The sequence below is a fragment of the Bacillus cereus genome, assembly GCF_007678085.1.
Taxonomy (GTDB): Bacteria; Bacillota; Bacilli; order Bacillales; family Bacillaceae_G; genus Bacillus_A; species Bacillus_A cereus_BE.
In genome coordinates, this window is record NZ_VEDW01000002.1 from 1 (window position 1) to 57,671 (window position 57,671).

Genomic DNA, 57,671 nt, shown 5'->3' on the forward strand with positions numbered 1-57,671 from the left:
GCCATTAGCTCAGTTGGTAGAGCATCTGACTTTTAATCAGAGGGTCGAAGGTTCGAATCCTTCATGGCTCACCATTTACAATTTAATGCGGGTGTAGTTTAGTGGTAAAACAAGAGCCTTCCAAGCTCTGGTCGAGAGTTCGATTCTCTTCACCCGCTTTTCAATTATGGGCCTATAGCTCAGCTGGTTAGAGCGCACGCCTGATAAGCGTGAGGTCGATGGTTCGAGTCCATTTAGGCCCACCATAATTGTTCCGCAGTAGCTCAGTGGTAGAGCTATCGGCTGTTAACCGATCGGTCGTAGGTTCGAGTCCTACCTGCGGAGCCATATAGAGAAGTACCCAAGTGGCTCAAGGGGCTCCCCTGCTAAGGGAGTAGATCGCTAACGCGGTGCGAGGGTTCGAATCCCTTCTTCTCTGCCAGTAATTGGCCCGTTGGTCAAGTGGTTAAGACACCGCCCTTTCACGGCGGTAACACGGGTTCGAATCCCGTACGGGTCATACTAAAAGAGATAGCATAATCTGCTATCTCTTTTTTGTTGTGTAAAAGTGGACTTTGGATAGTCTGCTTTTTTTATGGATTTCTTGTGGCTTTAGTGCTTGATAGTAATCATTGCAATAAGTTGTAGGAGATTTATATATATACACTTATTTTTGCAACCTTTTTATTCTCTCATTCGACTATATTAGTAAAGGGAGGAAGAAATAAAAATGGACATAGCTTATCTAGTCAAACAAGCAACAAGAGGAAATGATCAAGCATTTGAACAACTTATTACTTTTGTTCGCCCAAAACTATATCGAACAGCCTATTCTTATGTAAGAAATGAACAAGATGCACTGGATATATACCAAGAAACAATTTATGAAGCATATCTTTCATTGAGAAAGTTAAAAAAGCCGGAGAAATTTCAAAGTTGGATTACTAAAATTCTTGTTTTTAAATCCATTGATTTTGTAAGAAAATCCTCTAGACAATTTGTTGCAAATGATGAAATATTTTCTAATTTATGTACAGAAGAGAGCATGAATGAATTAGAGCAATCGTTGGATTTAATCGAGGCATTTAATTTCTTAGATCCTACTTACAAAACTATTATTGTATTAAGGTATTATCACGATTTATCTATTAAGGAAATTGCTGAGATTCTTAATTCTCCAGAAGGAACCGTAAAATCTCAATTACATCGAGCAAAGCAAGCCTTACGCCCCATTTTAAAGGAGGGATATAGTTATGAATAAAGAAGAATTTAATCACCATATCAATGATATTCCTATACCAGAAGATAGGTTAATTCAAAGAGAAAAAACAGCCATGCTTCAAGCTAAGAAAAATCAATACCGTAGAAAAAAAACAATCAAGTATTCTACTCTTGTTGCTTGTGGAATATGTGTTTCTCTCTTAGGTTCTGGATTCATTTCTCCTACTATGGCAAAGACATTATCGAGTGTTCCAGTTATAGGCTCCATTTATGCACAATTTAATGATATTGCTTCTGATAAAATTGAAAAGGATGAGCTTGCTACATCAATTGAGAGACAAGATAACCATAGTGGTTTAACGATGAATGTGAAAGAGGCTGTTTACGATGGTGGACGTTTAGTGCTCACCGTGGAATACAAAGGAGAAAACCCTATTTCCAAAAGTAATGAAGAGAAAGCTGGATTTAGTTATGTAACCATTAATGGGAAAGAAGTCAGAGCTGCAATTGGTTCTACTTCACAGAAGTCAAAAGGACAAAACACTATTATTGAGCAGCATGAATTTACTCTGGCTAATTACGGTGAATTTGGTGATAAAATTGATGTTTCCGTCCATGGGAAAGATTTATTTGGACAAACAGGAACATGGAACGTAGCATTTCCTCTTACAAAAGTTGAAAGTGAGATTCTTAAATTCACTCCTAATATAAAAACATTAACGAAAGATAATCTGTATGCATTAACAGTAGATCAAGTAACCTTTTCGTCACTTTCAACGAGGATTGATTTGACCTTTGATTATCCAAAAGAAATGGAAGCTAATGATAGCTGGCCAGCACTCGATTATACTGTCACTGATGATAAAGGAAAAATCTACGAAGGAGTCAGCTTGCAAGTTGGTAGCACGGGACTATACGGACACCATATTGTTTTAGCTCTTCCACCAATGGATAATCCTCCAAAATCCTTAACAATTGGACCTACGTATCTTAGTGGTCTAAATGCTACATTAAAAAATGGAGGTGCTGAAGATTTGAAAACGACTGTGTTGCTACAATAATTGAAGAGACTTGTTAGGCTCCCATGTCTATTGACTGTTAATAAGTGATGGTATGTTAATTTGACGTGTATGGAAAAAATATCGCTATCCAGCTAAGAGAAATTTGTATCTATATAATCAAAAGACGCTATTCTTTTTGTAGAAGTATACAGAAATGGTGGCGTTTTTATGCTGCTATCATTGTCGAGTTTTGTTGGTAAGTCGATATATTGCAAAAATCGCTGATATATTTGGAGTTGCGGTTGATATATTGCGAAAACCGCCGATATAATTTCACTTACCGAAAAAACCTTTTCACAATCTAAAGAAAACGCCTTCATTGAGATTGATTTCATACTTGATTTAATAACTTTACACTCTATGTGAAAAAGTTCACAATTAGGTCATAATTTGTGAAGTAATTCACAATAATACGTGCTACAATATGAATGTAAAGAAGTTAAACAACATTAAATTAGTATTTTAATTAATTACTTAAACAATCATAAAAAAATATATGTGAACAATAGAGAGGGGAAATTAACATGAAAAAAGGTATCAATCGTGTAGTATTAGTAGGAACAGGAGCTGTAGGTTGTAGTTACGCTTACTCAATGATCAACCAAGGTGTAGCTGAAGAATTCGTACTAGTAGATGTTAATGAAGCAAAAGCAGAAGGAGAAGCAATGGACTTAAGCCATGCGGTACCGTTCTCTCCAGCAGCAACAAAAGTTTGGAGCGGTAGCTATGCAGATTGTAAAGATGCAGATTTAGTTGTTATCACAGCTGGATTACCACAAAAGCCAGGTGAAACTCGTTTAGACTTAGTTGAGAAAAATACAAAGATCTTTAAACAAATCGTTCGCGGTATTATGGATAACGGATTCGATGGAATCTTCTTAATCGCAACTAACCCAGTTGATATTTTAACTTATGTAACTTGGAAAGAATCAGGTTTACCAAAAGAGCGCGTAATCGGTTCTGGTACTACTTTAGACTCTGCTCGTTTCCGTTACATGTTAGGTGACTACTTAGATGTAGATCCACGTAACGTTCATGCTTACATCGTTGGTGAGCACGGTGACACTGAACTTCCAGTATGGAGCCACGCTACTGTAGGTGTACAAAAACTAGAAACAATCTTAGCTAACAACGAGCAGTACAAACAAGAGGACTTAGATAAAATCTTCGAAAATGTACGTGATGCAGCTTACCATATTATCGAGCGTAAAGGCGCAACTTACTACGGAATCGGTATGTCACTACTTCGTGTAACTAAAGCAATCTTAAGCAATGAGAACAGCGTATTAACTGTATCTGCATACCTTGAAGGTCAGTATGGTGAGAAAGATGCTTACGTAGGTGTTCCGGCTGTTATTAACCGCCAAGGTGTACGTGAAATCGTAGAACTTGAGCTAAATGAAGAAGAAAAAGTGAAATTCGCTCATTCTGTAAAAGTATTAAAAGAAACAATGGCACCAGTACTATAATAATTGCTAAATAATTCAGAGGCGGGCAACTGCTTCCTACCTCTGAGTTTTTATATAATTTAATATAAATTCCTTTTCCGGTTTCCCTTGTATATCCCCAATATACCCCTTTTGCTGGATAAGGGTCGTTTATAGAAAAGAGCACTCTACTTTATATAGAGTGCTCTTTATTATTATCATTTTTTAGGTGTTAATCCTAATTTCTTTAAAATATCTGCTAGTGTACCGCTTTTTGATTTTTCAACAGGTGTTTGTGATTTAGATGCATCCGGTCCTTTTTTCAAGAAATTCTTTTCAACGAAGCGAATATCTTTTTCGTCGATAATGCCATCTTTGTTAAGGTCACCGTCTTTCACAGGTAGTCCTTTTTTACCATAGTTGCTGGCGATAATTTCTGCATCTTTAATATCAATTACTTTATCTCCATTTACATCACCTGCAAGGTTTTCATCAAAGCGTGCATAATAATATTGGCCAAGTAGCTTACCATCTTTCTCAGTACCTAATTTCGTTGTTAGTCGGCTTGTTAAATGCCCTGGAACTTCTACGTATAAGTTGTAGTCGCGTTTATTAACAGGAAGTCCATTTAGTTTAAAGGAACCGTATTTATCAAGTGAGCCTTCAAACTTATGACGGTAAGAATCTGTTGCATATACTTTTACACCAAGCTTTGTATAATCGAATTTCTCATCTAAATAACCACGTTCATTTAAGAATGCACCAGGTTTAATATTTCCTTCTACTAGTGAGTTTAAAGACATAACTGAGAATGTTTGATCTTGCAGTACACGCATTCTGTTTGGCTCTGATTCACCTTGTTTCCAGTAAGCAAACACTGATAAATCTAATTGAGCATTTGCTTCATAAAATTCATCATTTACTACTTTGAAAGTTACATCAATGAACGGGAAATCACCATCTAACCCAGCAAAGTTTTTGTCATCGATAGCTCCGCCTACTATGACAGAACCTTCTTCTAATTTCGGTTCATTCACTTTTGCCGTTACCCCTTTTTCAGAAAGGAGCTTTTCAAAAGCAGGATTCAATTTCGCATTTGCAAATTTGAAGTTTTTCTCTAGGAAGTTTACGTTAAATTCTCCAGATACAAATTGTTTCACATGTTTCGCGTTTAGCGTCACAGTAAATTCATCATCTTTATATAATTCTTTTTTATCATAACTAGCTTTCGCATATTGAGAACCTTGCGGGATAAACCAATAGTTATTTACACCGCTCGGGTAGTCAGGACCTGCAGTTGCATAATCGAAAATATATAAGCCTGTATTCATTGGGCCTTCCACCTTAAAGGATTCAGGAGTAATGCCAACTTTAAAGTCACCATTTGCATTAATAGGCAAAAACTTATGCAAGTATGGAGAATAATCATAGTACATAACACCGTTCGCTTCTTGCGTAATGTTAAATCCTTTTCCTTTTAAGTAGTCAACGTTAGAATCATATACATTTCCTTTAATCCATAGTGCTTTTTTACCGTCTTCTACTGTATAGTTTTCTTCATTTAATTCATAAATACCAGGCTGTAATCCAGTTAATTTCACTTCTGGCGGTGTATTATCAATTACGACATAATCACCTTTCACACGTGCTTTTCCCGCTTTATCATAGCCAACAAACTCAATTGTGTAATCACCTTCTGGTAAGTCGATTTTCTCATCACCAATTGGTTTTGCAGGATCATTTGTAAAAGGATATACTCTGCCGTTAAAGAATGAATCTAAGTAGTAATACACGTCCGTTTTTAGTCCACTCGTGTTTAACGTTCCGATGAAGCCGAGTGCTTGATTTGTTTTCGAATCTTTCACGATAAGGTCTAACGTCTCCAGTTCGCTGTTTAATTGGAATGCCCCGTGCAAATACGATTCACGGTATGGATTGAATTTAGATGTATCAGTTGAGATTGTTTTTCTTGATAACAGTGCATTTTCAATACCAGGCTCTGATACACGAATAGAGAACGGAATTTGATACGTTTCTTCTTTATTTTTCGTGTTTGTAATATGAATATATCCTTCATATCGGCCTTGCTTTGCACCAGCTGGAATATTAATTTTTGCTTCAATTTCATCTGATTTACCAGCATCAATCGTAATTGTTTCAGCAGTAGAAACTTTTACACCGTTTGCGGTAGCATCGTTAATAGCAGAAGATGCTGGTGTATAAGAAATTTCTGTTGTAAATTCTTTCTTATCTTGTTTATTACGATTTTCAATTTTAATTTTTCGTTTTTGTTCAATTGATTCCCCGTCTTTTTGATAGTATTTACCGAATGCAATGGATCCAGTTTCTTCCGGTACTTCAATCACTTCATCATTTACAATTGTTTTTGTTGTATCTAACACTTTAAAACTTGTTTCCGTGTGAACAGAGTTATAAGCATCTACTCGCCCAGCTCCAACTTCATATACGGAATACTTTTCTTTTAAATCGTCAGCCGTGTTCATAAGAGACGTTTTTACATCGAATGGAGAGTATTCTGGGTGTTCTTGCAGAATAAGAGCAGCAACGCCAGCGATATGAGGAGATGCCATGGATGTTCCTTGCATACGTTCATAGGAAACATCGTAGTTTTCGCCCTCTTGCGGGTCGTTAATATACTCAGGTACTGTTGAAAGTACAGCAACACCAGGCGCTGTAATATCAGGTTTAATATCATCATTTGATGTGACAGGACCACGTGAGCTAAAGTCTGCAAGATGATCGCCTTCTGTTTGAATGTAACTAATTTCACCAAAAGTAAAGGAGGTGTTACCTTGTTCAATTTGAGCTTTTAGTTTTTCACCGTCTTCTTTCGTTAGGCGAAATGCAGGAATGTATTTTGTGCTTTCGCCAATGTAGTAAGAAATTTCCCCATCCGCATTGTTATAAATAATAACTGCCTTTGCACCAGCTTGTTTCGCATTCGCAATCTTTTCATCAAATGAGATTGTGCCGCGCGCAATGAGAGCGATCTTTCCTTTTACATCTTTTTTACTAAACTCGTCAGGAGTGCCGATTCCTACAGATTCAATAGGGAGAGATTGTTCTTTGAAATCTTCTATTTTATCAGTGAAGTTTTTGCCGAATAAAATTAGGTTAGGGAATTGTAATTGTCCAGTATGACCTGATAGTTTTGGTAAGGAAATAGAGCTATCACTTGCTCCAACTGTAATAGCAAATGGAGAAGCACCTGGTGATCCAAGTGTCGCTGGATTTGGACCAGAGTTACCAGCAGCAACAACTGTAACAACGCCCGAAAGCATCGCGTTATTGACAGCGATAGACGTTGGATCAAGAGGATTGTTACTATCGTCACCTAACGATAAGTTAATGACGTTCATACCGTCAGAAATAGATTTATCGATTGCAGCGATAATACCAGAACTATCTCCGCTTCCATAAGGACCGAGTACACGATAGTTATATAGTTCAATGTCAGGTGCAACACCTTTTACTGCGGAATCTGATTTGTTTTTCTTTTGAGCAGAAACGATACCTGCTACGTGAGTACCATGCGCAGTGTAGAAGGAAGAACCGCGATCATCAAATTCAGGAGCGCCAGATTGTTGCCACTCTGTATAAGTTGTTTCCATCGGATCTGCATCGTTATTAATAAAGTCCCAACCTTTTACGGAATTTGGGTCTATCTTACTAGAATCTTCACCTGCTTTTGCGCGATAGCCTTTATACACGTCTTTTAAGTCAGGATGGTTGTAATCAATACCTGTATCTAATACACCAACTTTAATTCCTTTTCCGGTAATGCCCTCGCTATGTAACTTATCTACTCCAATTTGCGGAATGCTATCTGTTAGTTTTTGAGGTGCTTTCTGCTCTGCTTGTTTTGGTAAATTTAATTTCACTTCGTAATCTTTCCAAATACGTTTTACAACGCCAATTCGTAACAATTCTTCAACTGTATTTGCAGGTAATGTTAGCGCAACGCCATTTATCGCATGTTTATAAGAACGTTTAATTTGTACAGATTGGAAATTCCCTGACTTTACTGATGGACTGAATTGATACAGACGTTTTAGTCCTTTTTGAAATTCCTCATGTTCTTGATCAATACGTGCTTTTATATTTTCAGGAGCAGCTTGTAATCCTTTTTCTTTTTGTTTTAATTCATTAATCTTTACTGGAGCAGTTTGAAATTCTACAATGATATTTACTGGTTCGGCACTACTCGTATTAATATCTGGTGAAATAGTAAAACCAGGGTTTGCATCTAACGTTTGTAATGCCTGACGCTGTTCTTTAGAAAGTTTGGATAGTAAAGACTGGGCGTTTGAAGAGTCAATTTGGTTAATAGGATTTTCAGCAAGCACATTGAACGGAAGGGCAGTTGAAAATAGAACGCCAGCCGTTACAATTCCGGTAACAAAACGATTTTTCTTTTTCATGTATAAGCCTCCGATAATTTATATTTTAAAATTATTTCTCCACACCAGGTGTTTGCTCTGCATGGAATGTCCAGTTTAGCTGTAAGGAATCACCCTGGAATTTATTTTGATCTTGGTCGTTGTCTTCAAAAGAGAAGAGCACGTGTAAGGAATCTGTTTCACCAGATTTAATACCATCTATTAAGTTATGACGTTCTAGAGAAGTAGCTACATCTTCAGGTTTCATAGTTTTTAATTCTGATAGTTTTGTTTCCCACAAAATTTCATGATCATCGTTTGGATTCGATGGAGTTCCACCATTCACTAAAAATTTGACGATGATGTGATCGCCTAAATCTTCACCATTATTATTTTTCTTTGCATCTGTAACTTCATAGGATGTTTCAAGTGCTACTTTTGCAATATCCAATGTTCCTTTATTTTCAAGCTTGAAATTTTTTTCAATTAAATCACCTGGTTTTAAATCTTTCACATTAACAATTACACTCGGGTTAATAGAAAGATCTAGTGTACCAGCTTGAAATGAGTTACTAGATGTTTCAGAATCACTGAAATAGGCGAATACACCGCCGAATGTAAGGGATAAGCCAAGTGAAGCTGTGACAACTCCCATTCCAACTTTTTGTTTTAATGACATAAGAAAGCCCCCTAATTTAATTTTTTATCAAACTTTCGCCTGGAGTATGGATAGAGTAAACATAGTGTTTCAGTATGAATTATATTTGCGAAGGTTCGCTGTTCTTTATTGAGAACAAGTATATGCTTATGAATTTTCCATTTCAATACAATTGTGACGAAAAATGTTGAGAAACATTATTTTATGACAGATTATTTTGGTTGTATTTTAAGTGGAAAATAGGGTGAAAAACAGAAAGAATCCAATAAAATAAATATTGAGCAATAAGGAAAGCAGAGAAATGGTAAGAAGAAATGAAGCGTTTGCAATGAATATTCGTCAAAATTCGATATTTTACACAGTAAATTTGAATATTTCAAGCGGAATTAAAGAAAAAAACGAATATTTTTTTAAAAATAACAAGGATATTTCAGTTTTTCGCAGAATTGGTAAAGTATAAAAAATTCTGTCATCTTAGTGAGGTGAGCATATTGAGTGTAATAAATTGTGAAGAAGTGAAACGAGATGAGTTTCATACAGAAAAGTACTATGACAGTTATAACATCTTTGGTGCACATGTTGTGACGGAAGATGAGATGCGAGGTGTACGATTTACAGTATGGGCTCCTCATGCGAAAGCAATGAGTGTTGTTGGAGATTTTAATGAATGGGATTATGAGCAACATAAGATGCTACAAGTGACAGAAGAAGGAATCTGGTCCTTGTTTATACCGCATATTGAAGAAAGGGAAATATACAAATATGCGATTGAAACGATGGCTGGTGACGTCATTTTTAAGGCGGATCCGTATGCTGTGTATGCAGAAGTAAGACCGAATACGGCATCTGTAGTTTTTGATATAAAGGGATACGAATGGAATGATAAAAACTGGAGTCGTAAGAAAAAGAAAAAATCAGTTTATAAAGAAGCGATGACGGTTTATGAATTACATTTCGGTTCTTGGAAAAAGAAAGAAGATGGAACACTGTATTCTTACAGGGAAATGGCAGAAGAACTCATTCCTTATGTGGTAGAACATCAATTTACACATATTGAAATTATGCCGCTTGTTGAGCATCCATATGATCGTTCTTGGGGATACCAAGGGACGGGATATTATGCAGCAACGAGTAGATTCGGCACGCCACATGATTTGATGCATTTTGTCGATGAATGTCATAAATATGGAATCGGTGTCATTTTAGATTGGGTGCCGGGGCATTTTTGTAAAGATGCTCACGGTTTATATTTGTTTGATGGGACACCGACTTATGAATATAAAGATAAAGATGTGCAAGAAAATCCGGTATGGGGAACTGTCAATTTTGATTTAGGAAAGAGGGAAGTACGTAATTTCTTAATTTCAAATGCGTTATTTTGGATGAGATATTTCCATATTGATGGTTTCAGGGTGGATGCAGTTGCGAACATGTTGTATTGGAATAAAGAAGGGCAAGAGCAAAGTAATGAGCACGCTGTTTCATTTTTACGAGAGTTAAATGAAGCGGTGTTTGCAGAAGATGAAGATTTTCTTATGACAGCAGAAGATTCAACGGCTTGGCCACTTGTAACAGCCCCAACGTATGAAGGTGGGCTTGGATTCAATTACAAATGGAATATGGGTTGGATGAATGATGTGCTGAAATATATGGAGTGTGCGCCTGAGTACAGGAAGTATATTCATGAGAAAATGACGTTCTCTTTAGTATATGCTTACTCTGAAAATTTCATATTACCGCTTTCTCATGATGAAGTCGTTCATGGGAAGAAATCGTTATTAAATAAAATGCCAGGAGAGTACTGGGATAAGTTTGCTCAACTTCGTTTATTATATGGATATTTCTTTACTCACCCAGGAAAGAAATTACTTTTCATGGGAGGAGAATTTGGGCAGTTTGATGAGTGGAAAGACCTTGAAGATTTAGATTGGAATTTACATGATTTTGAAATGCATCGTTATATGCATGATTACTTTAAAGAGCTCATAGCATTGTATAAGCGCTCCAAACCGCTTTGGCAGCTTGATCATTCGCCTGAAGGATTTCAGTGGATAGATGCTAATAATCATGAGCAAAGTATTTTCTCGTTTATTCGCCAAGGGGATAAACAAGAAGATGCGTTAGTTGTCGTATGTAATTTTACGAAAGCTACATATGAAAACTATAAAGTAGGTGTACCAGATTTCGAGTATTATAACGAGATTTTAAATAGTGATGCTGAGCAATATGGCGGATCAGGGCAAGTAAATAAGAAACGCCTTAAGGCGATTCAAGAACCGTATCATAATCAACCAGCACATGTAGAAATTACAATTCCACCATTTGGCGTATCCATATTACGACCAGTGAAGACGAGAAAGGGGAGCAAAAAACAAGATGGCTCAAAAACAAAAGTGCGTAGCAATGTTACTAGCAGGGGGAAAAGGTAGTCGATTAAGTGCATTAACAAAAAATTTAGCCAAGCCAGCTGTTCCGTTTGGTGGTAAATATCGCATTATTGATTTTACGCTAAGTAACTGTGCGAATTCTGGTATTGAAACGGTTGGGATTTTAACGCAATATCAACCGCTTGAACTTCATAATTATATCGGAATTGGAAATGCGTGGGATTTAGACCGGGTAAGCGGTGGAGTCACAGTATTACCTCCTTATGCGGAGTCTTCAGGTGTGAAGTGGTACACAGGTACGGCAAGTGCCATTTATCAAAACTTAAACTATTTAAGTCAGTACGAACCAGAGTACGTTCTTATTTTATCAGGCGACCATATTTATAAAATGGATTACAGTAAAATGCTAGATTACCATATAGAGAAAGAATCGGACGTTTCGATTTCAGTTATTGAAGTACCGTGGGATGAAGCGAGCCGTTTCGGTATTATGAATACGAACGAAGAGATGGAGATTGTTGAATTTGAGGAGAAACCGCAATTTCCAAGAAGTAATCTTGCCTCAATGGGAATTTACATTTTTAACTGGGCTATTTTGAAAGAGTATTTAGAAATGGATGCAAGAAACCCTGAATCTAGTAATGATTTCGGAAAAGACGTACTTCCGCTTTTATTGGATGAAGGGAAGAAGTTAATGGCGTATCCGTTTGAAGGGTATTGGAAAGATGTTGGAACGGTGAAGAGCTTATGGGAAGCGAATATGGATTTACTACGTGATGAAACATCACTGAATTTAAACGATCGTAATTGGCGTATTTATTCTGTGAATCCAAACGAACCGCCTCAATATATTGCAGAAAAGGCAAAGGTAGAAGAATCGCTTATTAATGAAGGATGCGTCATTGAAGGGGACGTGAAGCATTCTGTATTATTCCAAGGGGTGACGGTGGAAGAAGGTAGTATGGTTATTGATTCTGTCGTTATGCCAGGAGCGAAGATTGGTAAAAATGTTGTAATTGAGAGAGCGATTGTTGGATCGGAAATGGTTATTGAAGATGGAACAATTATTCGTCCAGAAAAAAATGTTGACGATGTAGTACTCATTGCTGAAGGAAAATAGAAAAGGGGGATGAAATGAATGGGAGAAAAAATGTTAGGGATTATTAATGCAACGGGAAGTTTTCCTTCCTTAAAGAAAGTAACAGGGCATCGTTCACTAGCGGCGTTACCGTTTGGGGGCCGTTATCGACTCATTGATTTCATGCTTTCAAATATGGTGAATTCTAATATTCATAGTGTAGCGGTTTTTACAAGTCATAAAAACCGTTCGTTAATGGACCATGTTGGTTCAGGAAAACAGTGGGATTTAGATAGAAAAAGAGACGGATTGTTTTTATTCCCACCAAATTGCCAATGTGACCAAGATGAATTTGGGTCTTTTGCACATTTTAGAAGACATATTGATTATTTTCTAAGAGCTAGAGAAGAATACGTTGTTATTACGAATAGCCATCTCGTAACAGCATTAAACTTCCAGGCGGTGTTAGAGCGACATATACATACGGCAGCTGATATTACTGAAGTTTGCCATGAAGGGGTTTCGCTTCAAACATACGTGTTAAAGAAACAATTACTGTTAGATTTATTCGAGTCATATAAAGATGTGGAGCAATATAGCTTATTCGATGTAGTAAGAGAAAAGCGCGGAAAATCACTGCATATTGCTACGTATGAGCATACAGGATATGTAGCGATTATTGATTCGATTGAAAGTTACTATAAACATAGCTTAGAAATTTTGCAGCCTGCTATTTGGAAGCAACTATTTAAGAAAGAAGCACCGATCTTTACGAAAGTAAAAGATGAACCACCAACTCGCTACTTAAAGGGTGCAGCTGTGAAAAATACGATGATTGCAAACGGCAGTATTATTGAAGGTGAAGTAGAAAATAGTGTTGTCTCCCGTTCTGTTAAAATTGGGAAAGGTTCAATTGTTCGTAATAGCATTATTATGCAAAAGAGCCAAATTGGAGATAACTGTATAATAGACGGTGTTATTATTGATAAAGATGTAAAAATTGGTGATGGTGTTGTGCTAAAAGGAAACGCCGATGAGCCATACGTTATTGAAAAAGGAAGCGTTCAAAACAGTACGATTAATAGTTATTCCTAAAAGAATCAGTGGGGGTTTTCCTCCACTGATTAAAGCATTCATTCAAATGAAAACTCGAAGGGAGGAAGCTGCAAGGGAAGTAGTATAAGCTTTTCGTGCAGTGGGACAACAAGTGAATATTTTATTTGCAGTATCAGAATGTGTACCATTTGTTAAATCGGGAGGCTTAGCTGATGTAGCAGGTGCGCTCCCAAAAGAGCTAAAAAAATTAGGTGTGGACGTTCGCATTATACTCCCGAATTATAGTCTTATTCCGCAAAAATTAAGGGATGGATGTACGTTACATAAAGTAATTAACGTCCCACTTGGGTGGAGAAATCAATATTGCGGAATTTTAAAAGGTGAGCAAGACGGGATTACGTATTACTTAATAGATAATGAGTATTATTTTAAGAGGGATTCTCTGTATGGTCATTATGATGATGGAGAGCGTTTTTCTTATTTTTCGAAAGCAGTTTTAGAGTGTATTCCTCATCTTGATTTCGAAGTGGATGTTCTTCATAGTCACGATTGGCATACAGCTATGGTGAATTTCTTACTACGTGAAAAGTATCAAGATAACCCATTATATGAGCATATTAAAACGGTATATACAATTCATAACTTGCAGTTCCAAGGTGTATTTCCTCCTGAAGTGATGTACGACTTGTTAGAACTTGGTGATGAATATTTCCATAGTGAGCAGTTAGAGTTTTATGGAAATGTGAACTTTATGAAGGGTGGAATTATCGCTTCTGATCAAATTACAGCGGTTAGCCCGACATACAAAGAAGAAATTCAATATGAGTTTTTCGGTGAGAAGTTAGATGGATTGTTACGAAAATATAATGATAAGCTTAGCGGCATCGTAAATGGAATTGATACGAGCGTATATAATCCAGGAACGGATTCGTATATTACTGCTCAGTACGATGCGGATTCATTATATGAAAAGAATGAAAATAAACGCGCCTTGCAGCGTTATTTTGGTTTGCCAGAAAAAGAAGATACACCAATTATTTCAATGGTAACGAGATTAACGAAGCAAAAAGGTCTTGATTTAGTACGTACTGTATTCCGAGAAATAATGGAGGAAGATGTACAATGTATTATTTTAGGATCAGGTGATGCGGAATATGAGCAATTTTTTGAGTGGATGGCATACGAGTATCCTGAGAAGGTAAAAGTATATATCGGCTTTAATGAAGAATTAGCTCACCAAGTATATGCGGGAAGTGATTTATTCTTAATGCCGTCACTATTTGAACCGTGTGGACTTGGACAACTTATCGCATTAGCGTACGGTACAATTCCGATTGTAAGAGAGACAGGCGGATTAAATGATACTGTACAATCTTATGACGAAGAAACTGGAGAAGGAAATGGTTTCAGTTTCACGAACTTTAATGCACATGACATGTTGTACACGGTTCTTCGTGCAATTGAATTTTATCATGATAAACCGGTATGGGAGCAGCTTGTAAAACAAGCGATGACGGAAGATTACAGCTGGGAGAAGTCAGCTCTTGCTTATAAGAAATTGTATAAAAGTCTCATGGAATAACATGTAGGTGGTGAAGAAATGTTTACTCATGTTGAAAGTTTCAAATCAGCTTTTCTAGAAAAGTTAGAGACGATGTATGGTAAAAGTTTCAAAGATTCTACAACTCGTGATCAATACAATACGCTTGGGTACATGGTACGTGAGTATATGAATAGTCAATGGATTGCAACGAATGAAAGCTATCGGTCTGGAGAGCGAAAGCAAATGTATTACTTATCCATTGAGTTTTTACTTGGGCGTTTGCTTGGAAGTAACATATTAAATTTAGGCATCAGGGATGTATGTGAGCAAGGACTTTCTGAGCTTGGGATTTCGTTGCAAGAATTAGAAGAGGTGGAAGCAGATGCAGGTCTTGGAAATGGTGGACTTGGACGATTAGCAGCCTGTTTCCTTGATTCACTTGCATCTTTAAACTTACCAGGTCATGGCTGTGGAATTCGTTACAAACACGGCTTATTTGATCAAAAGATTGTTGATGGTTATCAAGTTGAATTTCCAGAACAGTGGCTTCTTCATGAAAACGTATGGGAAGTAAGAAGGCATGATCAAGCTGTAGAAGTAAGTTATTTCGGCAATGTTGAACCACTATACATTGATGGGCGTTTAGAGTTCAGGCATACGAATGCAGAAGTGATCATGGCAGTACCATATGACGTTCCAGTAGTAGGTTATGAGACAAGTACCGTAAATACACTTAGACTTTGGAATGCTGAACCGGTTCCTTTCCCGCAAAATTGCAAAGATATTTTGAAATATAAGCGTGAAACAGAGGCAGTATCGGAGTTTTTATATCCAGATGATACGCATGATGAGGGGAAAATACTTCGTTTGAAACAACAGTATTTCCTCGTATCAGCAAGTTTGCAAAATATCGTTCGTATGCATAGAGAAAGATATGGTGACCTTCGCCAATTACATGAGAAAATTGCGATTCATATAAATGATACACATCCAGTTTTGGCGATTCCCGAACTGATGCGTATTTTATTAGATGAAGAAAAACTAGCATGGGAAGAAGCTTGGAACATAACGACACAAACGATTTCTTATACGAATCATACGACGTTATCAGAAGCACTTGAGAAGTGGCCAATTCACATTTTTAAACCGTTATTACCGAGAATCTATATGATTATTGAAGAGATTAATGAACGTTTCTGTCACGAACTTTGGGAACGTTATCCGTATGAATGGCATCGTATTGAAGAGATGGCGATTATTGCGCATGATCTTGTGAAAATGGCTCATTTAGCAATTGTCGGTAGCCATAGCGTAAATGGTGTAGCGAAAATTCATACGGAAATTTTAAAGCAACGTGAAATGCGATTGTTTTATGAGTTTTATCCAGATAAGTTTAATAATAAAACGAATGGAATCGCTCATAGACGCTGGTTAATGAAGGCGAATCCACAGCTGACAAACCTTATTTCAGAGGCGATTGGAACAGAGTGGAAGAAAGAACCGATTAAGCTTCAAGAGCTACAATTAGTTCAATACGATCCGAGTTTTCAAGAGAAGTTTGCAGAGGTAAAACAAGAGCGTAAAGAGATTTTAGCGGAGCGTATTCATAATAAAATGGGGATTACAATTGATCCTAATTCTATTTTTGATGTGCAAGTAAAAAGACTGCATGCTTACAAACGACAATTATTAAACGTTCTTCATATTTTATATTTGTATAACCGTTTGAAAGAGGATGCTAGTTTTACATTTTATCCGCGTACTTTCATCTTTGGAGCGAAAGCATCACCTGGCTATTACTATGCAAAAAAGATTATTAAATTAATTAATGAACTCGCAAGAAAAGTGAATAATGATCCGTACGTAAGCCAATATATGAAAGTTATCTTTCTAGAAAACTATCGAGTGTCTGTAGCGGAAGATATATTCCCAGCGGCCGATGTAAGTGAACAAATTTCAACTGCGAGTAAAGAAGCATCAGGAACAGGTAATATGAAATTTATGATGAATGGTGCGATCACACTCGGCACGTTAGATGGAGCTAATATTGAAATAAAAGACAGGGTCGGTGATGATAACTGTTTCATTTTCGGTTTAACAGCCGATGAGGTTCTTCATTACTATCAAAATGGTGGATATCGTGCAAGTGATTATTATCACCACAATATGCATATTAAAAAAGTAGTAGATCAGTTAACGAATGGTTTCTTTGCACATTCGGGAGCTGAATTTGAAGCGATTTACGATTCTCTCGTTATTCAAAATGATGAATATTTCGTTCTGCGAGATTTTGGTCCATATGCGGAAAGGCAAGAAGCTGTTGGTAGGGCTTATGAGAACCGAACGAAGTGGCTAGAAATGTCGATTTTAAATATTGCACAATCTGGTCATTTTGCGAGCGATCGAACGATCTTACAATATAGTAATGAGATTTGGGGTATTGGTAATGCGGTTACACAGTATTAAGTGAAAGTCCCTTTTGAAGGGGCTTTTCTTTATGAAGTTGAAGTGGGGTGAATGATGTATGAGAGATATGTGTGAGGAACTTGATTTAAAAACAGATAGGTTACTATTAACGAAGGTACAGTATGCGCATGTAGATGATTTGTTTGAAGTGTATTCGAATCCAGAGGCAGCTATATATGTACCTAGGGAAGTACATAAAACGAAAGAGGAAACACATAGTTTATTAGAAAGTATGCTTGCAACGATACGAGAAAGTAAGGCTCTTATATGGTCTATTATGCTGAAGGATACTCAAAAAGTGATTGGAACGTGTGGAATATGGCTCATGCCACATAATAGTGCATCGATCGGAGCTGTGATTAGCCCGGCGTATTGGGGAAAAGGACTTATTGTGGAAGCTTTAGAAGAACTCATTGAAATAGGCTTTCAGGAGCTGAATATAAACCGTATGGAAGGAAGATGTGATGCGGAGAATATAGCTTCTGAACGTGTGATGCAAAAGTTAAAAATGGTATATGAAGGTACATTGAGACAAAGTGTAAAAGTGAATAAAACGTATAGAGATGCGAAAGTGTATTCACTTTTAAAAGAAGAATATAATCACTTGAAAAACCGAGCTTAATCTCATTAAGCTCGGTTTTCTTTTTTTGCTTAAGAAAGAAATGGGATGGCGGTATATATGATACCTGTTCCACCATATTCTCCTGTCGCAAAGTATGAAAATGTAAAGAAACCTGTAAACGAAAAAATTACAATGAGAAAAAGTGCAAAGATAAATTTTAGCATGTAAGGTCCCCTCATCCAAAAATAACTTCATATATTATTATAGTATAAGGATATAAGGTTTCCAATCATTACCTGGTTAAAAATGAGAAGTCAGACATGTTTTGTATGTTGTCATGGCATGATTATTTGTAATAGATTTTGTGTTTTTTGTAAAAGTCATGTTGTGATGAACGTGTGCATATTCCCAGTCTTGTTCATTAAAATGGACATTGCGCGGAGGGAGAAGAGGAACGACATCAAATAAATTAACAAAGCGAAAGCTACTAGCTACTTGTAGTTTATAATAATTACGAAATGCAATGTCGCCCACTTTTGGAGAGGCGAATGTGTAAAGACCGTACTGTGCGAAGGCGGTGTTAATACGCGCATCGAGTATATGTAGTGTGGCGAGCGCACCGCCTAAGCTATGACCTGTTGCAAGAAGTTTTTTATGGGCTGGTAGTGATACGAGCATATCCATAATAGAATCTCGGCAAGATTCATAAATGGAAAGAAAGCCGTTATGGACATTTCCGCTGTTCAAAGCATATGGATATGGTTTTTGATTAACGAGTGAATCGATAATCCAGTCTGTATCAGTTTGTGTCCCGCGAAAAGCTACAATAATGGTATCCTCAGATTCTAGTATGAATCCGAACCATTCTGTCGTTTGAATGGTTTTTCCTTGAAAGCCTTGTACATATTGAAAACCATCTGGTATTTCGAAAATCCCATTTTGTTTATATTGTTCATACGTTAGCTCACAACAAGAAGCTAACAGTATGGCAGTATCTTTATCGAAGGATAAAGGAGTACGCATTAAGAAAACCCTCCTTACGAAAAGGTATAGTTTAATATATGCAGTGAGGGACTTGATTCATTCTTTTGGAGGGGGCAAATAGTTTGTATCGCTTATCTAAATTAGTGGATGAAATTATAGTGACTTATGGACGAATCATGCCAAAATAAAACAGTGCCCCATAAGGGCACTGTTTACTCTTTTCCATCTAATAAACGACCAAGTCCGCCTAAAACGCTGCCTTCACCGCTGCTTTGCGCTGCTGGGCTTGCCAGGCGTGCTGCTAAGCGGCTAAGTGTTAAGGACTGAATCCAAACTGTTCCAGGTCCTTCTAACGTTGCGAAGAATAAACCTTCGCCGCCAAATAGAGCTGTTTTTACTTTTCCAACGAACTCGACATCGTAGTTAACGTCTTTTGTCATGGCAACGAGACAACCTGTATCAATGCGGAGTTTTTCGCCAGGTTTTAACTCACGCTTATATACAGTTCCGCCTGCGTGCATGAAAGCAAGGCCATCACCTTCGAGCTTCTGCATGATGAAACCTTCACCACCGAAGAAACCAGTTCCGATTTTTTTCGTAAACTCAATTCCGATAGAAACGCCTTTTGCGGCACAAAGAAACGCGTCTTTTTGACAAACTACTTTCCCTTGATATTCTGTTAGATCGACAGGAACAATTTTACCAGGATAAGGAGCAGCGAATGATACGTGTCGCTTGCCGTGACCTGTATTTGTAAATACAGTCATAAACATGCTTTCACCTGTAACGAGACGTTTACCAGCGCCCATTAGTTTTCCAAATAAACCTCCAGATGTTCCGGAACCATCACCGAAAATCGTTTCCATTTCGATATGATCTTCCATCATCATCATTGCGCCAGCTTCTGCGATAACGCTTTCTTCTGGATCTAACTCAATTTCAACAAACTGCATATCATCGCCGTATAACTTATACTCGATTTCATGTGCTTGCATTCTCTTCACCTCATAAGTATGTAGTAATTATATTGTACAGAAATCACAAGAATTAGAACACTATAGTTTTGTTAATTTTTGAATAAAAATAGAATGAAAATTTAAGGTTATACTAGTATGATAAAAAATGATGAAATGAAAGTGTTCTCATTTGACGTTTTGGATATAGCGTGATATAGTGAAATCACTATTGAGCTACATAATGTGGTACGGAAATAAAGCACGTTGAATTAAAGGCTGTAAGCTTGTTATACATTCATGTCCTTTATATCCACCTTTTCATGTGGATTCATAGTTTCATTTTTATTTAGGAGGTACATGACATGCAAACAGGTAAAGTTAAATGGTTTAACAGCGAAAAAGGTTTCGGTTTCATCGAAGTTGAAGGTGGAGACGATGTATTCGTTCACTTCTCAGCTATCCAAGGTGACGGATTCAAAACTTTAGAAGAAGGTCAAGAAGTTTCTTTCGAAATCGTTGAAGGTAACCGTGGACCACAAGCTGCTAACGTTACAAAAAACTAATTAGCTAGCGATAAAAAGCATTCCGATTTTCGGAATGCTTTTTTTTATTCTTTGGAACTCGATTCATTTGAAGATAATTCGCCCTTAAACGTACGTTCTTCAAAGTCATCAAGCATTTGTTCATATTCTTCATGCTCTTCTGTAGCGAAAACTTGCGGATTTTTTCCATACATATCGGTACCGATAAAGTTTTCAAAATCCTCTACGTAGCCTACATTTTCTTCGCTATTTACGTACATGCCATTATAGTTTTTAGAATCTTGTCTTTCTAAATCGGACGGCGTTTCAGACGTTCCATAATTTGCGACATCTTGCCATGCGTCTTCCGCATCGTATTCAACAGAATGATCTTCATCATGTTTGTGGAAAGAAGGAGACAACACTTCTTCTTCAACTGGTCGTGTATTCATATTTAACTTACTTGTCGTGTGCTGTATGCATGTTGTAGCAGTCGGCATTGCTTCTAATCTTTCAAATGGTATTTCTTCGCCAGACACTTCGCAAATGCCGTACGTACCCGCTTCTATTTTTTGCAGAGCGTGTTTCGTATCCTCTAGCTGTTTATGCCAAAGTTCAATAAGCCCGAAGTCTTTTTCGCGTTCATATAACTCTGTTGCCATATCAGCTGGATGGTTATCGTAGCTAGATAATTCTCCAACAGAATCACGTTCAGATGCACGATCTTCATTTTCATGTGTTTGTATCGTTTGCTCTAGTTCTTGTTTTTGTTTTTCTAAAACAGATTTAAATTGATTTATTTGTTGTGGAGTTAACATAGTCGTCCACCTTCCTACAATTCAGTTTCTTTACATAGTATGAGCGTTGCGAGTAGGAATTATGAGCTGAAATTGGTATATGAAAAAGGAGCCGCGTCAGCAGCTCCTTTTTATAGGAAATATCCAAGTAATAATCCGATTCCCATCAAGAGACCGAAGATTGTATTTGTTTTTGCTGTGGCAATCATTGCAGGTACCATTTCCATTGGAATGCTTTTGCCGACAAAGCCTTTCGTCGCTTTAAATGCTTTTGGTGCACTTAAAAATACGATAAGCATCCATGGTGATACGATGCCCACGATAATTAAAGCAATTGTCCAAATGTAGGAAACGATGAACATAGAAGCAAGTACACCAACCGCTCGCTCACGTCCAACGAGAATTGCTAACGTTTTACGACCGTTTTCTTTATCGCCATCTAAGTCACGAATGTTATTAGCTAGTAGAATGGCACCAATTAAAATGGAGCTTGGAATAGATAGTAAAATGACTTCTGATGTTACAGTTCCAGTTTGAATAAAGAATGAAATTCCAATAATAATGACACCCATAAATAATCCGGCTGTTAACTCTCCAAATGGTGTATATGCAATTGGAAGTGGACCGCCTGTATAAAGGTAAGCAACAGCCATACAAACAAGACCGATTGCAGCAAGCCACCAACTAGAATTCATACAAATATAAACACCTAATAGTATTGCGATCCCAAAAAATCCAAATGCTAAGTTAAGCACTGTTTTTGGCTGAATGCCATCGCGAACGATAGCGCCGCCGATACCAACTGATCCTTCGTGATCGAGTCCTCTTTTATAATCAAAGTATTCATTAAACATGTTTGTTGCTGCTTGAATGAGAAGACAAGCAAGAAGCATCATAAGGAAAAGAGGGAGATGTATTTGATTTATGCCTCCGACCTGCATTGCATAGGCTGTTCCGATGAAAACAGGAACGAAAGCTGCTGTTAATGTATGGGGACGTAGTAAACTCCACCAAATGCGCCAGCCGGTTTGCTTACTTGGCTTTGGCGCCGTAGGAGAGGAATTCGTTTCGACGTTCATTTCCATGTTGAATCCTCCTTTGGTCACATATTGTACACAACTAAGTGTAGAAAAAGCATCATTTAGTGTCAACGTTTATTTTCTAGGAAGAGAAGGTGAATTTCTCAGAAATGCTAAACGTTGACAGGCCTTTCGTTTGAGGTGTAAATTAAAATCAAGCGTAATTATGACTATTTTTCGCCCATAGGGGGGAGACAATTGTGATTCAAACGAAACAAATAGGCTTGCAAGAAGTTCTTAGTGCAGCTATTAAGCGTGCAACTGATGAGAAAATATTGGTAAGCTTCGTAAAACAAATAGACTGGATGGATCCGCTTCTGTTTTATGCAGCAGGAAAAAGGATTGCATTCGAAAATAGATGTTATTTTGCAGACCCAGCTCAGCATGTAATATTTGCTGGAATTGGTTCTGTTTTCACTATAGCAACTGCTTCTCACAAACGCTTTCAAACGGCTCGTGACGAGTGGGATAAAGTAAAAGAGAAAGCATTTGTACAAAGAGAAAAATACGAATTTGGAACAGGTCCTGTTTTATTTGGTGGATTTTCATTTGACCAACAAAAAGAGAAAACGGACTTATGGAAAGAATTTGATGATACGACATTTTCACTACCAGCATTTTTATTAACTGTAAAAAATGAAAAAGCATGGTTAACAATGAATACATTCGTTTCAGCAACCGATTGTGCAGAAACTCTTTATAACGAAATTGTTTCTTTAGAAGAGAAAATTTTTGGGGAGAGTAAATGTGCACTAGAAGGATCGAAGTTAACAGTTACTTCTAAAGTAGAAGTGGATCCGAAAGGTTGGATGAAGGCCATTGAGAAAGTACAAGATGAAATGAAGCAGGGAAACGTGCAGAAGGTTGTATTAGCGAGGGAGCTAAAAGTAGAAATGGATTATTATATTGATTCTGCTCTTGTCTTAGAAGCACTTCGCATTGGGCAACCAGATTGTTACGTATTTTCTTTTGATTATAAAGGAGCATGCTTCTTAGGAGCGACGCCAGAGAGATTAATTCGCAAAGAAGATGAGAAGTTTACTTCGATGTGTCTTGCTGGTTCAACTGGTCATGGTCAATCTATAGAAGAAAGTAAACGAAATAGTAATGCGCTTCTTCATGATGAAAAGAATTTAGCTGAACACGGTTATGTTGTGAACATGATTCGTGGAGTACTAAATGAGCACTGCGAATCCGTTAATATTCCGGAAAGTCCGGGCTTATTAACAACGAAAAACTTAATTCATTTATATACGCCTGTAGAGGCAAAAGGCGATGCGAGTCTTTTAACAATGGTAGAAGAATTACATCCAACACCAGCTCTTGGCGGGACACCTCGTTTGGAAGCGATGAAACTGATTCGTGATGTTGAATTGTTAGACAGAGGATTATATGGTGCACCGATTGGCTGGATAGATGATGAAGGAAATGGTGAGTTTGCGGTTGCGCTTCGCTGCGGATTATTAAATGGCGAGAAAGCATCCTTATTTGCCGGTTGCGGGATTGTAATTGATTCAGTACCGCAACTTGAATATGAAGAAACAAGCTTGAAGTTTAGACCGATGCTTGGTGCTTTGGAGGAATTAATGAAATGAACAATCATATAGAAGCATTATCATATTATTTAGGCGCGTTCGTGGATGAACTGACGCGTCTAAATGTATGTGATGTTGTCATTAGTCCAGGCTCACGGTCAACGCCGATTGCTTTACTAATGGAACAACATGAAGGAATGAACACATATTTACATGTAGATGAAAGATCAGCAGGATTTTTTGCGCTCGGTATCGCAAAAGCGAAGAAACGACCGGTTGCATTATTATGTACATCCGGAACGGCAGCAGCGAACTACTATCCAGCTGTATGTGAAGCTTTTCATTCACGTGTGCCGCTTATCGTCTTAACGGCAGATAGACCGCATGAATTAAGAGACGTCGGTGCACCACAAGCGATGAATCAAATTAATTTATACGGTACATTTGTGAAGCAATTTACAGAGATGGCACTTCCAGAAGCGAGTGAAGCGATGTATCATTACGCTCGCATGACGACGCAGCGCACGATAGCAAGCGCACTTTTAGCGCCACAAGGACCTGTTCATCTTAATTTTCCAGTTCGCGAACCGCTTATCCCGGATTTCTCATTAGAAAGTTTATGGGATAAAGGACGCGGGGAATATACAGGAGTAGTTCAGCAAGGGAACGTGACGATGCCGAGTGAATATGTAGATTCTCTTGTAGGGCGCCTTTCACATATGGAAAAGGGGCTTATTATTTGTGGAGATGATAGCCATCCAGAAATCGCAGCGTTTGCAGTACAACTAGCTGAAAAAACGGGATATCCAATATTAGCGGATCCACTTTCTAACATTCGTAGCGGACACCACGATAAAACGATGGTGATCGACTGTTACGATACATTTTTACGAAATGAGCTGTTAAAGGAAACATGGAAGCCAGAAGTTATGATTCGTTTTGGTGGTATGCCTGTTTCGAAAGCATTAACGCAGTTCATTAAAAAACAGACGAAAGCTATTCATATCGTTGTTGACGAATCTGGACAATGGAGAGATCCAGCTCTCGTTGCAACAGAAGTTGTACAGGCAAGTGATATTGCATTTTGCAGTGCACTAATAGAAAAAATGCCAGTTATGAAAAAGAATGATTGGTCCCGAATGTGGCAACATATAAACGAAAAAACGAAGGAAACGCTTCGTGAAATGGAAACATATGATACTGCATTTGAAGGGAAAGTTATTACGGATATTGTCCGTGTACTACCAGAAGGGGCAACATTATTTGCGAGTAATAGTATGCCAATTCGTGATACAGATTCATTCTTCTTCACATCGGATAAAAATATTCAAGTGATGGCAAACCGCGGTGTAAATGGGATTGATGGTATAATTTCCACTGCTTTAGGAGCAAGCATTATTTGCGATCCGCTCGTATTAGTAATTGGTGATTTATCATTTTATCACGATTTAAACGGGTTATTAGCCGCAAAATTACACGAATTAAATATAACGATTGTCGTTGTAAATAATGATGGTGGCGGTATTTTCTCATTCTTACCACAATATGAGAAAAAGGAACACTTCGAATCGTTATTTGGAACACCGATTGGGCTTGATTATGAGCATGTTGTCAAAATGTATGGCGGTTCATTTAGTCGTGTAAATGGTTGGGAGCAATTCCGAGAAGAGGTACAAAAAGGAACAAGGGCGGAAGGTTTACACGTTGTAGAAATTTGTACGAACCGTGATGAAAACTTAACATTGCATCGTAAATTATGGGCAAAAACGCAGGACGTAATTACTGCATCGTTGCAAGGTGAATCAAAATGAACGTAACACTGCAAGGTGTATCGTATGAATATGAAGTAGTCGGAAGCGGGGAACCACTTCTACTTCTTCATGGTTTTACGGGAAGCATGGAAACGTGGCGTTCTTTCGTTCCTTCTTGGAGCGAGCAATTTCAAGTCATTTTAGTAGACATTGTTGGGCACGGAAAAACAGAAAGCCCTGAAGATGTGACGCATTATGATATTCGAAATGTAGCATTGCAAATGAAAGAACTACTAGATTATCTTCATATTGAAAAAGCGCACATACTCGGCTATTCAATGGGCGGTAGACTGGCAATTACGATGGCATGTCTATATCCAGAATATGTACATTCTCTTTTATTAGAAAATTGTACAGCTGGGCTTGAAAGGAAAGATGAGCGGGAAGAACGCTGTGAAAAAGATGAGCGACTTGCTCACAAAATTGAGCGAGAAGGCATCGAAAGTTTTGTAACAATGTGGGAAAATATTCCGCTATTTGAAAGGCAAAAAAGTTTAGAACAAAACGTACAAGAAGCAGTGCGAAAAGAAAGACTTGCTAACAATCCAAAAGGGCTCGCAAATAGCTTGCGCGGCATGGGAACAGGGGCTCAGCCTTCTTGGTGGAATGAGCTGCAAAACTTAAAAATGCCTGTTCTTTTAATGAACGGGGAGCATGATGAAAAGTTCTTTCGCATATTAAAAAACATCGAAAAATGCGTCTCTGACGCGAAATTTGTCAAAATTGATGGTGCTGGCCATGCAATTCATGTGGAACAACCGGAAAAGTTTGATACAATAGTAAAGGGATTTCTAAAAACTATGCAGTGATGCTTTTTTCAGTTAAGAATGAAGTTACACTTATAGAGGAGATCAGAAATATACAAGGAGGTAGTTGTAATGGCTATTGAATGGGTAAAAGAAGGCAATTACGAAGATATTATTTATTCAACATACAATGGTATCGCAAAGATTTCGATTAACCGCCCTGAAGTACATAACGCATTCCGTCCTAAAACGGTAATGGAGTTAATCGACGCTTTTGCACATGCTCGTGATGATGCAAATGTTGGCGTTATCATTTTAACAGGTGAAGGTGGACGTGCATTCTGTTCTGGCGGCGACCAAAAAGTTCGCGGTCATGGTGGATATGTAGGTGACGACCAAATCCCTCGTTTAAATGTATTAGATTTACAACGTCTAATTCGCGCAATTCCTAAACCAGTTATCGCAATGGTAGCAGGTTATGCAATCGGTGGTGGACACGTACTTCATATCGTATGTGACTTAACAATCGCTGCAGACAACGCTGTATTCGGACAAACAGGTCCTAAAGTAGGAAGCTTTGACGGTGGATACGGAGCTGGTTACCTAGCTCGTATGGTAGGCCACAAGAAAGCTCGCGAAATTTGGTACCTATGCCGTCAATACAGTGCTGGGGAAGCGCTTGATATGGGCTTAGTAAACACAGTAGTACCATTAGAAGAGCTTGAAGCAGAAACAGTACAATGGGCACAAGAAATCTTAGCAAACAGCCCAATGGCACTTCGTTTCCTAAAAGCTGCATTCAACGCAGACACAGATGGTCTAGCTGGTATTCAACAACTAGCTGGAGATGCAACGTTATTGTACTACACAACTGACGAAGCAAAAGAAGGTCGTGACGCGTTCAAAGAAAAACGCAGTCCGGACTTCGGTCAATTCCCTCGTTTCCCTTGATCAAAAGCGAAAGTAGCTCGTTCAGAATGTGAGGGGGATGGAGCTTCTGACGTAGAGGCGCTTTTTGCCTCGTAGGAAGAAGTGAAGCCACCGAACATTCTAGCTACTGTAGCTGGATGTTTTAAAAGCGGAGCCGACTGCTTAGCCACGCTGGCTAAGGTTCTTTCGCACAGAAAGTGTTGTTTACTTTCTCGTGCGGAAGGTTCTTAGACGGAAGGGGCTAGGAGGCGCAGCTAGATGTGACCAAAAGCGTAAGCGGCTCATTTAGAACAAGAGGGCGTTGAAACTCCTGACGTAGAGGCGCCTTTGGCCTCGTAGGAAGGCGTGAAACGACCGACTGTTCTAGCCGCTATAGCTAGATGAGATTAACCGGAAACAAAACAACTAAGAGACTTGATTTCATATCAAGTCTCTTTCTTTCATGAAAGGAGAATGTATGATGAAAACTATGCCAAATTGGTTAAAGCAACGTGCATTTTTAACACCAGACCGCACTGCAATTGAAATAGAGGAAGAGAAAGTTACTTTCGTGCAGCTGCATGAAAAAGTAGTATCTGTTTGTGAACACCTCACGCATGTAGGAGTGAAGCATGGGCAAAAGGTGGCTGTTCTGATGAAAAATGGTATGGAGATGATTACAGTTATTCACGCCCTATCTTACGTAGGTGCAGTAGCTGTACTTTTAAATACGCGTCTTTCAAGAGAAGAGCTACTTTGGCAAATGGATGATGCTGAAGTTATTTGTTTAGTGACGGATCAAGATTTTGAGGCTAAAAATGTTCCTGTATATTCATTCGCCAAAGTGATGAATGGACCGAAGGCGGAAGCCTCTATACAAGAAGAATTCTCTTTAGAAGAAGCGATGACAATTATTTATACGTCTGGGACGACTGGGAAACCGAAAGGCGTTATTTTAACATACGGCAATCACTGGGCAAGCGCGGTTGGCTCTTCGCTTAATTTAGGGATTCGTGATGATGATTGCTGGTTAGCTTGTATGCCGATGTTCCACGTTGGCGGGTTATCTCTTTTAATGAAAAATATTATGTATGGCATGCGCATTTTACTCGTTCCGAAATATGATGCTAATTTTATTCATAAAGCACTTCAAACGAGAGGTGTTACGATCATTTCTGTCGTATCAAAAATGTTAACAGATCTATTAGAGAGACTAGGAGAAGAGACATATCCATCTTCTTTAAGATGCATGTTACTTGGCGGAGGACCAGCACCGAAACCGTTACTCGAAACATGTGTAGAAAAAGGAATTCCTGTATATCAAACGTACGGTATGACAGAAACGTCTTCGCAAATTTGTACGTTATCCGCAGATTATATGTTAACGAAAGTCGGATCTGCCGGGAAACCGCTATTTCAGTGCCAACTTCGTATTGAAAAAGATGGTGTAGTAGTGCCGCCGTTAGCAGAAGGCGAGATCGTAGTAAAAGGACCAAACGTAACAGGAGGTTATTTTAACCGTGAAGATGCGACGCGCGAAACCATTCAAAACGGATGGCTTCATACTGGTGACCTCGGTTATTTAGACGAAGAAGGATTTTTATACGTATTAGATCGCCGCAGTGATTTAATTATTTCTGGCGGAGAGAATATATATCCGGCCCAAATTGAAGAAGTGTTGCTTTCTCATCCAGCGGTAGCGGAAGCAGGTGTTGTCGGTATGACTGACGATAAATGGGGACAAGTACCCGCTGCTTTTGTTGTAAAAAGCGGAGAGGTAACAGAAGAAGAAATTCTTCATTTTTGCGAGGAGAAATTAGCGAAATATAAAGTGCCGAAAAAAGCGTGTTTCTTAGAGGAATTACCACGAAATGCTTCAAAAAAATTGTTAAGAAGAGAGTTAAGACAATTAGTGGAGGAGATGTAAGTGGAAATTAAAAAAGCGACACTGCATATAACGGAAATGCCACTCGTAATCCCGTTTGCTGCAAGCTACGGAACTTACGAAAAGCGTGAGAGCATCGTTATTGAATTAGAAGATACGGATGGACACATTGGATTTGGCGAAGTCGTTGCCTTCTCTGAACCGTGGTATACGGAAGAAACAGTGAAGACAGCGCTACATGTACTTCAAGATTTTTTATTACCTGATTTATTAAAGGCGGAGATTTCTCATCCGAATGAAGTACCTGTTTTGTTCCAACATATAAAGAGAAACAGAATGGCAAAGGCCGGAATTGAAGGAGCTGTTTGGAATTTATATGCGAAGCGTGAACAGAAATCGCTAGCGACATTGCTTGGAGGAACGAAGTCTGAAATTGAGGTCGGCGTTGTAATCGGGATCAATACAATTCCGGTTATGTTAAAACAAATTGAAAAGTACGCGGAAGAAGGATACGAGCGCTTTAAAGTGAAAATAAAGCCAGAGCATGACTACGAATTATTGAAAGAGATTCGTAAAGAGTTTCCGCATATCCCGTTAATGGCTGATGCAAATTCAGCGTATACATTAGCGGATACAGAGAAATTGAAACGACTAGATGAATTTCAATTGATGATGATTGAACAACCGTTAGCGGATTACGATTTTCTTGATCATGCACAGCTGCAAAAGAAAATGGAAACACCAATTTGTTTAGACGAAAGCATCCATAGTTTAGAAGACGCGCGCGTTGCGAATACGCTTGGCAGTTGCCGCATCGTTAATATTAAACCAGGGCGAGTGGGCGGATTAACAGAATCGATTCAAATCCATAATTATTGTATGGAGCACAACATACCTGTTTGGTGTGGTGGTATGGTAGAGATGGGGATTTCACGAGCGCAAAATGTTGCACTTGCTTCGTTGCCGAATTTTACGATTCCAGGTGATATATCTGCCTCTAGTAGGCACTGGGAGAAGGATATTATTTCGCCGGAAGTGATGCTTGAGGGCGGAAAAGTGATTGTACCACAAAGCATTGAAGCTGAGTATGAAGTAGATCGCGGAAGGCTGGCGGAAATTACGAAGCAGCGAATTATTTTGGAGCGGTAGGTTGAGTCTTTCAAATAGGGGGCGAATTTCGTCGTTAATTGTCGGTAAGTCGATATTCCTTGTCGAAACGTCGATATATTAAAAAAATCGTCGATATAATTTCATTTACTAAGGTTACTCCCGCGAGTAACCTTTTCGTATTGTACAAATTGGATAGACTAGTTTACAATCGAGCGTATAAAGGGGGAGTAAAATGAAGCGCATTTCAATTTTAATAGCGGATGATGAGGCAGAAATTGCCGATTTAATTGAGATACATTTAGAAAAAGAAGGCTACCACGTTGTGAAAGCAGCTGATGGAGAAGAGGCAATTCATATTATTGAAACGCAGCCAATCGATCTAGTGGTTTTAGATATTATGATGCCGAAAATAGATGGCTATGAAGTGACGCGCCAAATTCGTGCGAAGCATCATATGCCAATCATTTTCTTAAGTGCGAAAACGTCTGATTTTGATAAGGTGACAGGTTTAGTATTAGGCGCAGATGATTATATGACGAAACCTTTTACACCGATTGAATTAGTCGCGCGTGTAAATGCACAATTACGCCGATTTCTTACGTTAAATCATCCGAAAATAGCGGAGAATAAATCTGCTTTAGAGGTAGGCGGAGTCGTTATCGATCCTGAGCGAAGAACAGTAAATGTGTACGGAGAACAAGTTGAATTAACACCGAAAGAGTTTGATATTTTATATTTATTAGCGAGCCATCCGAAGAAAGTGTACAATGTGGAAAATATTTTTCAGCAAGTATGGGCCGATGATTATTTTGAAGGCGGAAATACAGTTATGGTACATATCCGTACATTGCGGAAAAAACTTGGGGAAGATAAAAGAAAGAATAAGTTAATAAAAACAGTGTGGGGAGTAGGTTATACTTTCAATGGCTAAAAAGATGAAAAGTTTTCGCTCGAAGATGGTTATGCTATTTGCTTTAAGTATGGTATTAGCTGGTGGCGTAACATATATCATTTATGAAGGATTACGGATCTATTATAAATTAGTCGTTCGTTTTGAGGATCCATTAGCCCAAGTTCGGTCAATGGTAAGACAAATCGGGGATATTAATTTCTTTTTAATTATTTTTATTCCTCTGTCCATTATGTTTTTCTTCTTTCTTACTAGGCCTTATGTAAAATATTTTGATGAGATTTCAAACGGAATTCACCATTTGGCGAACGGGGATTTTACAAATGAAGTTCGCGTTTCATCAAATGATGAGTTTGGATATATTGCAAGCGAAATTAATGTAGCGAGTGAAAAGTTAAAGGAAGCAGTGGAACGGGGAGACTTTGCGGAAAGTAGTAAAGAACAGCTCATTGTTAACTTAGCTCACGATTTGAGAACGCCGTTAACGTCCGTTTTAGGTTATTTAGATTTAATTCTTAAAGATGAGAATTTGACGAAGGAACAAATTAAACACTTTTCCACAATTGCTTTTACGAAATCTGAAAGGCTGGAAAGTTTAATTGATGAATTATTTGAAATCACAAGAATGAATTATGGGATGCTGAAGCTGGAAAAAAGACCAATTGATATAGGTGAACTGCTTATTCAGTTAGACGAAGAATTACATCCGTTATTAGAAAAGAAGGAATTAGAAGCGAGATTGAATATGACGCCGCAATTACCTATTAACGGTGACGGGAAATTATTAGCGAGGGTATTTGAAAATCTTTTAACGAATGCGATTCGCTACGGGTATGATGGAAAGTTTGTTGATGTGAACGGATATATTGAAGGTGAAGAGGTAGTCGTACAAATTATTAATTACGGAGACAGCATTCCGGAAGAAGATTTACCGTATCTTTTTGATATGTTTTATACAGGTGATAAGGCAAGATCAGAGCAACAAGGTGGTACAGGCCTTGGGCTATTTATTGCGAAAAATATTGTTGAGCAGCATGACGGGACGATTTCTGCTGAAAGTAATGTGATTAGAACGATATTTGAAGTAAGGTTGCCAAAAGAAGAGAGCGAAGCAATTTAATAAAAATTTAAACTTTACCCCACTTTTTATTTTAATAGTTTTTTCTATTCTATACGTAAGTTACGTTAAGGAGGAACTAGAGATGAAAAAGTGGGTATTTATTTCTCTTTTTATACTATGTACAGTCTGCGTAGGCTTTTATATATCACCATTATTTCAAAAAGAGATCGATGTTAAAGTTGCAGAAAAAGATAATAAGGTAAGAGCTGCGAATACTGAAAATATAGAGATTACAAAAGAACAAGTTTATAAAGGGAATCTATTATTAGTTAATAAAGATTACCCCGTTAAAAAAAATAGTATTAGATCCGATATTATAAATGTAAATCATAATAGTGAATTAGTAAGAGGTTACGTCATATTTGATAGAAATCTTCGCTTATCAAAGGATGTTGTGAGCAAGTTTTTGAACGTTGTCGATGCAGCTGGAAAAGATGGCGTGCAGCATTTCTTAATGAATAGCGGATATCGAGATTTTAAAGAGCAAGAAAAGTTATATGAAAAAATGGGCTCTGACTATGCACTTCCAGCAGGATACAGTGAACATAATTTAGGATTATCACTTGACGTTGGATCTACGCAAAAGAAAATGGAGAAAGCGCCTGAAGGAAAGTGGATTGAAGAGAATGTATGGAAGCACGGCTTTGTTTTACGCTATCCGAAAAATAAAAGCGATATTACAGGCATTCAATATGAGCCGTGGCATATACGTTATGTCGGCTTACCTCATAGTGCGATTATGCAAAAAAAGAAAATTACACTAGAGGAATACTTAGACTTCTTAAAAGAGAAAAAAGAAATCACAACGGATGTGGAAGGTAAGAAATATACGGTTTCTTATTATAAAGTGTCCGGGAACATGAAAGTGAGTGTTCCCGTAAATAAGCAGTATGAAATTTCGGGGAATAATATGGATGGGGTTATTGTGACGGTTCAGGAATAGGAAAAGTTTATTCTGATTCATTATCTTCTACGTGTGATAATGGTTCATCTTGCAAACTAAATGAGAAACGAGACTACACTGCTTCTGTAGCATACTCAAAAACTATTGCATCAGGAACTGTTTACTATCCAGGAGGATCGTTTACAATTAACCCAAATTAAGTATTAATTGTGCTATAATGAGTGGAAAAATGAGGGGAGATGATTTAATTGATAATTAACATTAACCCTATAGGGATCGTCATTTTTATTATTGCGTTAATCGCTGCATATTTTGCTATAAGAAATATTTTTAGGTTTATAACTAGAAAAAAAGTCCAGTAGATTACTGGACTTTTTTTAGTTATACTCTATTCCTTTTAAATCTATATTTTATTTTTACATTCGTAATATAAATTAGTGAAAGAAGCAATGTACAACTAAACATTATAACGTTATATTTACTTCTCCCTTTTTTTGTGTTACGCTAAACGTGTGAAAGAGATATAAAATGAAACTTTAATGTAAGCGTATTCTTATGGCTTCTTATAGAAAAGGGTGGAAATACAATGACAGAACGATTCGTACTACGTAATGTGAAACGTGTGAACGGGGAAGAGATTGACATTGTAATTGAAAATAATAAAATCGCACAGGTGACGAAAGCTGGTGCTGGTGAGGGTGGAAAGGTTCTTGATTACTCTGGTACTTACGTATCGAGTGGCTGGATTGATTTACACGTTCACGCTTTTCCGGAGTTTGATCCGTATGGCGATGAGGTGGATGAAATTGGCGTTAAGCAAGGGGTAACGACAATTGTTGATGCGGGTAGCTGCGGAGCTGATCGTATTGCAGATTTAGTAAAAAGTAGAGAGCAGGCAAAAACGAATTTATTTGCCTTTTTAAATATTTCTCGCATCGGTTTGAAACGAATTGATGAATTATCCAATATGGAATGGATAGATAAAGAGAAAGTAATAGAAGCAGTAGAAAAGTATAAAGATGTAATCGTTGGGTTAAAGGCGAGAATGAGTAAAAGTGTCGTTTGTGATAGTGGAATTGAACCGCTTCATGTTGCACGCTCGTTATCTCGTGAAACATCATTACCGATTATGGTACATATCGGTTCAGCCCCTCCTCGCATTGAGGAAGTTGTACCTCTTTTAGAAAAAGATGATGTGATTACGCATTACTTAAACGGGAAAGAAAATAATTTATTTGATGAAGAAGGCAAACCGCTACCTGTGTTACTAGATGCAGTGAAGCGTGGTGTTCATTTAGATGTTGGTCATGGTAATGCTAGTTTTTCTTTTAAAGTAGCAGAAGCGGCGAAGCGTCACGGTATTGCCTTTAATACAATTAGTACAGATATTTACCGAAAGAATCGTATACACGGTCCAGTATATAGTATGGCTCACGTTCTTTCGAAATTCCTTTACTTAGGGTATCCGCTAGAAGAAGTAATTAATGCGGTTACGAAAAATGCGGCAGAGTGGCTGAAAAAGCCAGAGCTTGGCCGTATTCAAGAAGGCGATATTGCAAACTTAACTTTATTTACGGTGAAAGATGAGAAGATTACGTTAATTGATTCAGAAGGGGATCAGCGCATTGCTGAAAGAAGAATTGATACGAAAGGGGTTGTAATCAATGGGTCAGTCATTGAATGCTAAGTACGGATTAAAAAGAGTGATTAATGCGAGCGGTAGAATGAGTATTTTAGGTGTATCCGCACCTACAGATACAGTTATGGATGCGATGAAACATGGTGGACAAAATTATGTAGAAATTGCTGATTTAGTAGATAAAGCGGGAGACCATATTGCGAGAATTCTAGATTCAGAGGCAGCGGTTGTTGTAAATTCAGCATCGAGCGGAATTGCACTTTCTATCGCTGGTATCGTTACAGAAGGAAATCGCCGTAAAAGTGAAAGACTTCATCAAGAAGTAATCGCGAAAAACGAAGTGATTATGTTAAAAGGTCATAACGTTCAATACGGTGCTCCTGTTGAAACGATGATTTATTTAGGCGGAGGAAAACTCGTAGAAGTTGGCTACGCAAATGAAGGGAAAGCAGAGCATATTGAAGATGCGATTGGTGAAAATACAGCAGCGATTCTTTATGTGAAATCTCATCATGCCGTGCAAAAAAATATGATTTCTGTTGAAGAAGCATGGGAAGTTGCGCAGCGAAATAACGTACCACTGATCGTCGATGCAGCAGCTGAAGAAGATATTCAAAAATATGTGAAGTATTCAGACCTTGCTATTTATAGCGGTTCAAAGGCAATTGAAGGACCAACTTCTGGTATCGTCGGCGGTAAACGAAAATATATTGAGTGGCTGAAAGTGCAATTACATTGCATCGGAAGAAGTATGAAAGTGGGGAAAGAAACAACTTTTGGTTTACTTCAAGCACTTGATGAGTACGGAGTAAAAGAAGATAAGAGTGAGCAAGAAAAAGAGTTGTTACAAGTACTTATGCCGCTAAAAGAATTAAACGGTGTAAATGTAACAATCGTTCAAGATGAAGCGGGAAGAGCGATCTTTAGAGCACGTATTCATATTAACGAGAACGATTTAAATAAATCAGCAAAAGACGTTGTAACAGCATTACGAGAAGGAGAAATCGCAATTTATACACGTGATTACGGCGTAAGACAAGGATTCTTTGATATCGATCCACGTCCACTTCAAGGTGATGACATACATGTAATTGAAGAAAAAATGAGAGAAATTGTAGGGGGAAACTAAAATGACAAACATTCAAAAACGTTTTTATAAAGGCCGCGTAGCATTAAATGTATTAGCGAACAATATCGAAAACGCGAAAGATATTTTTGAAGCAGCAGAAGGTTATGTAGTAGTGGGTGTTTTATCAAAGGATTATCCAACTGTAGAAGAAGCAGTTACAGCGATGAAAGCATACGGAAAAGAAATTGATGATGCTGTATCAATCGGACTAGGAGCAGGAGATAATCGCCAAGCAGCAGTTGTAGCTGAAATTGCGAAGCATTATCCTGGTAGCCATATTAATCAAGTGTTCCCTTCGGTTGGAGCGACACGTGCAAATCTTGGCGGAAAAGATAGCTGGATTAATAGTTTAGTATCGCCAACAGAAAAAGTAGGGTACGTAAATATTTCTACTGGTCCAATTAGTGCAGCTGGGGAAGAAAAAGCAATCGTTCCAATTAAAACAGCAATCGCACTTGTACGTGATATGGGTGGAAATTCATTGAAATACTTCCCAATGAAAGGTTTAGCTCATGAAGAAGAATATCGCGCAGTTGCGAAAGCTTGTGCGGAAGAAGGATTTGCATTAGAGCCAACAGGCGGAATTGATAAAGAAAACTTCGAAACTATTGTACGTATTGCGCTTGAAGCAAATGTAGAGCAAGTGATCCCGCACGTATACTCTTCTATTATTGATAAGGAAACTGGTAATACGAAAGTAGAAGATGTTCGTGAATTATTAGCAGTCGTGAAGAAGTTAGTTGATCAAAATGCGTAAGAAAATTGCAGCATTTGGCGAAGTAATGATGCGCCTGCAAGTACCAGGATATGAATTGTTATCGCAAGCTAACACATTAAATTACTCATTTTCTGGTACAGGTGTGAACGTGGCAGCAGCACTTTCTCATCTCGGGCATGAAGGGCTTCTTATTTCAACTTTACCGGAAAATTCGGTTGGGGATGCGGCATTATCTTACATTCAAAAGTTAGGTGTGCAAACCTCACTTGTTTCAAGAGGTGGTAAATATGTCGGCATGTACTTTTTGGAAAAAGGATTTGGGGCACGTGCAAGCCGCGTTACATATTCAAATCGATTAGAAAGTAGTTTCAATACGGCATGTGAAGAAATGTATCAATTTGAAGAAATCGCAAAGGAAATTGATATCGTTCATTTTTGCGGGATTACACTTGCGATGAATGATACTGTGCGCCATCATATGAAATCTTTAGCGAAAGCAGTGAAAGAAAACGGAGGCACTGTCGTTTTTGATTGCAACTATCGTCCATCTCTTTGGGGAGAAGACGGATATGAGCAGGCGAAACCGCATTATGAAGAAATGCTGGCTCTTGCTGATATCGTTATGATGAACGAAAAAGATGCGATGTTTGTTCTTGGAATGAAAACAGAAAAGACAGAGCGAGAGGCGCAACTTGTTGATCTTATTCCAAAGGTTGCTGAAACATATCATATCGCTACAATTGCTGGTACACATCGCTCTATTAATAGCGATAATACACACTCGCTTCGCGGGTTTATATGTAAAGATGGTGCGTTCACTTTTGCAAAAACACTTACGTTTTCTGTATATGATAGAATAGGTGCTGGAGATGCTTATACGAGCGGGATTATTCATGGCGAGATAGAAGAGTTTGCACCAGAGAAAGCTGTTTCATTTGCGTCAGCAGCTGGAATGCTTGCACATACGATCGTCGGTGATACGCCAATGTCATCAGAGAAGGATATACTTCGTGCAATGACGGCATCAGTAGGTGATGTAGAAAGGTAGTGGGTGTAACGGTGAACGTAACGAGAAAAAAAGGACCATTATATTTACAAATAAAAAATATTATTCGTGATCGAATATTGCATGGTGTATATGCGATTCATACGAATATTCCTTCCGAACCGCAGTTAGAAGAAGAGTTCAAAGTGAGTAAAATTACAGTGCGTAATGCGATTAAAGAGCTCGCTCAAGAAGGGTATTTGGAAAAGAAAAGTGGTAAAGGAACGAAAGTCATCCGTAATACTTCTGCAACAAAATTGTCAAAAGGTAAGAAATTTACAGAAGTATTAGTGGAAGAAGGATATAAAGTACAGAAGAAATTGCTAAAAGCAGAAGTCGTTCATAATGAAGAAGGAACAGTGCCATTTCGATTATTCGGTAAAGAGAGTTTTCGCATTGAACGTTTATATACGTTAAATGATGCACCGTACATTCATTATACGCACTATTTCTCAGCTAAAATGGCAAGTACAGATTTATCGGACTTTGACTTGCAATCGCTTTACGATTTAGTGGAAGACCGAGGTATACATTTAGAAAACTTCAGAGATGAATTCGCTGTTGGACTTGCGCCTAGTTTCGTTGCAGAAGCGTTAGGTGAAAAAGAGGGGACAGCGCTATTAAAACGTATGCGCTATTCTTACGATGAAGTTGGCGAAGTAATTGAATATAGCGAAGGCTACTACAATACAGAAATGCAGCATTATGTAGTGAATTATGACGTATAAAAAAGAGGGTATTTGCCCTCTTTTTTTATAAAGTGAAACATTAATTAGATTCATCCCGCACCAATTAGGTGTTTACTGTCCACAAATACGGGGTAAAAGTAAGGGGAATGAGATATGGATATATACTTATTAATCGTCACGTTACTTGCAATCGCAATTGTCATTTTAGGGGTATCATGGTGGAAATGGCATGCATTTATTAGTTTAACAGTTGCTAGTTTATTTTTAGCCATTATGTCTGGACTGAATTTAACGAAAATAGTGACTGCCTATGAAACTGGTGTTGGTAGTGTACTAGGGCATTTAGTTGGTATTTTAGCTCTCGGAACAATTTTAGGAAAAATGATGTCCGATTCAGGGGCCGGCATGCAAGTGGCAGACTTCTTTATTCGATTTTTCGGTGTGAAGAAACTACCTTGGGCTATGTTATTTGCAGGATTTGTTATAGGGATTCCAGTATTTTTTGAAGTGGGGATCGTCATTTTATTACCACTTGTTATTTCCATTCGAAAAACGACGAAGCAAAATATATTATTAATTGCGTTACCTGTTATTGCTGGATTATCTATTGTTCACGGGCTCGTGCCACCACATCCAGGGGCGATGACAGCAATCGGTATTTATAACGCGAACTTAGGAAAGGTACTTTTATATTCATTAATTATCGCGTTACCAACAGCCATTATCGCAGGACCGGTATTTGCCAAGTGGGTACATAAGAGAGTTATACCTGAAAATGAACCAGAGCTCGTTCGAGTTACGACTGTATCAACTGATTTACCGAGTCGTAAAGTTTCATTCTTTATTATATTACTACCAGTCGTTTTAATGATTTTATCAGTAGTTGCACCATATATTTCATTACCGAAAAAGTTGACTGAATTTTTCGTGTTTATAGGGAGTCCGGTAATTGCTTTACTTATTTCATGTTTCGCAGCATTCTATTTACTTGGAATTAGACAAGGAATTAATAAAAAGGTCATTAAAAAATTAACGGATGAAAGTTTACTACCGGTCGGTTCCATTATTTTAATTATTGGTGCAGGCGGTGGATTTAAACAAATACTAATTGAAAGCGGCGTTGGAACGGCGATTGCACAAATGGCAGAACATATATCGTTGTCACCAATTGTGTTAGCTTTCATGGTAGCTGGATTAATTCGAATTGCAACAGGTTCAGCGACAGTAGCATTAACGACAGCAGCAGGAATTGTTTCACCAGTTATTCAGCACATGTCAGGTGTAAATTTAGAATTGCTCGTTATAGCAACAGGTGCGGGATCATTAATGTTTTCTCACGTAAATGATGCAGGGTTCTGGCTTGTAAAAGAGTATTTAGGATTAACGGTGAAGGAAACGTTTAAGACGTGGACGGTGCTGGAGACATTGTTATCATTTATTGCATTTGGCTTTGCACTTTTATTGAATATGTTTATTTAAGAAGATACCTTAATTGGTATCTTTTTTTGATGAAGCCCATTTCTGAAAACAAGCCCGTTTTTAGATAAGCCAAGCTTCCTATTCGCCCTGAAAACATACTATAAATGGAATCCCCTCATTTAGAGCAAGGTGAACTTGTTATGAATGATACTAAAGGAGGAATAGAGTAATGAGCGAAAAGTGTGAACACAGACATGATGATTGTAACCGCAGACATGGGTGCGGCGGCGGTTTTGCGCTTCTAATCGTATTGTTTATTTTATTAATCATCATCGGTGCTAGCTGCTTCGGCGGTGGCGGTTCTTGTGGTTATGGTGGTTACGGCGGTTATGCTGGCGGCTATGGTGGATATTGCTGCTAATTATTAAAAACTATTGAAAATAGCCTTGTGCATATTGCACAAGGCTATTTTATTCATACTTTAATATGCTGTGATAATTTATTAATGTACAGAGAACGGATTAAGAAGAAGAAAATGATCTCGATAATCCCGAATAAAGTGAGTACGATACATGTCTCTTTCAGTAATGAGAAAGAAAACATGCTTTGTAAGAATTTAATGGCAAATATCGTATGGATACCAGCGACAATATAAGGAACGAAAAATAAAATTCCTAGTTGAATTGTTGCAGAACGAAACATTTCTGATTCTGTTAAGCCAAGTTTTGTAATCGTAATATACTTTTGTCTTTCAGTTGTTAAGTCGTTATACATACGGAAATATAAAACGCTAGCCGCACCGATAAAGAAGATAAAACCAAGAAATGCCCAAATAAAGAATTGAGCAACTGCATTTCCTTTACCGTAAATGAGTTCATCCGTAGCTGTATATATGAAGAAAGGAACTTGAGCGTTCTCTTCTGTATGCTTTTCGTAGAACTTACGTGCATCACCACTAATAACACGTAACATATTTTTTGTTGGAACAATTGCATTTTCCCAGTTTTCTACGAAGTAGTTATAGATTACGGTTGTTTCAATATGAGGAATCATATTATCAAATACATAATCTTGTACGACAGCTAAATGTGGGAATGCAAAGGATGGTTCTATTCCTTTATTAATAAACCCTTTAATATGAAATTCTTTTTTATTAGATCCAAGTGTAATCGTATTATGCTTTGCAAATGGATTAGATACGAGATTGAGAAGTTCTGGTGAGTGGCGAGAAATAATATACACTTGTGTAGAATCAAATGTTATTTCCGGTCTTTTCAATTGCTTAGCAATTGCGTTATAATCACTCATCTTCATAAGCATAATGTCTTCTTTGGAAGCTGTATCTTTTACTACTGTAAACTTATATTTTCTGTACTGAAAATTACTATTTGTAAGCTCAGTTTCAATTGTAGTAATATGCTTTTGTTCAAGGGAATTGTCACCTTCTGATGTATAAGTGAAGGGGACGGGATATCGTTCTAGTACCGATGCTGTTGTATTGTTATTAGCAGCAAATAACCCAATAATAATTGTAAAAGCAAGTGCAGATAGCATAGAAACGATAAAGAGTACATTAATATTACTACGGGTACGAGAAACTAAATCTGAAACCCATAACATATTTATTTGTTTCAAATAAAACTTTCTTCGTTTCTTTAAAATATAGATGAAAAGAAGAAATGTTTGTGAAAAGAAAAAATATGTCCCGACTACTACGAGTGGCAAAATAGATAACATAATAAAGACGACAGATCCATTTTGTACATTTTTTTCTGTTACGTAGCCTTTTGGGTAACCGGCGATATAATAGCATAGCCCTAAACAAATTAAAGCGAATAAAGAGATGAGTATAGATGGCTTTTTTTCAGCTTTCATTTTTTTGTTACCTTTAATGAGCTTCGCTGTTTTACGAGTACGAATAAACATCGGTGTAAATGTAGAAACGATTAAAAATAAAATGATAAACGTTACGGTTGTAACGATAATCGCTTCGGTTGGCCAATATAAATAGAGGCCTTTCGCACCTGTTAATTTCGAAGTGACTAATAAGAAGAAGTTAGAAAATACAAGGCCACCTTGAATACCGATAAAGATAGACAGTATCCCAATTATCATGTTTTCAGTAAATAACAGTCTTTTTAATTGTCTTTGTGAGATACCAAGAATAGTGAGTATCCCGAATTGTTGCTTTCGTACATTTAAAAATGATCCAACTGAATATAAGAGAAAGAAGAACGAGAACAAAACAATAATAAACTGTGCAGTACTAGCCGAATTCATAAGAGGATCTCGTTCTTGAAAACCTTGTACACTTTGTAAACGTGGATGGAACGCATATACGGTAAATGAAAAGAAAACCATGATAGAAAATGCGCTACTTACAAAATAAGCGAAATATGCTTTCGAATTACGCGAGACATTTTTAAATGCAAATTGCCAAAATGTCATCCACGTCTTCCTCCTAATAATGCTAAAACATCTAATATTTCTTGATAAAATTTTTCGCGATATAATCCGCGGTGAAGTTCGTTGTAAAGCTCGCCATCTTTAATGAAAATGACGCGGTTACAATAACTTGCTGCGAACGGATCGTGCGTAACCATTAAAATTGTTGCATCTTCTTCTTTATTTAATTTCGTAAATAACTCCATTACATCGATTGCTGCTTTGGAATCTAAGTTTCCCGTTGGTTCATCGGCAAGTAGAAGTGAAGGATGATGAATAACAGCACGTGCTACTGCGGTACGCTGTGCTTGTCCTCCAGAAACTTCAAAAATACGTTTGTCCAAAATGTGATCAATTCCAAGCTTTTTTGAAATATTATCAAGCTTTTCATCCATTTCTTTTAATGGAACATTATCTAATGTTAAAGGTAGTACGATATTTTCACCGATTGTTAGTGTATCTAGTAAGTTAAAGTTTTGGAAAACAAATCCTAACTCTTGGCGGCGGAAAATAGCTAACTTCTCTCTACGAAATGTGTGCGGTTTTTTTCCGTTAATCACGACATCACCAGAAGTAGGGGAATCAATTGTAGAGATAACGTTTAAAAATGTAGATTTACCGCTACCAGATGGCCCCATGATAGCAACAAATTCACCTTTATCTACATGTAAATTTATATTTTTCAAAGCAGTATGAGGGACTTTTCCTTCATACACTTTTGAGACGTTTTTTATGTGTAAAACTTCTTCCATAGTAATCACCTTTCTATCTTTTAAAACTTAATGTGTTGTGATAATTTTTGCATATAAAAGGAACGAATTAAAAGGAAAAATAAAATTTCAACTGTTCCAAAAATCATTAGTACGACTGTAATCTCAGCGAAGAACGAGAGATGTAATACTTCTTGCAACATCTTTGTCGCAAACATCGTATGGATCGATGCCATAATGTATGGAACAAAGAACAGAATCGCAAGTTGAATGGTAGCAGATCGTTTCATTTCGGCTTCTGTTAAACCAATTTTTGTAATCGTTACATACTTTTCTTGTTCATTTGTTAAATCTGTATACATTCTGAAATAAAGAACACTGCCAGCACCAATAAAGAAAATAACACCTAAGAAAGTACCAATTAAGAAGAACGAAGCGACGTTTAGTTTTGTTGTGTATAGAGAATCGCTCGCTTCACTTGCATGGAATGGTGGGTGCTCAGCCTTAATCGCTTCATTATCATTATCAATTTTTGTTATAAATTCCGAACCGATGTTATGTGCTTTTTCCCAATCGTTAACTTTAAAGTTATATACACTCATCTGTTTTGAAACCGATGATAATGCCTCTACATTTTCATCAGATAATACGAGTAATGTTGAGATTAAGCTGTTTGGGAAAGGATTATAATTTTTATATTCTTTTACTTGTAGCTGTAGGCTGTTTTGAGTAAGTGTAAGAATATCTTTCCTGTCTGTATCATAAATTGTGCCAATGAATTGATCGTCTATATCCTTCATAAGGATATAAGATTCATTATTTTTTACGTTGAGATGTTCCCAGTTTAACGCCTTAGCAAGTATATTGTAATCACTTTGTTTAATTGCATAATAGAGCTTTGGGTTCTCTTCTGCCGAAGATACTTCATATATATCCGTTTTAAGTTTTTTATAAGTAAAGTGCTCTTCATTAAATTTTTGTTCCAACCAATTTAAATGTTCATCAGCTAACGCATTTTCAGTATGTGATAAATACGTAAAAGGGAAAGGGTTTTGTCTTATTGCATCAAACTTTGTAAATTTCCCAAAACCGTATAAGAATGTAATCATAGTAAAAGCGAGTGTTGATAGCATCGCTACAATAAAGAGCATGTTAATGTTTGTCCGAATGCGCGCTGCTAAATCAGAAATCCAAAGCATATTCGTACGCTTCATATAAAATGTTCTTCGCGTTTTTAATATACGAATGAGTAAAAAACTAATTTGTGAAAAGAAAAAATATGTTCCAGCTGCAACAAGTGAAGGAATAACAAATATGCTAGAGACGGCATATAGGATTCCAATCATATCACCTAGGGACATAAAATATAACGGATTTGCCGCTAATACGTATCCAGTTATTAAACATGTCGCACCAAATAGAGAGATAAGCACGGATGCTTTTCTTTCTTTTTGTTTTGTTCCTTCTTTTAAAAGACGTACAGCCTTTCTCGTCCGAATGAGCATCGGTGTAAAAGATGAGACGAGAATGAAGAGTCCAAGAAAGATGAGCATAGTTAAAATAATGGCACCCGTTGGCCAATATAAATATAAACCAGGTACATGTGTAATTTTTGCGGTAACTAATAAAAAGAACTGTGAAAAGACAAGTCCAAGTTGAATACCGAAAAATATGGATAGAACACCAATTAGCATGTTTTCTAGAAATACGAGTCTCTTTAATTGCTTTTGAGATATGCCAAGTACTGTTAAAATCCCAAATTGCTTTTTTCGTACTTTTAAGAAAGTACCGATTGAATATAGTAAAAAGAAAAACGAAAAGAATACAATGACAACTTCTGAAATTGTCATTAATATGTTCAGAGCAACATTCACGTCTGTCATATGCAATTTAGGATGAAATAAATAAACTGCAAATGAGAAAAAAATTGCGATGGAAAACGCACTGCTTACAAAATAGGCGAAATAAGCTCTGGCGTTCCGGGTCACGTTTTTAAATGCAAACTGCCAAAATGTCATTCACCTAACCTCCTAGTAGGGGGAAGATGAAAAGCGTAGAAGAAATACTCTTTTCATCAAGCTTGTTTTAAATAATTTGTCCATTCGTATATTGTGATAACTTTTGCATATAAAGTGAACGAATGAATAAGAAAAATACGATTTCAACGACTCCAAAAATAATAAGAACGGCTGCAACTTCTTTGAACAAAGATAAACCAATTACATCTTGTAGCATTTTCGTTGCAAACATTGTATGAATGGATGCCATAATGTAAGGAACGAAAAATAAAATACTAAGCTGAATGGTCGCAGATCGTTTCATCTCTGTATCTGTCACACCAATCTTAGAAATTGTTATATACTTCTCTTGTTCATTCGTCAAATCTGTATACATTCTAAAGTAAAGAACGCTACCAGCTCCAATGAAGAAAATAACACCTAAAAATGTTCCGATTAGGAAGAATGCGGCGCTACCAGATGTTATTTTGTATAATAATCCCGCTGATTCAAAGGCACGAATAAGGGGTCCTTCATACTCGGATTTATTGCGATCTTTTTGCACCTTTTCTATAAAATCATCCGCAATTTTATATGTCTGTTCCCAGTTTTGAATTTTGTAATTGTATGCTGATATATGTTTTATCGTGTTGGGTAAGTTATTCACGAGAATATCAGGCAAAACTATCGTTTGATATGAAAAGGCAGATGGAATTGCATTAACATGCTCATAGCCTTTTACTTTTAATTTCGTATTTGTACTAGAGAGTGTAATGTAATCTCTTTTGTAGCTTTGCTCAAATTCATTAAATATAGTGATATAAGAGGTCCCCGTTAACACGTATGCTTCGTTATCATCCATAAATAGTTGTTTCATTCGTAAAGAAGTAGCAAGTTTGTTATAGTCACTTTGCTTAATTGCGTATACGTCATTATAAATAGCTACACCTTTATCTTCTTCTAGTGGTGTTTCATATATATCAGTTTTGATTTTCTCATAAGGAAAATGCTCTTTTTGTAACTGATGTTCAAGCCAATTTAAATGCTCAGTAACAAAAGGATTTGCATCATAAGAAAAATAAGAAATTGGGAAAGGAGAAGTTCTATTAACCTCTAGCTTAATAAACTTCCCAGATCCATATAGGAACGTAATCATTGTGAAAGCAATCGTAGAGAGCATTGCTACAATAAAAAGCATATTAATATTCGTTCGAATACGGTTTGCTAAATCAGAAATCCAAAGCATATTAACATGTTTCATATAAAACTTTCTTCTCGTTTTTAAAATGTAAATAAGTAAAAAACTAATTTGTGAAAAGAAAAAATATGTACCGATTGTAACAAGCGTTGGGATAACAAAAATACTTGAAACCATATATATAACACCTATTTGCGGGCTTACTGATACGAAATATTTAGGATTTCCAGCTAAAGCATAACCACCTAATAAACAAATCGCACCAAATAAAGAAACGAGTATGGACGGTTTTTTTTCTTTTTGTTTTCCGCCATTTGTTTTTAAAAGGCGTACCGCTTTTTTTGTACGGATAAGCATTGGTGTGAATGTAGATACAATGATAAAAAGACTAAGGAAAACGATGGTCGTTAAAATAAACGCGTTAATAGGCAAGTATAAATATATGCCTGGTACGTGCGTAATTTTTGCTGTGACTAATAAGAAAAATTGTGAAAATACAAGTCCAAACTGCATACCGAAAAAGATAGATAAAATACCGATTAACATATTTTCCATAAAAACGAGACGATGTAATTGCTTTCTCGATATTCCTAAAACGGTCAAAACTCCAAATTGTTTTTTTCTAACTTTTAAAAAAGTACCAATGGAATATAGTAAAAAGAAGAAAGAGAAAAATACAATTACAACTTCTGAAAATATCATTAATCCTGAAATTTCAGCGGTCATGCTAAAGTTTTGTAATTTCGGATGGAATAAGTAAACAGCAAACGAAAAGAAAACAGCAATGGAAAAGGAACTACTTACAAAGTAAGCAAAATAAGCTCTCGAGTTGCGAGTGACGTTTTTAAATGCAAATTGCCAAAATGTCATAGATTATACCTCCGGTTAGAAGATATAGAAGTAGTTTTATTGCAAAAAATGTATGAGAGTGAGTTCTCATACATTTTGCTAGCATATGTTACGATCATGCTTCGGTCACCTTCTCCGTATGTTCTGCTTGATTATTTGCAGCGTTGTGGAAGATGATTTTAATCGTCGTTCCTTTACCAACTTCAGAGTCTAGTTTCACAGAGTGACCTAAATAATCACAAATTTTACTTACAATATACAGTCCCATACCAGTAGATTCTCCGAATGCGCGACCATTTTTCCCAGTGTAAAATGGTTCAAATACTCTTCGAATATCTTCTTGCGGAATCCCAACACCTTCATCGCGAACTTCTAAAATAATATCTTTTCCGTTTCGGTAAGCAGATAAGAAAACTTTTTTTCCGCGCTCACCAGAGTAACGAACGGCATTTGTCATTAACTGATAAATAATGAATTTTAGCCATTTCGCATCAGAGGCAACCTTTAAATCGGAATGAACTTCTAAAACAGGGAAGACCCCGTTTCGAATGAATAATTCTTTTAATCCGTTAATATTTTTTGTTACCGCATCTTTTAATGAAATCGTCTCAACATGGAAATCTTCATGGAAGTTATTTAACCTTGCCATATATAAAGCCATATCGAGTCCTTGATTTAATCGTTCTAATTCTTTTTTGAATTTCGGAATCAAATGTTCATCTTCCATTTCGAGCACCATAAGCTGCATAACAGAAACAGGCGTCTTCATTTGATGCACCCAGTGGTTAATGAATAATTGATGTTCTTGTTGTTTTACTTCATACGATTGAAGTTCTTTTTGGAATAGACGATATTGCGTACGCACGAGCTCGTTTACACCGTGAGGCATCGGAGCTGTTGCTCTTTCAATAAACGCATCTTCCATTTTTTCTGGTTGTTCACTTAATCTATGGTACATTCTACGATTACGAACATAACGGTAAGCGAGGAAACAAATGAATAAGTATAAGCTTAAAACGATGAAGTAAAACTTATTGTTTTGAAACCCATCTACTGCATCATAAAGAACGAAAATAATACCGAAGTTTAATACGTACAGTAGGAAAAATGCAAAATGATCACGTAAAAATAGCTTCATGCTTATTCACTCCAAGTTGCGTTAAAACGATACCCAAGTCCACGTACTGTTTCAATTGCATTTTCAATACCAAGCTCGTTGAACTTTTTACGAAGACGCGTAATGTTTACGTTTAATGTATTTTCCTCAACGAAGCTTTCGTCATCCCAAAGAGCGGCTAATAAATCTTCACGGCTCGCTGTACGAGGGAATTTAGATAATAACATTTCTGCTAAAATAGCTTCTTTCTTCGTTAAAAGAACTTGCTCAGATCCGAAGTGAATTTCAGGACGTTCTGGGAATAGTTTTAAACCTTCTACTTCAACGATACGTTCAGAAATATTTGGCGCATAATCACCATAAATACGGCGTAATTGACCTTTAATTTTTGCCATTACAACGTCGTAGTGGAACGGTTTTGTAATATAATCATCCGCACCGCTTTCAATCGCCATAATTTGTTCCATCTCACCAGCACGAGCGGAAATGAAAATAATAGGACAAGTAGATTCATGACGAATTTGGCGGCACCAGTAGAACCCATCGAATTTCGGTAAGTTTACATCAAGTAAAACAAGATGTGGTTTCACGGCGTTAAACGATTCCATAATATCATCAAAGTTTTCAGTAACAACAGCGTCGTAACCGTACTTTTGAATGTGAGATTGCAGTAATGATGAAATATTTGGATCGTCTTCAACGATTAAAATTTTGTACATATGTATATTCCTCCTAAAAAAACAATTGTAGCTATAGTGTATCATGTGTTTCAAGTCTTTTCATTATGTTGAAAGATAAGCTAATAAACAGTATAGGGCAAAAGCGTAAAAAGTAAAAAGGGCGTATATATAATTGACAATTAAAAAGAACTAAAATGTAAAAAAAAGCTGCCCTTCCTTAAAAGGAAAAGCAGCTTTTTTTTTATTTCTTCAAAACCGGTATCCAAATTTCACTTTTAAAGTTTGGAGAAGATACATCTTTCTGTTCATTCCACAATATTTCCGGTCCTTTCGCTAGTTCATAGTTTGAGGAAGGAAACCATTCGGAATAAATGCGTCCCCATACATTTTGTAATGTTTCGGGAAATGGACCGACAGCTTCAAATACGGCCCACGTTGAAGCTGCGACTTCAAGTTGCGCGAATTGCTCTGGACAAGTTTTTGTTGAGGCTACTCCAATGTAGTGATCGAGTTCTCCTTTTTCCTCCATTCTTCCTTCAGAAAAGTTAGTAGAAGCACTAATAATTCCATTCGGTTCCATGTTTGAAAGTGACTTTAACGTTTGAATGGACTCTGGATTTAAACTTTTCCACATAGAAGCAATTTCTTCATTTACACCGTTAAATACAATCGGTACGCGTTTTGTAATACCAATAATTTGGAAGGGTTCTTTTTCTTCAATTCGATAATTCATTTCGTTTCCTCCTTGAATCGATAACTGGAAGGTCATTGGTGAATAAGCTTTCAAAGAATGACTACTATTTCGGGCCTCTGAAGGTGTTATGCCGTGCAAGTTTTGAAAGGCACGTGCAAACGAATCTGGTGAGTTGTACCCATATTTTATAGCGACATCAATGACTTTTGCATCGCTATCCTTTAGTTCAAAAGCAGCAAGAGTAAGACGTCTACAACGAATATATTCTGATAGTGATACGCCAGCTAGAAAAGAAAACATTCTTTTGAAATGATATTCAGAGCAGTAAGCTATTTTGGCGACTTCTTTAAAATCAATGTCATCTGTTAAGTTGTTTTCAATATACTGCATTGCCGCATTCATGTTTCTAAGTGAATCCATACGATGACCTCCTTGTTAAATAGAATAGCAGGAACAAACTAAGTCCATCCGACATTTCATGCACAACTTTGTAGGGTCCATTTTTAACCTTACAAAATTGTAATGTTCCTGTAAGGAGAATGAATGGATGGTATGATATCCCAATGTTATAGTAACAAAGTACTTTCGTTCAGTAGGTTAAATTTTTATATCTTTACTTATGCGTCTTACATAACTGTCATGTTTGTGTAAGAAACATCGATAGTGGCAAGAGTAGAGAGTGTATATAGTTGAAAATAGAGAATAGAAGAAATGAGGGATGTCGAGATGAAAACAGTGTTAGAAGCAAAAAATATTGAAAAAGTGTATGACACGGGTGGTAATAAATTTGCGGCGTTAAAAGGTATTAACTTACAAGTAAAAGAAGGTGAGTTCGTTGGAATTATGGGACCTTCTGGTTCGGGTAAGACGACTTTACTAAACGTTCTTTCTACAATTGATAATGCGACGAACGGTGAAATTTTAATTGATGGAAAAGATATCGTGAAGATGAATGATGATAAGTTAGCGTTATTCCGCCGTGATCATTTAGGGTTCATTTTCCAAGATTATAATTTATTAGATACGTTAACGGTGAAAGAAAATATTGCGTTACCTCTTGCGTTATCAAAGGTGAAAGCGAGTGAGATTGATCGCCGCGTTCTTGAAATCTCAAAGAAATTCGGTATTGATCATATTTTAAGTCAGTTCCCATATCAAGTGTCGGGCGGACAGAAGCAGCGCTGCGCAGCATCACGTGCAATCGTTACGAACCCAAGTATGATTTTCGGTGACGAGCCGACTGGAGCGCTGGATTCTAAATCAGCGACAGATTTACTTGAAAGTATGAAGTCGTTAAATGAATATGATAACTCTACAATTTTAATGGTAACACACGATGCATTTGCGGCAAGTTATTGTAAACGAGTTATTTTCATTAAAGATGGTGAGTTATATAAAGAATTGCACCGTGGTGAATTAACGCGTAAACAGTTCTTCCAACAAGTCGTTGACGTAATGTCTTCCATTTCCGGAGGTATGGCTGATGACCTTATCTAGCATTGCCCTCCGCAACATACAGCGGAACTTTAAAGACTACTTTGTATATTTTGCATCTATGATATTTAGTATCGTCATTTATTTTACATTTAAGGCGTTGCAGTATAATTCACAAATGGAAAAAGCTGCGGAAGCTTCTAAAAAAATTAGCGGTGCATTTCAAGTTTCAAGTGTCATGCTAATTATTTTCGTGGCAGTGTTCATTATATATTCAAATGGTTTCTTTACAAGGAAGCGTAAAAAAGAAGTTGGACTATATTCCTTATTAGGTATTCGAAAAAGACAAATCGGTAAAATGCTCTTTTATGAAAATATGTTAATGGGATTAATGTCTTTAATTATCGGAATTGCGATTGGTAGCGTCCTTTCGAAACTATTCCTTGAACTGTTAGTAAGTATGATGGGATTAAACTTAAATGTTCATTTTGAAGTACCGATGGCTGCAATTGTTGATACAGCGCTTATTTTCTTTGTGATTATTTTGTATACATCACTTCAAGGATATCGTTTAATTTATCGATTTAAGCTAATTGAACTTTTCCGAGCGGAACGCGAAGGAGAAGCAATGCCAAAAGGATCAGTAGTGATGGCATTAATTTCAGTTTTCTTAATCGGTTCAGGTTATTTCTTAGCGCTAATGTACGTGAAGGCACTTAAGTATGCAGACTTTATGACAGTCGCACTTTACATTTTACTGGCAACAGTATTAGGTACGTACTTACTATTTATGTTCTTTACAGTATTCGTATTAAAACGTGCAAGAAATAATAAATCATCGTTTTATAACGGCATGAATATGGTAACGACATCACAGTTACTATACCGTATTAAAGGAAATGCAAAATCACTTGCGACAATTTCTATCTTAAGCGCGGTAACATTAACAGCGGTTGGTACGTCAGTTACGATGTATTACAACACATTTACGCAATCAAAAGCAGTTGCACCATATAGCTATTCTTATGAGAAAAAAGATGCAGAACTTGATAAGAAAGTAAATGCAATTTTTGCAGAAGAGAAGCAGGATCACCCAATCAAAGATCAATTTGAAATTGAGACAGTTCCTGTAAAAGGGAAATTTGAAGGAGAAAAAGTTGATTTCATTCTGAATATGAACTATAGGATTTCAGAGAAGTATCAGTTTATGTCTCAGTCAGAATTTAATAAACTTGCTAAAAAAATTGATGCGGAAACAGTGAATGTAGCTGCTGGTGAAGCATTTATATATGATAGTTCATATATTGAAGGGCATGAGTTCAGTCCTCAATATAAAGGAAATAAAGCAGTATTCCAAATTGGAAACGAAACGAAGCAATTAAAAATCCAAGGTGCAAATGATGTTGCGGTTACAAATTTAGGTGAATTAGTTGTTGTCGTTTCAGATGATATGTATGAGCAAGCGAAGCAAGCATTTGGAACACGCGTTGTAAAAAATATTGATGTAAAAGATGAAAAAGATAGTAAAGTGTTAACAGAAAAATTAACAAAAGTGATGCCAGCTGGTGAATCAGAAATGGTACCATCGTTTAGAGATTTCTATACTGGTTTCCATATGGGGCTTGAAGGAACAGGATTAATGATGTTTATTGGAATGTTCTTAGGTCTTGTATTCTTACTAGCAACAGGCTCTATCATTTACTTCAAGCAATTAACGGAAGCAAATGCTGACCGTGAGCGTTACGTTGTACTTCGTAAAGTCGGTGTAACGAAACAAGAGATGAAAAAAGCTATCGCAAAACAAGTAAGCTTTATCTTTGCAATTCCGTTAGTAATTGGAATTCTGCACAGCTTATTTGCACTAAAAGGTTTAGCGAACTTACTACCATTCGAAATTATGATTCCGCTCCTAATTAGTATCGGAGTATATGGTGTCATTTATATCGGATATTACTTCATAACAGTTCGTTCTTATTATAAGATTGTGAGTGCGAAATAGTAAGTGAAAATAAGAAAGCCATTTGCCTAATTCTTATGAGGTGAATGGCTTTTTTACGTTCGAATTATCATGAAGAGATAATTAACGTGCATCGATTATGTCGATGAAACTAAAAGTATGTTTACGATTAAAGGCATCTATGCATATTAAAGAACGTTTCAAAGGATTTAATTCAATTACAGTCATATAACTTGTAGGGAAATAACGGTCTTTATAATAAGTAATCAATATTTCTTTTTCTGAAATGAATGAGCGTAATAAAATGTCTTCAATTCTTTCTCTATCGTCGTATGGTGATACTTTTCGCGATTCTTTCATATCAGCCGATTTTGATATATTTGTACTACTCATGCTTTCTATTCTCCTAACAATATATTTTCTATACTAGGAAGGTTAATCACTGTGGAAGTAGCTGAAAGACGAATTTACTCAGCACTAAAAAATTACCAAATTCATGAATTTATTTATAGTAATTTATTTGTCATTTTTGTACTTTTTTGAAGGGGATTAAAACTTTATTAAGGTGAGTTTGGAAGAAGGAGAATAAATAAATTGATTTGATGAAGGTGAGCTAGCATGACACCTATCTCACCTCCTATTAAGAAAGCGTTTTTATATAACAGTATGTTTTTCCCTATATTGTCTAGGAGTCATACTAGTGATTTTTTTGAAGACTCGTGTGAAATAACTTTGATCATTAAAATTAAGCCAGGCACAAATATCTGATAATGGATAGGTCGTTAATGTTAATAATTTTTTTGCCTCTTCTACTCGTTCTCTCTGGATGTATTCAATGAAAGGAATTCCCACTTCTTTTTTAAACAATTTTGATAAATAAGTAGGGGAAATATGTAAAAGGTTAGCAAGGTCATTGAGAGATATTTCATCGTAAATATGTTTATTAATATGATTTAGGCACGTAGTAATCGAATTAGAATATGCTTGATCACTATATTCCTTCACACGTTCTGCAAAAGTACATAATGCATCTTCAATTAACCTATTTACGGAATACATGTTATCTAGTTTTTCAATCGTTTGTATATATAAAGTACCGAGTGAAAAAGCAATATGTGATGGAAGATTACCGTCTATGGCATATCGGATAGCTAGCGTAATGGCGATAATGCCATTATTTTTTTGGTTTCTCAGTTGATCTCCTTTAGATGAGATTGCTGCATCTTCTTGTGGATATGAATATGCATATTGTATGACCTTTTCTTTATTGCCTTCTTTAATGGCTGAAAAAAATTTACGTTCCAATGATATATCATAATTTTGCGGATCATGTCGGCGACGTTTTGAAATATATAGATCAGGATTTACGATTTTATAAGAAACCTCTTCGAGTAATTTATTTTTTTCCCAAACAGTATCGCGATCTAATTTTTCATTAAAAATTACGTAATGTAACCAAATACTTATATCAATTAGCGTACTTTTTTTAATCTCGGGTAGAAATTGATAGTAGTCTACTCCTTGTTGCATTTTATTATTACAGTTGAAATATTTCATAAGTTTAATAGCCATTTCATCTGATACTTTTGGGTAGGTAGTTGGGCCGATTATAATCGTTCCTTTTATATGTTCATGATTTGTTATATGGATGCTAATGAAATTCTCAAGATATTTATTCCCTTTGAAAATTGGAAAATTACAAGGAGCGTTTTCTTGATAAATTTCATTAAGATGTTCTTCTTTAGAAGAATAAAACGGACTACCAATCGTATGAGAAGTAGATTCATATACAATTTTTTTATCAGTAGATAGAAACTGAACAGGTACATGAAACGTTCTATGTACAAGATCACATAAGTGCTGTAGGTCGATAGAATTATTCATTATTTTCTCCTTTTAAATAGTTTTGAAATACTACATATTTATACTTAGATTTACATTCGTTTCTATAAGATATAAAATTCTTGTTGTTTGAATTTTTTTGTGCGCACGAAAAGAATTACATATATTAGATAAAAATGGAAGTTGATTCACAAATTAATTTCCGCATATGTTGTATGAAAATAGATATAGTGATGGTACCTTCCATAAAAGTCTTTTATATCTATTATACCAAATTAATAAATATAAAAGAGGTATTTATATAGGGAATACGAAATGTTTCATTCTTCATAAAATCTTAAGAAATCTCCTCAATTTTTGTTAAGAAACGATAGTTATACTTAGAAACAAGTTAAAAACTATTGAACGAATGGGGAGAGGGTTACATGCAGCTCATAACATTCTTACATGAATTTATAAAACATCCAAAACATACTGGTGCAATTGCGCCAAGTTCAAAAATATTAGCAAAGAAAATGGTCGATGTAATTGATTTTAATAAGGCAAAATGTATCGTAGAATTAGGGCCTGGTACAGGGGTTTTTACGAAGGAAATTATGAAGAGAAAGAAGAAGGAAACAATATTTCTTCTTATTGAAATTAATGAAGTGTTTTGCAAAGAGTTAAAGAGAAAGTTTAAAAATGAGCAGAACGTCATTGTTGTACATGGTTCAGCTGAAAATATAAAGAAGTATATCGAAGAGTTCAATATAGAATGCGTTGATTACGTCTTATCGGGATTACCTTTTACATCTTTACCAGAAGAAGTTTCAAAGCGTATTTTAAACAATGTAATGGAAGCAATACATGAGAACGGTGAATTTATTACATTTCAATATTCACTTGTGAAAAAAGGATTTATACAGCATTTCTTTCCTGAAATTACGCTAGAGAAAGTGTGGCTCAATTTCCCACCAGCGTACGTCTTTAGCTGTAAAAAATTGCTAAGGAGAGTATATGCATAATGGAATTACATGAATTATTATCTTATATTGAACAATACGGTTATTGGGCATTATTTTTCTGTTTATGGTTAGGTATTATCGGTATGCCAATTCCAGACGAAATGATCGTAATGAGTGGTGGTTTTGTCTCTTCATTAGGGATATTAAGTGTCATTCCAGCATTTTTATTAACATATTTAGGCGTTGTATCTGGACTATCGCTAGGTTATATATTAGGGAGAATATTTGGTACGAAAGTACTTGATAAGCTAATGAAAAAGAAAAAGGCGAAATATCTATTGAAATCTCAACAAATGGTAGAGAAGTATGGTCATTATGCGTTAGCCACAAGTTACTTCATACCAGTTGTAAGGCACATCGTACCGTATGTAGTTGGAATGAATAACATGTCATTTAAGATGTATGCTTTGTATTCCTATACGACAGGATTTGTTTGGACACTCGTTTACTTTGTGCTCGGTTTTTTATTTGGACAACATATTAACAAGATTGTAGCGATCGCGATAGAGTATGGCGTGTATTTTGGTGGGATTGTTTTTGTAGTTTCTAGTATTTCTTATGTGTATATGCATAAGAAGAGTGCAGTAGTGAGTGAAATAAAGCGACATTCATAGGGGGGTAAAAGATATTTATCGTGGACGATGAGAAGGAAATTAGAAAAAATATTGCCAGCTATTTAAAAGTGAAATTTAAAGTATGAAATAGGGAAAGTATAAGGTGACGAAATACCGGCTAAAACAAAAGATAAAGTAACAATAAGACATGTTGATTTTTAGAAATGATAAGTCAGATTCGATAGAAAAAGTAATAAGAAAGATTCGAATGTTATGGCAGTATATGATAAGTTCTAAATTTTTTATAAAGAATATAAAGTTTATCTTAACTTTATTTAATCTGCATTTCTTCTCTGTGCAATGACTAGTATTCTATAGTATGTAGATGAAAAATAGTAGGGAGTAGCAGGATAATTATGCAGGTTTCTAAGAAGAGAATATTATTATTTCTTTTAATTATTCTTTTGGCTTTATTGATGGTTTATGTATGTACAAATAATAAGCATGTCCAAAATATTGTTCATAATATTGAAGACATTTATAAAGTATATCAAGAGAATCAGGTATTGAAAGGGAAGATTGAACATCAAGAATCATTAAAGAGTAAAGTTCAAATATTAAGTGAGGAGAAAGAAAATCTTACTAAACTTATCAACAAAACGAAAGAATTAAAGGAACAAGGAAAATACAATTTAATTCAAGCTACAGTAGTAAGTCGTGTAGCGGAAGAGTGGTATAGAGAAATCACTCTTGATAGAGGGGCACAACATGGTGTAAAGGCTGATATGGCTGTTATTACAGTGAACGGTTTTATTGGAAAGGTAGAGAGTGTAGATCAATATACATCTGTTGTGAAATTAATTACGAATGATGAACGAACGAATCGTTTAGCAATCACCCTTCAAAATAATTCATCTATTTTAGGATTTGTTACAGGGTATGACAAGAAAAAACAGGCTCTTCGAATCGATAATATTCCATCAGATAAAGCGAAAGAAATAAAACTAGGTGATAGCATTATTACCTCTGAATTGAGTCAGAAAATACCGCCTGGTCTTGAAGTAGCTGAGGTGATAGAGCAAGAACCAGATCAATATGGTCTTGCTTATATTATTTATGCAAAACCAAAGGCGAATTTATATGATTTAGAAGATGTAATTTTAATAGAACCTAAACAATAGTTTTATATAGTACCTTTGAGTGTACATTACAAAAATGTAAGGATAATGTAAGAGGAATCAATATTGCTGTTTGTCAGGAAAAGATAAAATGATAGTTAGTGGCTATGAAAATAGCATGATCGTAGCACTAGCCACATGACAGGAGGCAATATGAAAACTTTAATATTTGAAGAGAACGTTGTACAAAGAGGAGATAGTAAAAAGATGAATGTAGTACACCACACTTTAGAGAAGCGTGAGTGTAGAGTGTGTTATTAAAACTTTC

The 57,671-nt window shown here is 36.6% G+C and carries 48 protein-coding genes and 5 tRNA genes (1 of these 53 running past the window's edge); 37 read left to right on the plus strand and 16 right to left on the minus strand.

Features of this window, described 5'->3' with window-relative positions:
* Nucleotides 1–87 precede the first annotated feature (87 nt).
* The 8 genes from FS742_RS09040 (at nucleotide 88) to FS742_RS09075 (ending at nucleotide 3,730) form a co-directional block, all read left to right on the plus strand.
* Nucleotides 88–158, plus strand: a tRNA-Gly gene (locus FS742_RS09040).
* 10 nt (nucleotides 159–168) lie between these two features.
* Nucleotides 169–245, plus strand: a tRNA-Ile gene (locus FS742_RS09045).
* 7 nt (nucleotides 246–252) lie between these two features.
* Nucleotides 253–327 (plus strand) — tRNA-Asn (locus FS742_RS09050).
* A 3-nt stretch (nucleotides 328–330) separates the two neighbouring features.
* Nucleotides 331–421, plus strand: a tRNA-Ser gene (locus tag FS742_RS09055).
* Between the two features lie 6 nt (nucleotides 422–427).
* Nucleotides 428–499 (plus strand) — tRNA-Glu (locus tag FS742_RS09060).
* Nucleotides 500–709: 210 nt separating this feature from the next.
* Entirely contained in the window at nucleotides 710–1,240 is a 531-nt protein-coding gene (locus FS742_RS09065; protein ID WP_144612087.1) for a sigma-70 family RNA polymerase sigma factor, read from the plus strand.
* Complete coding sequence (locus FS742_RS09070; protein ID WP_144612088.1) at nucleotides 1,233–2,261, plus strand: DUF4179 domain-containing protein; 1,029 nt, start codon at nucleotides 1,233–1,235, stop codon at nucleotides 2,259–2,261. Before FS742_RS09065 ends, FS742_RS09070 begins: the two co-directional genes overlap by 8 nt.
* A gap of 524 nt (nucleotides 2,262–2,785) precedes the next feature.
* Nucleotides 2,786–3,730 (plus strand): L-lactate dehydrogenase, encoded by a 945-nt coding sequence (locus FS742_RS09075; protein ID WP_144612089.1) that lies wholly within the window; start codon nucleotides 2,786–2,788, stop codon nucleotides 3,728–3,730.
* A 176-nt stretch (nucleotides 3,731–3,906) separates the two neighbouring features.
* Here the strand turns inward: FS742_RS09075 and FS742_RS09085 are convergent, their stop codons facing one another.
* Nucleotides 3,907–8,130, minus strand: coding sequence for a S8 family serine peptidase (locus tag FS742_RS09085; protein WP_144612090.1), 4,224 nt, complete (start codon nucleotides 8,128–8,130; stop codon nucleotides 3,907–3,909).
* Between the two features lie 31 nt (nucleotides 8,131–8,161).
* Nucleotides 8,162–8,767 (minus strand): CalY family protein, encoded by a 606-nt coding sequence (locus tag FS742_RS09090; protein WP_144612091.1) that lies wholly within the window; start codon nucleotides 8,765–8,767, stop codon nucleotides 8,162–8,164.
* 470 nt (nucleotides 8,768–9,237) lie between these two features.
* Here FS742_RS09090 and glgB point away from each other — a divergent pair, with 470 nt between their 5' ends.
* The 6 genes from glgB (at nucleotide 9,238) to FS742_RS09120 (ending at nucleotide 17,898) form a co-directional block, all read left to right on the plus strand.
* Nucleotides 9,238–11,175: a 1,4-alpha-glucan branching protein GlgB gene (gene glgB / locus FS742_RS09095; RefSeq protein WP_144612092.1), complete on the plus strand. Its 1,938-nt coding sequence runs from the start codon at nucleotides 9,238–9,240 to the stop codon at nucleotides 11,173–11,175.
* A complete protein-coding gene (gene glgC / locus FS742_RS09100; RefSeq protein ID WP_144612093.1) occupies nucleotides 11,123–12,253 on the plus strand; it encodes a glucose-1-phosphate adenylyltransferase in 1,131 nt (376 codons plus the stop codon). The genes glgB and glgC overlap by 53 nt, the downstream gene beginning before the upstream one ends.
* Nucleotides 12,254–12,271: 18 nt before the next feature.
* Nucleotides 12,272–13,306 carry a glucose-1-phosphate adenylyltransferase subunit GlgD gene (gene glgD / locus FS742_RS09105; RefSeq protein ID WP_144612094.1) on the plus strand — a complete coding sequence of 345 codons (1,035 nt, stop codon included), beginning with the start codon at nucleotides 12,272–12,274 and terminating at the stop codon, nucleotides 13,304–13,306.
* 112 nt (nucleotides 13,307–13,418) lie between these two features.
* The gene (gene glgA, locus FS742_RS09110; protein ID WP_144612095.1) at nucleotides 13,419–14,849 is read left to right on the plus strand and encodes a glycogen synthase GlgA; all 1,431 of its coding nucleotides are present in this window, start codon (nucleotides 13,419–13,421) and stop codon (nucleotides 14,847–14,849) included.
* An 18-nt stretch (nucleotides 14,850–14,867) separates the two neighbouring features.
* Complete coding sequence (glgP, locus tag FS742_RS09115) at nucleotides 14,868–17,276, plus strand: glycogen phosphorylase (protein WP_144612096.1); 2,409 nt, start codon at nucleotides 14,868–14,870, stop codon at nucleotides 17,274–17,276.
* Between the two features lie 58 nt (nucleotides 17,277–17,334).
* The gene (locus FS742_RS09120; protein ID WP_144612097.1) at nucleotides 17,335–17,898 is read left to right on the plus strand and encodes a GNAT family N-acetyltransferase; all 564 of its coding nucleotides are present in this window, start codon (nucleotides 17,335–17,337) and stop codon (nucleotides 17,896–17,898) included.
* 29 nt (nucleotides 17,899–17,927) lie between these two features.
* Here the strand turns inward: FS742_RS09120 and FS742_RS27990 are convergent, their stop codons facing one another.
* The 3 genes from FS742_RS27990 to FS742_RS09130 all read right to left on the minus strand — a co-directional run bounded on the left by FS742_RS27990 (nucleotide 17,928) and on the right by FS742_RS09130 (nucleotide 19,817).
* The gene (locus tag FS742_RS27990) at nucleotides 17,928–18,062 is read right to left on the minus strand and encodes a hypothetical protein (protein ID WP_080117823.1); all 135 of its coding nucleotides are present in this window, start codon (nucleotides 18,060–18,062) and stop codon (nucleotides 17,928–17,930) included.
* Between the two features lie 76 nt (nucleotides 18,063–18,138).
* Nucleotides 18,139–18,861, minus strand: a complete 723-nt coding sequence (locus tag FS742_RS09125; protein WP_048529676.1) for a lipase family protein — start codon at nucleotides 18,859–18,861, stop codon at nucleotides 18,139–18,141.
* A 173-nt stretch (nucleotides 18,862–19,034) separates the two neighbouring features.
* Nucleotides 19,035–19,817: a TIGR00266 family protein gene (locus FS742_RS09130; protein WP_144612098.1), complete on the minus strand. Its 783-nt coding sequence runs from the start codon at nucleotides 19,815–19,817 to the stop codon at nucleotides 19,035–19,037.
* 323 nt (nucleotides 19,818–20,140) lie between these two features.
* On the opposite strand from FS742_RS09130, the gene cspD reads away from it, so the two are divergent.
* Nucleotides 20,141–20,341, plus strand: a complete 201-nt coding sequence (gene cspD, locus FS742_RS09135) for a cold-shock protein CspD (protein ID WP_001193054.1) — start codon at nucleotides 20,141–20,143, stop codon at nucleotides 20,339–20,341.
* A gap of 44 nt (nucleotides 20,342–20,385) precedes the next feature.
* Here the strand turns inward: cspD and FS742_RS09140 are convergent, their stop codons facing one another.
* Together FS742_RS09140 and FS742_RS09145 are read right to left on the minus strand one after the other, a co-directional pair.
* Nucleotides 20,386–21,117, minus strand: coding sequence for a yteA family sporulation protein (locus FS742_RS09140; protein ID WP_000957370.1), 732 nt, complete (start codon nucleotides 21,115–21,117; stop codon nucleotides 20,386–20,388).
* A gap of 110 nt (nucleotides 21,118–21,227) precedes the next feature.
* On the minus strand, nucleotides 21,228–22,181 hold the full coding sequence (locus FS742_RS09145; protein WP_144612099.1) for a 1,4-dihydroxy-2-naphthoate polyprenyltransferase: 954 nt from the start codon (nucleotides 22,179–22,181) through the stop codon (nucleotides 21,228–21,230).
* A gap of 194 nt (nucleotides 22,182–22,375) precedes the next feature.
* On the opposite strand from FS742_RS09145, the gene FS742_RS09150 reads away from it, so the two are divergent.
* From FS742_RS09150 to FS742_RS09225, 16 genes are all read left to right on the plus strand, one after another.
* The gene (locus FS742_RS09150) at nucleotides 22,376–23,770 is read left to right on the plus strand and encodes an isochorismate synthase (protein ID WP_144612100.1); all 1,395 of its coding nucleotides are present in this window, start codon (nucleotides 22,376–22,378) and stop codon (nucleotides 23,768–23,770) included.
* Nucleotides 23,767–25,521 carry a 2-succinyl-5-enolpyruvyl-6-hydroxy-3-cyclohexene-1-carboxylic-acid synthase gene (menD, locus tag FS742_RS09155; RefSeq protein ID WP_144612101.1) on the plus strand — a complete coding sequence of 585 codons (1,755 nt, stop codon included), beginning with the start codon at nucleotides 23,767–23,769 and terminating at the stop codon, nucleotides 25,519–25,521. The genes FS742_RS09150 and menD overlap by 4 nt, the downstream gene beginning before the upstream one ends.
* Nucleotides 25,518–26,330 carry a 2-succinyl-6-hydroxy-2,4-cyclohexadiene-1-carboxylate synthase gene (menH, locus tag FS742_RS09160; protein WP_144612102.1) on the plus strand — a complete coding sequence of 271 codons (813 nt, stop codon included), beginning with the start codon at nucleotides 25,518–25,520 and terminating at the stop codon, nucleotides 26,328–26,330. Before menD ends, menH begins: the two co-directional genes overlap by 4 nt.
* A 69-nt stretch (nucleotides 26,331–26,399) precedes the next feature.
* Nucleotides 26,400–27,218, plus strand: a complete 819-nt coding sequence (gene menB / locus FS742_RS09165) for a 1,4-dihydroxy-2-naphthoyl-CoA synthase (protein WP_099684960.1) — start codon at nucleotides 26,400–26,402, stop codon at nucleotides 27,216–27,218.
* A gap of 439 nt (nucleotides 27,219–27,657) precedes the next feature.
* Nucleotides 27,658–29,103 (plus strand): o-succinylbenzoate--CoA ligase, encoded by a 1,446-nt coding sequence (locus FS742_RS09170; protein ID WP_144612901.1) that lies wholly within the window; start codon nucleotides 27,658–27,660, stop codon nucleotides 29,101–29,103.
* Nucleotides 29,104–30,210 (plus strand): o-succinylbenzoate synthase, encoded by a 1,107-nt coding sequence (gene menC / locus FS742_RS09175; RefSeq protein WP_144612103.1) that lies wholly within the window; start codon nucleotides 29,104–29,106, stop codon nucleotides 30,208–30,210.
* A 193-nt stretch (nucleotides 30,211–30,403) separates the two neighbouring features.
* Nucleotides 30,404–31,102, plus strand: a complete 699-nt coding sequence (locus tag FS742_RS09180) for a response regulator transcription factor (RefSeq protein ID WP_071757554.1) — start codon at nucleotides 30,404–30,406, stop codon at nucleotides 31,100–31,102.
* On the plus strand, nucleotides 31,095–32,201 hold the full coding sequence (locus FS742_RS09185) for a sensor histidine kinase (protein WP_144612104.1): 1,107 nt from the start codon (nucleotides 31,095–31,097) through the stop codon (nucleotides 32,199–32,201). Before FS742_RS09180 ends, FS742_RS09185 begins: the two co-directional genes overlap by 8 nt.
* Before the next feature lie 82 nt (nucleotides 32,202–32,283).
* Entirely contained in the window at nucleotides 32,284–33,144 is an 861-nt protein-coding gene (locus FS742_RS09190; RefSeq protein WP_144612105.1) for a M15 family metallopeptidase, read from the plus strand.
* A gap of 547 nt (nucleotides 33,145–33,691) precedes the next feature.
* Nucleotides 33,692–34,792 carry an amidohydrolase/deacetylase family metallohydrolase gene (locus FS742_RS09195; protein WP_144612106.1) on the plus strand — a complete coding sequence of 367 codons (1,101 nt, stop codon included), beginning with the start codon at nucleotides 33,692–33,694 and terminating at the stop codon, nucleotides 34,790–34,792.
* Nucleotides 34,770–35,873, plus strand: a complete 1,104-nt coding sequence (locus FS742_RS09200) for a DgaE family pyridoxal phosphate-dependent ammonia lyase (RefSeq protein ID WP_144612107.1) — start codon at nucleotides 34,770–34,772, stop codon at nucleotides 35,871–35,873. Before FS742_RS09195 ends, FS742_RS09200 begins: the two co-directional genes overlap by 23 nt.
* A 1-nt stretch (nucleotide 35,874) precedes the next feature.
* On the plus strand, nucleotides 35,875–36,630 hold the full coding sequence (dagF, locus tag FS742_RS09205) for a 2-dehydro-3-deoxy-phosphogluconate aldolase (protein ID WP_144612108.1): 756 nt from the start codon (nucleotides 35,875–35,877) through the stop codon (nucleotides 36,628–36,630).
* Nucleotides 36,623–37,639, plus strand: a complete 1,017-nt coding sequence (locus tag FS742_RS09210; protein ID WP_144612109.1) for a sugar kinase — start codon at nucleotides 36,623–36,625, stop codon at nucleotides 37,637–37,639. The genes dagF and FS742_RS09210 overlap by 8 nt, the downstream gene beginning before the upstream one ends.
* Nucleotides 37,639–38,364 (plus strand): GntR family transcriptional regulator, encoded by a 726-nt coding sequence (locus tag FS742_RS09215; RefSeq protein WP_131260223.1) that lies wholly within the window; start codon nucleotides 37,639–37,641, stop codon nucleotides 38,362–38,364. The genes FS742_RS09210 and FS742_RS09215 overlap by 1 nt, the downstream gene beginning before the upstream one ends.
* A gap of 114 nt (nucleotides 38,365–38,478) precedes the next feature.
* The gene (gene gntP, locus FS742_RS09220; protein WP_144612110.1) at nucleotides 38,479–39,804 is read left to right on the plus strand and encodes a gluconate permease GntP; all 1,326 of its coding nucleotides are present in this window, start codon (nucleotides 38,479–38,481) and stop codon (nucleotides 39,802–39,804) included.
* Nucleotides 39,805–39,973: 169 nt separating this feature from the next.
* Nucleotides 39,974–40,165, plus strand: a complete 192-nt coding sequence (locus FS742_RS09225) for a YjcZ family sporulation protein (RefSeq protein ID WP_001290399.1) — start codon at nucleotides 39,974–39,976, stop codon at nucleotides 40,163–40,165.
* A 53-nt stretch (nucleotides 40,166–40,218) separates the two neighbouring features.
* On the opposite strand, the gene FS742_RS09230 is transcribed toward FS742_RS09225, so the two are convergent.
* From FS742_RS09230 to FS742_RS09260, 7 genes are all read right to left on the minus strand, one after another.
* Nucleotides 40,219–42,192, minus strand: coding sequence for an FtsX-like permease family protein (locus FS742_RS09230; RefSeq protein WP_144612111.1), 1,974 nt, complete (start codon nucleotides 42,190–42,192; stop codon nucleotides 40,219–40,221).
* A complete protein-coding gene (locus FS742_RS09235) occupies nucleotides 42,189–42,941 on the minus strand; it encodes an ABC transporter ATP-binding protein (protein WP_000393250.1) in 753 nt (250 codons plus the stop codon). Before FS742_RS09235 ends, FS742_RS09230 begins: the two co-directional genes overlap by 4 nt.
* 20 nt (nucleotides 42,942–42,961) lie before the next feature.
* Nucleotides 42,962–44,917, minus strand: coding sequence for an ABC transporter permease (locus FS742_RS09240; protein ID WP_144612112.1), 1,956 nt, complete (start codon nucleotides 44,915–44,917; stop codon nucleotides 42,962–42,964).
* 67 nt (nucleotides 44,918–44,984) lie between these two features.
* Nucleotides 44,985–46,964: an FtsX-like permease family protein gene (locus tag FS742_RS09245; protein WP_144612113.1), complete on the minus strand. Its 1,980-nt coding sequence runs from the start codon at nucleotides 46,962–46,964 to the stop codon at nucleotides 44,985–44,987.
* A gap of 94 nt (nucleotides 46,965–47,058) precedes the next feature.
* On the minus strand, nucleotides 47,059–48,081 hold the full coding sequence (locus FS742_RS09250; protein ID WP_144612114.1) for a sensor histidine kinase: 1,023 nt from the start codon (nucleotides 48,079–48,081) through the stop codon (nucleotides 47,059–47,061).
* A gap of 2 nt (nucleotides 48,082–48,083) precedes the next feature.
* Complete coding sequence (locus tag FS742_RS09255; RefSeq protein ID WP_000276732.1) at nucleotides 48,084–48,779, minus strand: response regulator transcription factor; 696 nt, start codon at nucleotides 48,777–48,779, stop codon at nucleotides 48,084–48,086.
* A 202-nt stretch (nucleotides 48,780–48,981) separates the two neighbouring features.
* Nucleotides 48,982–49,854: an AraC family transcriptional regulator gene (locus FS742_RS09260; protein ID WP_144612115.1), complete on the minus strand. Its 873-nt coding sequence runs from the start codon at nucleotides 49,852–49,854 to the stop codon at nucleotides 48,982–48,984.
* A 306-nt stretch (nucleotides 49,855–50,160) separates the two neighbouring features.
* On the opposite strand from FS742_RS09260, the gene FS742_RS09265 reads away from it, so the two are divergent.
* Nucleotides 50,161–50,931, plus strand: coding sequence for an ABC transporter ATP-binding protein (locus FS742_RS09265; protein ID WP_000859654.1), 771 nt, complete (start codon nucleotides 50,161–50,163; stop codon nucleotides 50,929–50,931).
* A complete protein-coding gene (locus tag FS742_RS09270; RefSeq protein WP_144612116.1) occupies nucleotides 50,918–52,867 on the plus strand; it encodes an ABC transporter permease in 1,950 nt (649 codons plus the stop codon). Before FS742_RS09265 ends, FS742_RS09270 begins: the two co-directional genes overlap by 14 nt.
* Before the next feature lie 81 nt (nucleotides 52,868–52,948).
* Here the strand turns inward: FS742_RS09270 and FS742_RS09275 are convergent, their stop codons facing one another.
* A complete protein-coding gene (locus FS742_RS09275) occupies nucleotides 52,949–53,218 on the minus strand; it encodes a YolD-like family protein (RefSeq protein WP_144612117.1) in 270 nt (89 codons plus the stop codon).
* Between the two features lie 261 nt (nucleotides 53,219–53,479).
* Nucleotides 53,480–54,709 (minus strand): helix-turn-helix domain-containing protein, encoded by a 1,230-nt coding sequence (locus FS742_RS09280; protein ID WP_144612118.1) that lies wholly within the window; start codon nucleotides 54,707–54,709, stop codon nucleotides 53,480–53,482.
* A gap of 383 nt (nucleotides 54,710–55,092) precedes the next feature.
* Here FS742_RS09280 and FS742_RS09285 point away from each other — a divergent pair, with 383 nt between their 5' ends.
* From FS742_RS09285 to FS742_RS09300, 4 genes are all read left to right on the plus strand, one after another.
* Nucleotides 55,093–55,671: a class I SAM-dependent methyltransferase gene (locus FS742_RS09285; RefSeq protein ID WP_144612119.1), complete on the plus strand. Its 579-nt coding sequence runs from the start codon at nucleotides 55,093–55,095 to the stop codon at nucleotides 55,669–55,671.
* Nucleotides 55,671–56,285: a DedA family protein gene (locus tag FS742_RS09290; protein ID WP_144612120.1), complete on the plus strand. Its 615-nt coding sequence runs from the start codon at nucleotides 55,671–55,673 to the stop codon at nucleotides 56,283–56,285. The genes FS742_RS09285 and FS742_RS09290 overlap by 1 nt, the downstream gene beginning before the upstream one ends.
* Nucleotides 56,286–56,641: 356 nt before the next feature.
* A complete protein-coding gene (gene mreC, locus FS742_RS09295; protein ID WP_186327164.1) occupies nucleotides 56,642–57,406 on the plus strand; it encodes a rod shape-determining protein MreC in 765 nt (254 codons plus the stop codon).
* 248 nt (nucleotides 57,407–57,654) lie between these two features.
* Nucleotides 57,655–57,671, plus strand: the beginning of a protein-coding gene (locus FS742_RS09300) for an FtsX-like permease family protein (RefSeq protein WP_144612122.1). The gene runs 1,846 nt beyond the window's last position; only the first 17 of its 1,863 coding nucleotides appear in the window; it begins with the start codon at nucleotides 57,655–57,657; the stop codon falls past the right edge of the window.

Bases quoted from the DNA above. Each gene is read 5' to 3' on its own strand.
- menH (WP_144612102.1), top strand. From the start codon at position 25,518: ATGAACGTAACACTGCAAGGTGTATCGTATGAATATGAAGTAGTCGGA.
- FS742_RS09240 (WP_144612112.1), bottom strand. From the start codon at position 44,917: ATGACATTTTGGCAGTTTGCATTTAAAAACGTGACCCGGAACGCCAGA.
- FS742_RS09130 (WP_144612098.1), bottom strand. From the start codon at position 19,817: ATGCAAGCACATGAAATCGAGTATAAGTTATACGGCGATGATATGCAG.
- FS742_RS09075 (WP_144612089.1), top strand. From the start codon at position 2,786: ATGAAAAAAGGTATCAATCGTGTAGTATTAGTAGGAACAGGAGCTGTA.
- FS742_RS09260 (WP_144612115.1), bottom strand. From the start codon at position 49,854: ATGGATTCACTTAGAAACATGAATGCGGCAATGCAGTATATTGAAAAC.
- FS742_RS09085 (WP_144612090.1), bottom strand. From the start codon at position 8,130: ATGAAAAAGAAAAATCGTTTTGTTACCGGAATTGTAACGGCTGGCGTT.
- menB (WP_099684960.1), top strand. From the start codon at position 26,400: ATGGCTATTGAATGGGTAAAAGAAGGCAATTACGAAGATATTATTTAT.
- glgD (WP_144612094.1), top strand. From the start codon at position 12,272: ATGGGAGAAAAAATGTTAGGGATTATTAATGCAACGGGAAGTTTTCCT.
- FS742_RS09185 (WP_144612104.1), top strand. From the start codon at position 31,095: ATGGCTAAAAAGATGAAAAGTTTTCGCTCGAAGATGGTTATGCTATTT.
- FS742_RS09250 (WP_144612114.1), bottom strand. From the start codon at position 48,081: ATGAAGCTATTTTTACGTGATCATTTTGCATTTTTCCTACTGTACGTA.
- FS742_RS09285 (WP_144612119.1), top strand. From the start codon at position 55,093: ATGCAGCTCATAACATTCTTACATGAATTTATAAAACATCCAAAACAT.
- FS742_RS09275 (WP_144612117.1), bottom strand. From the start codon at position 53,218: ATGAGTAGTACAAATATATCAAAATCGGCTGATATGAAAGAATCGCGA.
- FS742_RS27990 (WP_080117823.1), bottom strand. From the start codon at position 18,062: ATGCTAAAATTTATCTTTGCACTTTTTCTCATTGTAATTTTTTCGTTT.
- FS742_RS09265 (WP_000859654.1), top strand. From the start codon at position 50,161: ATGAAAACAGTGTTAGAAGCAAAAAATATTGAAAAAGTGTATGACACG.
- FS742_RS09280 (WP_144612118.1), bottom strand. From the start codon at position 54,709: ATGAATAATTCTATCGACCTACAGCACTTATGTGATCTTGTACATAGA.
- FS742_RS09065 (WP_144612087.1), top strand. From the start codon at position 710: ATGGACATAGCTTATCTAGTCAAACAAGCAACAAGAGGAAATGATCAA.
- cspD (WP_001193054.1), top strand. From the start codon at position 20,141: ATGCAAACAGGTAAAGTTAAATGGTTTAACAGCGAAAAAGGTTTCGGT.
- FS742_RS09245 (WP_144612113.1), bottom strand. From the start codon at position 46,964: ATGACATTTTGGCAATTTGCATTTAAAAACGTCACTCGCAACTCGAGA.
- FS742_RS09070 (WP_144612088.1), top strand. From the start codon at position 1,233: ATGAATAAAGAAGAATTTAATCACCATATCAATGATATTCCTATACCA.
- FS742_RS09125 (WP_048529676.1), bottom strand. From the start codon at position 18,861: ATGCGTACTCCTTTATCCTTCGATAAAGATACTGCCATACTGTTAGCT.
- FS742_RS09140 (WP_000957370.1), bottom strand. From the start codon at position 21,117: ATGTTAACTCCACAACAAATAAATCAATTTAAATCTGTTTTAGAAAAA.
- dagF (WP_144612108.1), top strand. From the start codon at position 35,875: ATGACAAACATTCAAAAACGTTTTTATAAAGGCCGCGTAGCATTAAAT.
- FS742_RS09190 (WP_144612105.1), top strand. From the start codon at position 32,284: ATGAAAAAGTGGGTATTTATTTCTCTTTTTATACTATGTACAGTCTGC.
- FS742_RS09255 (WP_000276732.1), bottom strand. From the start codon at position 48,779: ATGTACAAAATTTTAATCGTTGAAGACGATCCAAATATTTCATCATTA.
- FS742_RS09225 (WP_001290399.1), top strand. From the start codon at position 39,974: ATGAGCGAAAAGTGTGAACACAGACATGATGATTGTAACCGCAGACAT.
- menD (WP_144612101.1), top strand. From the start codon at position 23,767: ATGAACAATCATATAGAAGCATTATCATATTATTTAGGCGCGTTCGTG.
- FS742_RS09120 (WP_144612097.1), top strand. From the start codon at position 17,335: ATGAGAGATATGTGTGAGGAACTTGATTTAAAAACAGATAGGTTACTA.
- FS742_RS09235 (WP_000393250.1), bottom strand. From the start codon at position 42,941: ATGGAAGAAGTTTTACACATAAAAAACGTCTCAAAAGTGTATGAAGGA.
- FS742_RS09195 (WP_144612106.1), top strand. From the start codon at position 33,692: ATGACAGAACGATTCGTACTACGTAATGTGAAACGTGTGAACGGGGAA.
- glgC (WP_144612093.1), top strand. From the start codon at position 11,123: ATGGCTCAAAAACAAAAGTGCGTAGCAATGTTACTAGCAGGGGGAAAA.
- FS742_RS09290 (WP_144612120.1), top strand. From the start codon at position 55,671: ATGGAATTACATGAATTATTATCTTATATTGAACAATACGGTTATTGG.
- FS742_RS09200 (WP_144612107.1), top strand. From the start codon at position 34,770: ATGGGTCAGTCATTGAATGCTAAGTACGGATTAAAAAGAGTGATTAAT.
- FS742_RS09090 (WP_144612091.1), bottom strand. From the start codon at position 8,767: ATGTCATTAAAACAAAAAGTTGGAATGGGAGTTGTCACAGCTTCACTT.
- FS742_RS09270 (WP_144612116.1), top strand. From the start codon at position 50,918: ATGACCTTATCTAGCATTGCCCTCCGCAACATACAGCGGAACTTTAAA.
- FS742_RS09210 (WP_144612109.1), top strand. From the start codon at position 36,623: ATGCGTAAGAAAATTGCAGCATTTGGCGAAGTAATGATGCGCCTGCAA.
- glgP (WP_144612096.1), top strand. From the start codon at position 14,868: ATGTTTACTCATGTTGAAAGTTTCAAATCAGCTTTTCTAGAAAAGTTA.
- FS742_RS09180 (WP_071757554.1), top strand. From the start codon at position 30,404: ATGAAGCGCATTTCAATTTTAATAGCGGATGATGAGGCAGAAATTGCC.
- FS742_RS09145 (WP_144612099.1), bottom strand. From the start codon at position 22,181: ATGGAAATGAACGTCGAAACGAATTCCTCTCCTACGGCGCCAAAGCCA.
- FS742_RS09170 (WP_144612901.1), top strand. From the start codon at position 27,658: ATGAAAACTATGCCAAATTGGTTAAAGCAACGTGCATTTTTAACACCA.
- gntP (WP_144612110.1), top strand. From the start codon at position 38,479: ATGGATATATACTTATTAATCGTCACGTTACTTGCAATCGCAATTGTC.
- FS742_RS09230 (WP_144612111.1), bottom strand. From the start codon at position 42,192: ATGACATTTTGGCAATTTGCATTTAAAAATGTCTCGCGTAATTCGAAA.
- mreC (WP_186327164.1), top strand. From the start codon at position 56,642: ATGCAGGTTTCTAAGAAGAGAATATTATTATTTCTTTTAATTATTCTT.